The following is a 49,212-nucleotide window of genomic DNA, read 5'->3' as shown; positions in this document are numbered from 1 at the left end:
AGTAAAATAAAATCAGCCTCACGCTCATTCGTTATCTGAAGTTTAGTTTCTATGGCCGTGGATTTAACTATTTTTAACCCTATAACTTCTGTAATTAGGGTATCTACAACATCCTTAAGGATTTCCTTTATAACCTTGTCATAGCGTTTAGGCATTTGGTGTTATTATAACATTTGGGTAAATTAATGCACTAAAATAAATATGTGCCAATTTGTTAATTTATCCACTCGTTCCAGATTGGTTCAAGGATGTACCGCAAACACAATATCCACAAAAGCGTTCGGGGGTGTGAATTTCCTCCATCTCCATCCTCGTTGTTTATCTAAAATGAGGTGCCCATAAAGGTGCCCGCGGCAATCAAATTCCACCCATCTCTATCCAACTACAGCCAATAATGCTAAAAGATGATTATCTTTATATATCATGGATTTATGGGTAAAATCAATGTTTTACAAACCCTTAAAAATATTGGAACAACGCACTCTTAATCCGTTGGTTCCTGGTTCGAATCCTGGGTGGCGCACCAGTCATTACCTTTATTTATTAATCACATGGGGATTTACCGGTTTCATGAAAGCATTGAAAAAGACACTTTTTTGTCATATAAAACAGTGAATTGGGGGATATCTTAAACTTTACGTTACCTGCACTATATATAAATCGGTTATTTCTTTTCCATAGATTTATTATAGATAATACCCATCTTTTTATCTATACAAGTAATGTGCTGAGACAGCCAGTTCCGCATCCAGGGATAAAACTCTTTTGCTATTTTTAATATTTCACGTTTATTTTTTATCTTTATTTTTTCAAACTCTGTAAAATCTCTTATGAATGCATCGTGATCATTTTTATGTTCTATATAATTTGTAATCCCATATTCATAGTTAATATTGTTCTTTATAAAATCCTCTTCGGTTTTAAAGTGAATATTGACATACTGCCTGACAAATAAAAATGTCCTGGCTATCTCTTTTAAATCGTTAGTTTCTATAGACTGAAATAGTAAATTTATACGTCTAAAGAATTCTTTATGTTGTTCGTCAATAATATCAACACCAATTATTAAATCATCTGTCCACTCAATATTCATTTCCCTTCATTCCCCTTTTGACATACAAACGTTTTCCAAAAATATATCTTTGCTTCTCACGCAACTACCAGTTCAGCCAGTTATACTCATCCTTTAAATCTCCACACCAGATAACCATGGTATCGAGTTCATTTTAGTATCTACCTGCTTAATTATATTTTAGCATACCTTGTCACTCATATAATATTCTTAGACGTTTATAATCAGGCATAATTTAACAACTTGACCGCGTTTTCCCCAAAATTGAGAAGATAGCTGTCTTTGTTTTATAATGCAAACAGATGTCGGTAGCAAGAAAAATACATATAACACTGATAAAGCGTCTGATATTGGGCTGGTGTGTCTTATCCATACTGTTAGGAGTGACAGTGTTTTTTATCAAACTTCAGGACATTGACGAAATGGTCAAAGACCTTGCTATAGCCGAATCTAAAATGATATTAAATGACAGACGCTTTTTTGCACAAGGCTTATCCGAACAAGAGAATAACCTAATGGCCGATAAACTCAAACTCGTCATCAAATACGGCAATTTCATTGCCTTAGAACTCTACACCACTGAGTTAAAGAAACTCTATGAAGTTACCTCTAATGACATCGATGCGATGGAGGCACACAACAAGTACATCGAACCTAAAGAGACCGTCGGTAAAGAGAGAGGCACTATGTTTATTAACAATATCACTTCTGAAAGGTTTTACATAAACGGTCGAATCTTCTTACAGTTCGTTGTGCCGCTGTTTGACAAGACTAACAAGAAATACGGTTATCTGGAGGGTATATATCGTACGAATAACCATACAATGAAAGATATTAGACATTCCCTCGTAGTGTCTTTCCTGGTAATAGTTTTGGCTGTTTCAGTAACATCGATCATCTTTTATCCATTAGTTATATCGATGAACAATGATTTAATAAAGCATACCCGCAATCTGACAGAAGCAAACCTTGGGATGCTTGAGACATTGGGCAGCACCATTGCCAAAAGAGATAGCGACACAAACAGCCACAATTACCGGGTTGCAATTTATGCCGTCTCACTTGGCGAGGCATTGCACTTAAAAGATGACGAAATAAGAAGCCTGATAAAGGGATCATTTCTCCATGACATTGGAAAAATCGCAATATCTGACAATATCTTGCTGAAACCCGGCAAGCTTACTGAAGAGGAGTTTGAACATATGAAGGATCACGTCCTTCATGGTATGGATATAGTGGGAAGATACTCATGGCTCAGAGATGCAGTGGACGTGGTGGTATATCATCATGAGAGATATGACGGAAAAGGTTATTCAGGGCAGCTTATGTCAGAAGACATCCCCATTGGTGCAAGGATATTTGCAATAGTTGACGTTTTTGACGCCCTCACCTCAAAGCGTCCTTATAAAGAACCTTACTCTTATGAAGAAACCTTAGAGATAATGAAAGAAAACTCAGGGAAACACTTCGACCCTAAGCTACTGGAGGTGTTCATAGACATGTCATTCGATCTGTACGACAAAATAAGCAAATCTGAAGACGATACCATTGAGAAAATGATGAAAAAGCTGGTACGTAAGTATTTTGTGTATTAAAGTTAGTGGAGAGAATTTTCTGATATTCCAATAATAGAGATTTCCCCCATATAGAAAATAAACAACACCTTTATCTTATGCCTTTTTCTTTTAGAAATGACGAATATTTTTTATCAGTTCCCATGATATGTTTAGTCAGCCATGTCTTTAAGAAGTTCAACAGCGAAAAGTCTATCTTAGCCTTTCCAGCTCTGAATTGTTCTTGAAAATCAACTACTTTCGCAATCAGCTCTTTGTGCTCGTGTTCATGTCCGGAGACCCCCGGAAATGAATACTTGTTCATAAGCTTCTCCTCGGCAGCAAAATGGTATCTCGTATAGTCTATCAACTCCACTATTACCGGTTCGACTATGGTGCTGCCCTTTTTGGCCGATATGGCGTCATATAAGCCGTTGAGGAGATTTATTATTTTCTTGTGATGTTCGTCAAACTCCCAAATATGCACACTAAGGGTGTCATTCCATGATATCAACGGCATATAAATCCCCCTTAATTTGAGTCTAAATTAAGATAAACATTTACTAAATTCTTCAGTTTCCGCAAGGAACACCTCAGGACACTACAGTATCGTACAGCATTATTATCCTTTATTGTCAAGGTAGGGAATCACTATCTAAAACAAAGTTAGACGATTGAATTAGAATTAGGCTTTAGACATCTCATCAACACATATCAGCACCTCGTACCCGGCATCCTGTTCCGTGTCGTAGTTTGAGGGTTGTTGCACGGTAATGTAGTATGAATCGTAGCTGCTTTCATAGCACAACTGCCCTACTGCCACACCTGATACTTCTGAGGTAACCTCCCTCGAACCACTCTTTTTAATTGTGCCAAGGTCTGTCCCCTGCCAGGTGATTGAATTAACTGAGGTAATCGGGCATGATGTTTTTGCCGTATCGCTTTTTTCAAATTTAATTGATTCTGTTATGGTTACAGTCTTTCCTGTGCCATAAGGCGTAATAATACCGTCTGACTTACTGATTGTATAGCCTGATATGCCGGAGGTCTTAAACACCCGGAAATAATACTTGTCGCCAAATGCAAATGATGACTTACTATTGCCGCTACTGTCCACATTTAAGTCACCATCCGCTTTCACTATAATGCTTTCACCGGTACTGGTACAACTGCTTTTAAATGTTACCGTTTTAGTGGCTTTTACATTTGATGAGCTGTTCACTGTTCCTCCTTCTATTTTACCGGGTTTTTATAATTGTCATATCCATACACCACGATGGTTTCCTTAAACTTTGGTGATTTGTCTTTGCTGCTTAATGAAATTTCCACTGATGCCTCTCTTACTATTCCCTTCATGTACGTGCCGCTTTCATCGTCATTTACCGATGCCACGCTGCCATCCTGTGCGCCGCAGTAGGGCACGTCCAGTGTATATTTTCTGCGCCTGTAGGAATTATCATACAGGTAGATTTGCCCAACTGTAACTGCCTGAGTTTCAGTGATGATAAGAGCATTGTTTATATTATCAGCGCCTTTATTGTCTGGCGCCGCTACCCCCCCTACGACTACTGTAACAGCAGATGCCGCACTGCTCCCGGTGTCTTTCACTACAAATAACGCAACAGTCCCACTAACTGTTGACGTCACATCCCATAAATCATATTTTGTCTCATAGCAGATATCTAATAATGAGCACGTGTCATCCAAAGGGGTCAGCGACCCCCGGCAGATAGTAATGGTTTTAGAGCCTGCCGTGTAATCTATCGTTTTCCCTGATCCATCACAAGTGTGGAGTGTGTAAGAGGTAACGCTGTAGATTGCCTTGCTGACAGAGCCTGAGCCGTTAGTTATTGTAACCGTTTCATCCAATGTCTCAGAGTAGGTACCAACTTTAGAGATTTTGGCATCTCCGGCAACTTTTAATTTATAACTTGCACTTTTATTAGGGATATACACTTTTATCTGAAGAGTTTCACCGGGCTTTGCACATGTGCCGTCCACTGCCTCAATGGAGTAATCCTCAGAGCTGCTGCCATTATTAATATTAACCGTGACAGAGCTAAACTCCGGCTGTTCCTCGGTATAGTCCATTGATATTATGTTGGTAAAGTCAAAAGAGTACACAGCCGTTTCGTTTGACAGTTCCTCAGGCTTAACAGGAAACTTGCTTCTGACGGTTAATGAGCCGTCAGAGTTGGTTCTGACTATGGCACCTGCGGCCTCAGCCAGCTTTATAAGAGCGTTTATCGGGTAATCTTCAGTGCTGAATTCACTTATCCAATAGTCATCACAATCCCAGGTTATGGGGATAGATACCCCATACCCCGCTAAGGAACTTCCGGCTATCTCTGCGGCTATTTCTGAAGCATATTTATTGTAGTAAGTGTCTGATAGTTTTGAGGCAAATCCCTTTGCTAATATTGCCGGTTTTTGACGTCCCCAGATATTAATATTGGCGCTGCCGCCACGGGCTGCCGGGTTTGACACAGCTGATTCCTTCTTTTCTCTGGTTTCAAGGTAAAACTCGTAGGGGTCAGCGACCCCAGGCGGATTTGATAATGTTAGTTTTATACATAATTCACCATAGTTTGTTACAGGATTGCAAACATCCCAGAGTTTTAAACCAGCCAGCTCTATCTCAATATGGTCAATTGCCTCTGATTCTTGTTTGGTGAGATTTATTTTCTTTACGTATTTTTTAATTGATGACCCCTCGATTGTTATATCCCATGCAGGAGATACTCTCGTTGTAAGAACCGGCCTTAAAGAATTTCTGAAAAAATATGGGATGTGTATATGCTCTTCAATGGTGCTTGTAAGTACAGCCAGAGAGTTAACCGGATCAGTTATCCCATTTAGCAGGGCCAGGTATTTGCGAAAACCTTCTGAAATTGTTAGCGGGAAATTAACGTCTTTTGAATTACCAAGCCCACTGCTAACTGAAAACATAGTCTCTATGCCGGAATCCACTATCTTGTTTCCAATGTATAGACTATTCCAAAACCCGGTTGCTATATCCAGTGAAAAATGCAGAATTCGCTCTAAAAGAAACGGTTGCTTAATAAACAGTATCTTTAAGTCGCTGCCGTGAGAATTTATGCTGTTAAGATACTCACTGCTTATGACGCTTTCAAAAAACTCGTTGACAGAATCCCCTAAGCCGTTTGCCTCATAAAACTCAGCCATGTCAGACAGAATTGTAGCCATATAATTTGCCGCAATTTCGGTGTTTAATAAGTTTAATAAACTCAGTGTACCCATATCGGCAATTGGGGACGGCAAATTATAATAGCCGTTATCGCCAGAAGGTTGCCTTATATCAATTAAAACCTCATCACCATCAGAAAAAGAACCCGACACCTGATTATTAAACTCTCCAACCCAGTTGCGAGGCATTAAGTCTATGTTTTTATATGGTTTACAAAAGTAACCCATCACGTAGAAGTCCATATAGGTATTCTGTCTTTTGCCCTCAATTGTTTTTGCAGCAAAATCAATACCTATGGCATGAGTACAAAAACTGCTGTTTTTATAAATGTCATCAGTGGAACCTTTTCTTAACGCAACAAAACCGTCATGTCCGCTTGTGTGTGTCCATGACTCTATAAGCACACCGGAGGCGCCCCACGGCGGAGTAAGTGTAATTGTCTGATAATTATCCGTATTGGTGACACTCTTATTGATTCCGTTAACAAAGGATCTGCCTGCAGTGACATACCCGTGCAGATATATCTTAGTTGTGCCGCCATTTTTTATAGCTTCAAATTTTCTGTTACCATCTATTGGCACACAGAACCCGAAATGGCTTGCCCCATACTGAGGAGCCACCCTTGTATCAGTGCTGCCAAATGGCCTGATACCGGTATTATTCCAAACACTATCAGTACAAGTTATTTCTAAAAGAGCGAATTTTGCGCTAATTGGGATATAGCTGCTCAGGTTATAAGTTGTCCATGAGCTTGTTAAATCAGCAGCAATTTGATATGGTTCGGTAAATCCTGCAGCATCTGAGGTAAAATAGCCTGTCAGTTTTATCTTACAATATGTTGTCTGGATTTTCGCCTCAATTTTCAGAGCTGTTGATACCTTTACATAAAAATCGCACTGGCTATAACCATTAATATAGCCGACTGCATAGTTATCGTTGCTTGATCCATAGGTTCTTAACCCATAATTTACATGCTCACCGTAACTGCCCTCATGCACTCTCAACACTGCCACTGTAGCATCCTGTGGCAGATACGGTGATAAATCAATTGTTACCCAGCTCCCGCTTGAAGGGGTTATATCTATCGCATTTGTGAAAAAGTAAGCCACTGTTCTCCTTCCGTAACATCAAATGTATTTACATTAATTTGTATAACTGCATAATTATTTACTTTTTTAAATTATATTTATGAAAAATCTGATAAAAGCGGACAATATCTTTTAAAATTTTTTTTACCCGTACTTGTAGCAATATTTACCGTAAAAATAGTAAAATTAATATGCTTTACTTTAGGAGAGGTGTCCGAGCGGCTGAAGGAGCACGACTGGAAATCGTGTGTGGGGCCTAAGAACTTCACCGAGGGTTCAAATCCCTCCCTCTCCGCCATGTTTATTCTCTTCACCTAAAGGAAGGAGCTAGGTTTTTTATTTTATACGAAATTATGCTGTATGAGTTTATTAAGAGACTACTTGATATCTCACTTAGTCTGCTTTTGCTTATGATTTTTTCTCCGATGATGCTGACTATAGCACTACTGATATGGATTGACTCCCGGGGGGGGATAATCTTTTACCAACGGAGAGTGGGCAAAGGAGGGGTAGAGTTCAACATGTATAAGTTTCGCACAATGGTGACAAATGCCGATGAAATCAAGACCTCATTGTCAAGTGAGGTGGATGGCCCGGTCTTTAAACTTAAAAACGATCCAAGAGTGACAAAAGTAGGCAGAGTACTCAGGACGTGGAGCCTTGATGAGACGCCACAGTTGTTTAATGTGCTATTTGGGAACATGACACTGGTAGGCCCTCGCCCGCTTGAAGACAAAGAGATGACTGAAAACATGGAGTGGAAAGAGATCAGGCTTAAAGTTAAGCCTGGGATGACCGGCCTTTGGCAGATAAAAGGCAGAGGAACAGGACAATTTGCTGACTGGGTAACATATGATTGCCAGTATGTAAATAACAGGTCTATACTTTTAGATTTAAAAATCCTGATTCTTACGGCAGGAGCGGTGTTAAGACGCAAGGGGGCCTGCTAAGTGAAGGACCATGCAGTGACTCTGAACACGGCCTTACGGCAAAATTGCCTGAAAAACCCCGGCAAAGTATTCATCAGGTACCGCCACAGGGAAATCACCTATGAAAAGACAGGATGGCTGGTACTTGGATTTTCCGAGTTTTTGAAAGAGCTGCAAGTTAAGAAAAATGACAGGATTTGCCTTGTGCTTCCCAGAATTCCCGAACTTGTAATAACCATGCTTGCTGCTTCTGATATGGGAGCACTTTGTGTTCCTGTAAACTATACAACAGAAAAGCCGGCAGTCACTGCATTTATAAAACACGTTTGCCCTAAGGTGACTGTCGTGTATGAAAAATTGTTACATCTTGTGGACTTACAAACATTTGCCGGCACCATTGTCGTAGTGGAAACAGACGCTAAGATTAAACACGAACATATCCCGTGGAAAAGCGCTTGTTACAAAAAAAAAGGAATAGTGGAGGCAAGGTCAAATCCACATGATTTAGCATATTTAAACTACACAACCGGTTCAACCTCTGACCCTAAGGGGGCACTTGCAACTCATGCAAACGTTTACTACAATACGTTGTCGGCCATAGAGGCATTTAAAATAACAGCCGATGACACGCATCTGTGTATGTTTGCCTCATTTGCCCACCCTCATGAAATTTTTTGCAGAGCCCTGTTCACTGGCGGCACTTTAGCTCTGCTTGAGGAAATAAACCCTAAGACCATTGCAAACACTATAATGGACGACTCTATAACTATGATGATGGGTATTGCACCCCTGTACGATATGCTTTTTTCACACTGTTCTGGTTATAATATGTCCGCTTTGAGAATTGCAGAATCCGGAGGAATGTTTACAAGAGCAGAGATATCGGAGGGTTTTAAAAATTCCTTCGGAATTCCTGTGCTCTCTGTCTGGGGCAGCACAGAGACAAGCGGCATAGCGCTTGCTAACAGACCGGATGACTACCGGTTGGACGGCTCTATGGGGAAACCCTGTCCGTACTATGACATAAAGGTTATTGAGGAGGATGGCAGGGAGGTACCTACAGGAGACACTGGTGAGATGGTTATTCGGGGTCCGGCTGTCGTTGCAGGGTATATAGACGATAATGCTGAGTTTTTGTCTGATGAGGATGGTTTTTACAAATCAGGCGATCTGGTGAGAAAAGACAGTAATGGGTTTTACCATTTTATAGAAAGAAAAAGCGGTCTTTTAAAAGTGGCAGGGCTTAAGGTGTATCCCCTGCAGTTGGAGATAGCCATAAAGCAGCACCCCTGTATTGACGATGCAGCCGTGATAGGCATTGAAGACAGAAGCCGTGGAGTAGTACCGGCAGCCTTTATCGTGGTTAAAGAAGGCTGTAACCTGACTGCCTCTGATTTATCGCAGTACATGAGGTCAAAAATTGCCAATTACATGATACCCAGAAGGGTGGAATTTGTTTCTGAACTTCCTAAAATAGGAAGCGGTAAGATAGATAAAAAGAGACTAAAGAAACTCTTTGAGGATGGCAACATATGAAAGCGCTTGTTGTAGAGGCTCAGTGGGAACCGCTTGCGGGATACCTTCCTACTGAAAAAGAGATACTGCTAAGACGCGCCTCTGTGGGAAGTCAGGTTTGGAGAAAACCTGTGTTTGAAATCAGAGAGGTTCCGGTTCCTGACACAGGGGACAATGAGGTACTAATCAGAGTTAAGCGATGCGGCATATGCGGCTCAGACACCCACATATATGAACACGACAAAGACGGCTACATCTTGTTTTCCGGGCCGGCCAGGTTTCCCTGCATAATAGGGCACGAGTACTCAGGTGTGGTGGAAAGAGTCGGGAAAAACGTGGACACCCTTCGTCCCGGAGATATTGTTGCGGCAGAGAGTATTCACTGGTGCGGAAAGTGTACACCGTGCCGAAGCGGCGCTTTTAATCAGTGCCAGAAGGTGGAACTTATCGGCATAACTAAAGACGGAGCACTGGCTGAGTTTATATGCGCTAAGGAGCGCCACTGCTGGAAAATTGACTCGCTGAGAGATCGCTACTCAGAGGACGATGTGTTTTCTGTGGGTGCGCTGATTGAGCCTATAGGATGTGCTTATAACGGGATTTTCATAAGTGGCGGCGGCTTTAAACCTGGCATAACCGTGGTAGTTTATGGCGTAGGGCCTATTGGGCTTGCTGCCGCAGCACTTTCAAGGCTATCCGGGGCAAGTCTGATTTTAGCTTTTGACACTATTAATGAAAGACTCTCCATAGCAAAAAGTATGGGAGCAGATAAAGTCTATAATATAAATGAGCTTAAAAAAACCGGCCTAAGGCCAAGAGACATTGTTATGGAGCAGACTAAAGGGGTTGGAGCAGAGGTACAGGTAGAGTCTGCCGGTGCTGCTCCGTTTACTGTGCCTGAGATGGAAAACTCTCTTGCCGTTAACGGCAAGATAATCTACCTTGGCAGAGCTGCAGCCTCAGTACCTCTCATGCTTGACACACTGGTCTCAGGCGCTAACAGCATCATAGGGGCAAGAGGACATGCCGGTTACGGCATTTATAACAACGTCATAAGACTAATTGCCTCAGGCAGGTTGAATATTAAAGAGATGATTACCTCCACATATGATTTTACGGACGCAATTGGAGCAATAAAAAATTCAACGACCCGGACTGACGGAAAAAGCCTGGTGTTTATTTCCTAATCTTACGGATGTGAGGTAAAAAATGGATATAAGATATATTATAGAGTTGCTCTATAGACGCAGGCGGCTTATATTAAAGGTGTTCCTTTCTATTTTTCTGCCAATAACTGTTGGCACTTTTTTCATTGCCACTTCTTATAATTCAACTGCTAAAATAATGTTGAAAAAACCGGCATCACTTAATTTTCTGAATTCGGCTATGGGAGTAACTGCTACTGAGTCCGCATCATTTTCAACAACAGACAGGGCTGACTATCTTGCTTTGCTTACACTCAGGCCTACGGCTGAGCAAGTTGTAGAGAAACTTTCCCTCAGAAAGCTTCGCATAAGGCAAAGAGTGGTAAGATCAATGCCATTTCTCAAACCTGTCCTTCAAGCGCTTGGCGTTGATGTTAACGCTGAGGGGAAACGTCTGACAGCAGAGCAGTTATTAAACTCAGGGATTATGTCTAAAATATTTCCCTATCCAAACGTAAAGATGACCCAGATAGAGGATACTGATTTATTTCAAATAACGGCTAAAGCACAAGACCCCGAAACTGCCGCCAACATCGCTAACACTATGGCTGCTGCCTTAATTGATCAGGAAATCAGAAGAGTCTATGATACATACAAATATGCCGGTAAATTTATAGATGATAAAATTGACAAAGTCAGGGATGCGGCTCTTGGTAATTTAAAAAAGATAAGAGATTTTCAGGAAAAAGACGATGCACTCGCTCTGGACACCCAAATCTCTAACACCATGACCGACCTTAACACTTACAAGAAAACTTTTGAATCAAATATCGTAAACATAGCAAAAGACAAAGTCCTGATAGCAAAGCTTGAAAGTCAGTTAAGAAACGTACCTTCTTTTGCTAAAGATGGCAGCAACATGGGAAATTCCGACATGCTCTCATACTATAAACAAAAACTGGCAACTCTTTATCAGTCACTTGCTGAGTCAAAAACCAAGTACACAGAAAAGCATCCAACTGTTATTGATTATCAAAACCAGATTAACATGGCAAAAGGACTTCTGCAAAAAGAATATGAAAATCTCTTTGACTCTAAATCCTACAACATGGACGACATATATATGACTGCAAGAAAGAGCCTCATCACATACTACCTGGAGCTTGACGGACTATACGCCCAGAACAAGGCATATCCGGAAATTATAAAAAAATATGAACAAAAACTCGCCTCCATTCCGGAAAAACAATATACAAGTTCAAACCTGACGCAGGAATCCACGGCCACTAACACCGTTTACTCAAATCTCCTTACTTATAAGTACAGAGTCGGCCTCATGGAATCCATAGAGATCTCAAATTTCAACATTGTGGAGCCAGCCGTAGTACATGACAAAGCAACCCATAAGTCACCATCAATGTTACTAAATATGCTTATAGCAATATTTTTAGGCACTATACTCAGTATTTTAAGCATCGTTATTATGGAAATCATGGATAACACTGTTAGGGGTATCAGAGATATAAGGGAATTAAAAAATGTTGCACTTCTTGGCGTCATTAAAAAACTGGCAGACGACCGCTTTGGACTGAAAGCTAAAACACAGGCCAGATCATTTAAAACCATATCAAACAGTCTTGCCATGATTCACCGTGAAAAGCCTATAAAAACCATACTGGTAACAAGCGCTCATGATGGCGAGGGAAAGAGTTTTCTGTCATCAAATCTTGCTTTATCTTTGGCCTCTGAGGGTAAAAAGGTACTTATGATAAACACTGACAATAAGGAAAACACTCTCAGCACTATCTTTGGACTACACAACTCACCGGGTTTTGCTGAGTTTTTATCCGGAGAGGAGACTCAGATTACAAGCATCAAGCCAACCTCTGTTTCAGGGCTTTTTCTAATACCTGCGGGAAAAAATGATGCCGGAGGCATGAGGCATTTGACATCTGACAGGTGTATCTCCCTCATAGACAATCTGGAAAAAGATTTCGACTTTATTATAATAGATACCCCGTCTTTGTTATCCTCTGATGAGGCTTTACTTATGGGCAGCCATACGGGTAAAAACCTTGTAGTTGTAATTGAAAACGAACGAATACATATTGACGTTATTAAAGGAATCTTTTCAAACTTTAAGGCCTCAGGAATACTGCACTCCGGAGTTGTACTTAATAAGGTTGAAGCTATAAGGTTTGGCTCTGAGTACTATGACACATTGAGATATTTTCCAAAAGCTGATACCAACGATTTAGAAAAAGAGTTTTAAAATTTACCGTAGTACTTATCTTCAGGAGCGACCAGCCAGCCGCTCCCTGGCTATTGCAATAACTTAACGCAGCATAGTGGAGACCTGCCCAAAAAAGTCCTCAACGACGTTTATCTCAACTTTTTTGACGCCATCAAAATCCTTTAGGGCCTCCCTGATGGATGTTATCTTTTTTTCCTTGTCCTTTTCCATAGCTTTAGTTTGTATTGTAAGATCACCGTAGTCGGCCCGCACCACTATATTACTGTCTATGGTGATTAATTCAGCCCGCACTCTGCTGGATAATGCAAGATTTCTCATACACTGTTCGGAGTACGTCATGGGCTGGAAGCGTCTGTTTTCAGAGGCATCCTGAATTATCTTTGCTGCGTCCTCTACCGTAATCTGCCCAATATTTAATACCATATCATACAGTACCGGGTTTGAATCATCTGTGTTAAACAGTGTCTTTATCCACTTTTTATGCTCTTTATCCAGCTTTTGAATTTCTTTAAGAGCCTTTTTTTCATCAATACCCTCTGTAGCAGCCATTCTTGATGCCCTGTCGTTTATGTTTGCCACTATATAGGCCTTAAGGACATGTGACACGCCTGAGACCATCATGTGGGCAACAGAGCCGTGGTAAATAATTTTGTCCCTTGTCAGAGTACTTAACAAAGTGGCTTGAAAATAAGCCGTATATTTGAGTATTTCCTCCTGAGACATGCCAAATAGAGACGGAGCCCGCTTGAGTGCTGTTTTAAATTTTTCGACATGAACTTTGTACTTCTTTGCCGATGTCTCCATCAGCTCATCATCAATCAACTCGTAACCCATTTGCTTTGATAAAGTCTCTGCAACTATGTTCCCACCGCTAAAGGGGGGACTGCTTATCATAATAATTGGCATTATAACCTCGCTGTTTTAAATTTGTTATCGTTCATTATACTAAATCAATGGGTATTTAAATAACAAACATTAACTAACGGACACTGTTTTTCAGAACTATTTTCATGTGCTATATGATGCACAGCCTGTATCGCTTTGGATTCTGTCGTGAAAATTCTGCGGCTCCCTATTTTATTATACAAACCGGTACGCTTAATTACCTCAAGCACCTGATCCTTTAGCCCTACAAAGGACACCTCGATATTTCTGTCATTTAATCTTGTAATCAGAGTGCCGATAGTCTCCTCACCGGTAGCGTCTATTTCATTTATACCCTCACAACACAATATTAGTTGCTTAAGGTCTGGTTTTTCCGTTACCTGCAAAAGTACCTGCTCCTCAAGGTATGCAGCGTTGGCAAAAAACAGTGACCCTTCAAACGTAATAGCAGAGATATGCTGACAGCGGTTTAGCCCATACAGGTCGCTGTTTCGGAGTGTGCCATCATCGTGTCTGGAAAGTATTGATACCTGCGGTTTCATGTTTCTGTACAGATAGTGGCCCAGGGAGAAAGCAACGCCTATCATTATCCCCTTATCCAGATGAGGGGCAAAGGCAAGTGTAAAGATGAATGTTAAAATGGCAGATATGCCATCATATTTCTGAGCATGCCAGACGTGCATAATTCCCTTGATATTGATAAGACCGAAAACCGCCATCATAATAATTGAAGCCAGCACAGACTGTGGCAAGTGGTACAGCAGTGGGGTGAAAAACATTAATGTCACAACAACAAGGATACTGGTAAAAACACTGGAAAGACCCGAAAATGCACCAGCTTGCAGGTTAACCGCAGAACGGGAAAACGACCCTGAAACGGCATAACTTTGACTAAATGAGCCCAGTATATTGGCAATGCCCTGCCCCAAAAGTTCCTGATTAGGGTCCAGCCTGTGCCCTGTTTTGGTAGCCATAGCTTTGGCTATTGATATGGCCTCCATAAAACCCAATATTGATATAATCATGGCAGTTGGAAATATAGTAAAAAATATGTTCATATTGAATTTCGGGAAAGAAAACGCAGGCAGACCTTTGGGTATTTCCCCCAACACGGCTCCACCGCCTTTTATGGTAACAGAGTCCTCCTTTATCGGTTTATTCTTAACGCTTATATGCCACAGAGCACCCTTAGTGTTACTGTCAGCAAAAGTAAAAAATATGTTACCGCTTTCTGATATTTTAACCAGCTTGAATTGTCTAATCTGTCCCCTTATGAGTTGGCTTCTTTTTTTCGCCTCTTCTATATTCAGATTCAACCTCTCTCCGCTTTGAAATACCTCAAGCGCTGCAACTGATTGCTCCCCCCTTTCGTGCCTAACCTTGCTTAACTCTTCAGACAATTCAGTCCTTTTCTTAGAAAGTTCCTCGACGTCGTTTAGTGCGGTGTTATATGCTTTTATTTTCTCTACAACACGGGCATCTTTAAAAGCGATGATTTTAACTTTTTGGTTATTCTCAAGCCCAACAACCCATGAAAGAAGTGTGGTTACAATGACTGCAATCAAAACACCAGGAAGGCGCGGGTTGATTTTTTTGAGGCCAGCCATTATCCCTATGGATAACACAGCAAACCCCAACGACAGCCAGTGAGTGTAGTCAATGGCAGCTTTGACAACATTAATAATGGTCTCATAGTGGTGTTCAGCGTTATCAACGGAAACGCCAAGGAGGTTTCCCAACTGAGATGTGGCAATGATAATAGCAGCAGCGTTTGTAAATCCTATAACAACCGGGTGGGACAGGAAATTGACAATCAAGCCTAATCTGAAAATAGACAGACTAAGCTGAAAAATACCAACAGCAAGGGCAAGCAGGACAGAGTATGCAATAAAATTTTCGCCCCCTTTTGTTGCAAGCGGCTCAAGTGCGGCAGCGCTCATAAGAGAGACAACTGCAACCGGGCCTGTTGCCAATTGGCGGCTTGAGCCAAACAGGGCTGCTATCAGAGGCGGTAAAAACGAGGCATACAGTCCGTAGTACGGCGGAAGGCCTGCCAACTGGGCATACGCCATAGACTGTGGGATCAAAACCAGCGCCACTGTTATACCGGCTATCAAATCTGCCCTCAGCGTTGCCGAAGAATAGTCTTTAAACCAGGCAAGAAAAGGAAACACCCGCCTCACAATTACGTTCATCGTACTGTTAGATACCATAACACCCTGCCTGTTCATCAGCTTTATCTCCCAATATTGTGCAAAAAAATTACTAATCTGTTTAATTTAAAAATCGTATGTTTTACAATTCGGCTATTGTAACAAATCATTTCTGTAAAAGTAAACGTAATCAAAACGTAACGTAAACGTAATCAAAGTGTAACAATAAAAGCTATAAACTAATTAGCATAAGCCTTAGCTTTACACAAAAAATTATGAGTGCTCAAAAGGAGTGAATGATGAAGAAAAGTAGTATGTTAGTAGTGTTTGTTGTTGCGATAGCTGTAATATCCTTTGCGATATACGGTTTAAACGGTGAGTTAGGGGCAGCAGACCTTGTAAAGCTGCAAGGCGCTGGCGCAACCTTTCCTGCTCCTCTTTATACCAAATGGTTCAAAACCTATACAGCCGCACATAAAGACGTACAGATTGATTACCAGTCAGTGGGCAGCGGAAGCGGAATAAAGAGTGTTATTGACAAGACGGTGGATTTTGGCGCCAGTGACGCCGCTATGACAAAAGAGCAGATGTCAAAGGTCAACGTTGGCGTACAGTTGCTGCCCCTTACCGCAGGCAGTATAGTGTTGTCTTACAATCTTGAAGGAGTAAAAGAACTGAGGTTGCCACGTGAAGTGTATGCAGAGATTTTCCTTGGCAAGATAAAAAAGTGGAATGATCCAAAAATTGCAGCGGCTAATCCCGGTGTGAAACTTCCCGATGCTCCTATAAACGTTGTAGAGCGCTCTGACGGCAGCGGTACAACCTTTGTATTTGCTAAACATTTAAGTGCGATAAGCAAAGAGTTTGAAAAAAGCGTTGGTTTCAACACAACGGTAAACTGGCCTGTCGGAATCCGCTCAAAAGGAAATGAAGGCGTAACCGCCAGCATTAAGACCACACCCGGCTCTATAGGATACGTAGAGTATGGTTACGCAAAAACCCAGAATATGCCTATGGCCATTCTTGAGAATAAGTCCGGTAATTTTGTTGTTGCTTCAACCGCCTCCGGCCAGGCTACTTTGTCCACAATAAAGCTGCCTGAGGACTTAATAGTGTGGGACTCCGATCCCTCCGGAAAAGAAGACTATCCAATAGTTACTTTCACGTGGCTTATATGCTATAAGCAGTATCCGGATAAGAAAAAAGCTGAGATCCTTCATGACCTTATCAAGTACTGCCTGAGCGAGGGACAGAAGTCAGCCGAGGCTCTGGGTTATATTCCTCTGCCTGAAGTAGTTGTGCAGAAGGTTACAGCTTCTATAGATAACATAAAATAAAGGTTCAGGATTAAGCATTCATGACAGATATGGACAATAAAGACCTCCCACCCTTACAGGGTGGGAATTGGCTTGTGATTGCACAGCCGCCTACTCTGTTACAGCGTACTGCCAATATTATATTGAAGCGTGTGTCTAACATTTCTGCCTGGCTGTCGGCATTGCTTGTAGTGTTTATACTTCTGAGGATAACAGCTAAAGCTTTGCCTGCAATGAGCCAATATGGGATCAAGTTCCTGACTGAAACCACGTGGGATCCCCTGACGGAGAACTACGGGATACTTCCTGAAATATGGGGCACGTTATATACCTCTTTTTTAGCTTTGATTGCCGGCAGTTTCTTTGGAGTAGCTGCTGCAATATTTCTCAGTGAAGGTTTCCTTGGGCAAGCTATTTTCGTTGTGCTTAAGATATTTAAAATAGAAACTTGCCCTGTATTTAGTAAATTACCCGAACAATTAGATGGACTTCTGAGGAATCTGATTGAGCTTCTTGCCGCAATTCCCAGTGTTGTGTACGGTTTGTGGGGTATCTTTGTGCTCATTCCTGCAATACGGCCAGTCTGTAATTGGTTCAATTCTAAACTTGGATGGGTGGTTTTTTTTGGAACACCCTTAAGCGGACCGGGAGTGCTGCCTGCCGTCATTGTCCTGTCTATTATGATTTTGCCTACGATTACGGCCATAAGCCGTGATGCACTTGAAGCGGTGCCGCCTAAGCTGCGTATGGCTGCTTACGGCATAGGGGCTACCAGATGGGAAACTATCCTTGCAGTTATCATTCCTGTGGCTACAAGGGGTATTGCCGGAGCGGTAATACTTGCCTTTGGCCGCGCTTTGGGTGAAACTATGGCGCTGGCCATGCTGGTTGGCAATTCAAACAGCTTAAGCCTTTCTTTATTTTCCCCTGCCAACACGTTGGCATCGCTTCTGGCCAATAACTTTCCTGAGGCAGGCCACAGGGAGGTCAGCGTATTGATGTACGCTGCGCTTGTCTTACTGGCAATAACTTTGTTCGTTAACGTAATCGGTGCCCTGATACTTCAAAAAGCATCAAGAGCGGCCGCAGGAGGCAGATAATGGCCACCAGAGATAAGGAAACGCAACTGAAGCCCGCATCACTTTCTCCGGCAGGTAAGAATTTGAACACGTATGGGGATATTGACGTTGCCGAGCTGGAAAGATCCCTTCTTAAGCCCAGGACTTTATTCAATCATCTACTAATTGCTTTCATTACCGTTTTAACTCTTGCAGCGTTGCTTCCGCTGTTTTCCGTCTTATGGATGCTTATATGGAAAGGCAGCCACAATTTGAATTTCGGCATTTTTACTCAATTGCCGCCATCGCCGATGGAAGAGGGTGGCGGTTTTGGAAACGCAATTTTAGGAACTTTCATCATGGTTACATTAGCCTTGATGATTAGTGTCCCCATAGGAGTACTAGGTGCAATCTATCTGTCTCAGTCAGATATGGACAATGGTTTTGCCAATGCTGTCAGGTTTGCAGCCAAAGTGCTGACAGGACTTCCCTCAATTCTTGCAGGGGTGTTTGCATACGGGATGTTGGTATTAACAATGGGGGGTTATTCGGCAATTGCCGGAGGTGTTGCTCTTTCTATTCTTATGCTGCCCACAATTATTCTTACGTCTGAGGAAGCTATCCGGATGGTGCCATTAAAGATGAAAGAAGCAGCCATCGGCATGGGAACCACAGAGGCTCAGACTGTTTGGATGGTGTTACTGCCAACGGCTTTACCCGGTATTCTTACTGGCGTTATTCTTGCTTTGGCGCGTGCAGCTGGTGAGACCGCGCCTCTGCTTTTTACGGCACTGTTTTCAAATTATTGGCCTGGCTTAAACGGGCTGACAGATTTAAAGCAGCCAACCGCGTCGCTTGCCGTGCTTATCTATAACTTTGCCGGTGTTCCTTTTGAAAACCAGGTAAATCTGGCATGGACAGCTGCACTGGTGTTGGTTGGCATGGTGTTGATAACAAATCTTACAGGACAGTTTTTTTCCCGTCGCCGAATTATGAATCAATAAGGAGATATAAATGTAATGGATTTAGAAAAAGATAATAAAATGTCCACTCAAGCCGTCATGTCTCACAATACCGGTGACAACGACGTAGTAATAGACTGCAATATAAAGGACCTTCACTATGGTACTTTCAAAGCGGTACGGGACACACATATTCCAATAAAAAGAAATCGGATAACTGCCTTTATAGGCCCCTCAGGGTGTGGTAAGAGCACGGTTTTGCGCTGCCTTAACAGGATGAACGATATTGTACGCGGCTTCCGCTTCAGAGGACACGTACACTTTGTGGGGCGTGATATATATCACCCCTCAGTTGATGCAGTATCCGTACGCCGTTTTATAGGCATGGTGTTTCAACAGCCAAACCCATTTGCCATGAGCGTTTACAATAATGTAGCCTTCGGGTTGAAACTTAACAGATACAAGGGATCGGTTGCAGAAAAGGTGGAGGAGGCACTGAGACGTGCCGCACTGTGGGACGAGGTCAGTGACAAGCTCCAAAAGAGCGGGCTTTCACTCTCCGGAGGACAGCAACAGCGGCTTTGCATTGCAAGAGCAATAGCTACCGACCCGCAGGTGCTGTTGATGGACGAGCCATGTTCTGCCCTTGACCCAATAGCCACACGTAAAATCGAGGAACTCATGCTGGAGCTGAAAACACGTTATACCATAGCAATCGTTACGCATAACCTTCAGCAGGCACAGAGAGTTGCCGACGATACCGGATTCCTTTACGTGGATACATCGGAGGGTGGACGCACCGGTTATCTTGTAGAATTTGGTGATTCAAGACAGATTTTTGACGATCCTAAAGAAAAATATACAAAAGAATATATAAGTGGCCAGTTCAGTTAGCAACAAGAGGATTTCTCAGCTATACAGAGAGCCCTCAGGCATTTTCTTTATCGTTAAGTCCTCACTAATCGTTGTTCATTTCTCTTAATATCTGAAGCAGACGCAAAATCTCAAGATACAGCCAAACCAGCGTAACTAAGAGTGCGAAAGCGCCGTACCACTCCATAAACTTAGGAGCCCTTGCTGCTGCCGATTGTTCTATTAAATCAAAATCCAGCACCAGATTTAACGCTGCGATGGCTGTTACCACTAGGCTTACGCCTAATCCAATAACTCCACTAAACAGAAACGGTATCTGTATGTGAAATAAGCCTAAAATCATAGAGGCCATATAAATCAAAAACACGCCCCCTGTGGCTGCTATCACACCAGATTTAAACTTTTGGGTAGCTCTGACAAGCCCCGTCTTATATGCAAAAAGCAAGGCAACAAGTGTGCCTATTGTTAAAACCACAGCCTGAAATGCTATTCCCGGATAGGCTGCTTCAGCTAAAGACGACAGACCGCCTATGACTAACCCCTCAAAGAGCGCATAAATCGGCGCTGTTACGGTTGCAAAGTTGTTCTTAAAGATTGTAATCACAGCAGTAATTAAACCGCCTATAACCCCAAGAGTAACAAGTGGCATTATTGCCTGAGGTCCCTCTGTAAAAAACCTGTTCCAGGTCCATACTGCTGCTGCGGTTAAAATCAATATCAGAAACAGTGATTTATTTACTGCCCCCTGTATAGTCATTGCCTCGGAATACCCCGATATGCCGGTATATCTCGTAATAGAATGGCCCCTCAGGGCAGGATTAGATGTTCTCATCATGGTGTACCTCCTTAAACTTTGTTATCTCCACTTCTGAGTATTATAGCAAAAAACTGCCTCAAAAAGGAACTCTTAACTTTGTTGAAAACCGTGCGTGTTGACTTTAAGGATAAAGATGTTTCAATATATAATAAATTGGTTACAAACAGGGGTATGAAACAAAACACTATTTCCATAGAGGAGCCTTGTGAGTGTAGTCAGTTGGCATTAAAAAGTTAGGGGCAAAAACAAGGAACATGACTAAGTACGTTTGTATTGACTGTGGCTACATATATGACCCTGCAAAGGGTGATGAAAGGCGGGGAATAGCCGCAGGTACATCGTTTGCTTCTTTACCAGATGTCTGGCGTTGTCCGGTGTGCGATGTTGCAAAGAGCGACTTTGCCCCATGGTAACAGATGATAAGAATCCCTATAATATGACAACTGACGCTGATAAATCCTGCAACACCAAAGATTCAAACTACAGCCTCGACTTTCTTCAGGCTATAATGGATAATATTCCTGATTCGATTTTTTTCAAAGACAGAGAAAGCCGTTTTGTACGTGTAAACAAGGCTAAAGCGGAAAACTCCAAAACAACGGTTGAGGATATGGCAGGAAAGACGGATTTTGACTTTCTACCACCTGTACAGGCTCAAAAGGCTTTTGATGATGAACTCAGCGTAATTTCCACTGGAATTTCAATAAAAAACAAGGTTGAAAAAATTACTCATCGAAACGGGACCGAGGCGTGGGTATCTACAACAAAGATTCCTTGGTGTGACAGCAGCGGAAAGATAATCGGCACTGTAGGAATTTCAAGAGATATTACCGATTTGATAACTTATGAGGAAAAACTCAGAGAAAACGCCGAAGCACTAAAAATACTTAATGAAAACCTCGAGGAAAATGTCAGACAAGAGGTAAAAAAGCGCAGAGATCAGGAACAGCTGCTTATTCAGCAATCGAGACTTGCAGCAGTGGGCGAGATGATTTCAATGATAGCCCACCAGTGGAGAGCGCCTCTTAACAGTCTTTCATTGATTATAACAGACTATGCGTCCTGTGTTGAATCCGGCACTGCTACCGCCAAAGATGTAACGCAGCTCTTAGAGGAAACCATGGAACAGATAGATTTCATGTCCCATACGATAAAGGATTTTAAAGACTTCTTTGAACCCTCTAAAAAGAAATTTACATTTTCACTGAAAGAAGCAATTAATAGTGTAATGTCCATAATGTCTGCGCTGCTTAAGCATAATTCTGTTGATGTCTCCTTGTCAGTGGAAACCCGGACTGACCCTAAAATATCAGGTTATCCGAATGAGTTTAAACAGGCGCTGCTTAATATTTTAAATAATGCAAAGGACTCAATTGTTGAAAAGAGAGTGGCTTTGAGAAATGACCGTTATAAGGGTAAAATAGAGATAACACTTTTTGATTCCGGTTCAAATTATAATTTAACCATAAAAGACAACGGCACAGGAATTAGCAGCAGCGTTAAGGAAAAAATATTTGACCAGTACTTTACAACAAAGGGCAAACACTCAGGCATGGGAATAGGTCTTTACATGGCAAAGACTATTGTCGTAAATAACATGAATGGCTCAATCTCAGCCGATAACCACCCTGACGGGGCAATATTCAACATAGCAGTCCCATACGAACTCCCAATACAACAAACGGATGGACATGCTTAACGTAAGGAGTTCTTGAAAAAGATTAATCAGCAGATGACACAGATGAACGCAGTTTTAAAATGATAACCATCGTGATTCCTGCATTAAATGAAGCGGCAACCATTGGCAATGTTATAGAGGGCTGCAAGAGGTACGGTGATGAGATTATTGTTATTGACGGCCATTCTACGGATGGGACACCAGAGATTGCCAAAAATCTTTCCGTTAAATGTATAACAGACAGCGGCAAGGGAAAGGGTGCTGCCTTAAGAGACGCCATTAATGAGGCTAAAGGCGATATAATTGTCTTCATAGATGCAGACGGCTCTCACGACCCTGACGATATTCCAAAAATAGTAGAGCCAATTCTTAAAGGAGAGGCTGACCACGTCACTGGCTCCCGCTTGCTTGGCGGCTCAAGCGAACTGCACGGCGGTTTTGACGAATTTTTCAGACTGATGGGCAGCTCCTTTATCACTGCCTGTATAAACTGGCGATTCAAAGTAAGAATCAGTGATTCACAAAACGGTTTCAGAGCAATTAAAAAAGACGTGGCAAAAAAACTAAACCTTAAAGAAGATATTACCACCATAGAGCAGGAAATGATTATGAAAACCCTGAAAAAGCGATTCAGGCTGACAGAGGTCCCCTCACACGAGCATAAACGCAAGGCCGGTTACTCTAAAATACGATTGTCTAAGGTTTGGCTCAGATATGGCTACACGTTGATTAAATATCTGATTATATAAATTGAAAGTTCTGCTTTTAAATCCGCCGGATGCTTACGGTGAGAAGTTCACAAGAGAGGGGCGTTGCACTCAGCAAAGCGGCATTTGGTCAACCCTGTGGCCTCCGCTTTCACTTGTTTATATTGCCACCCTGTTACAGGAAAACGGGCATGAGGTAAGAGTAACAGATGCCCCTGCCGAAAACATTAGTTTACACGGCCTTAAGTCCTTAATTGATTCATTTAACCCTGATGTTGCAATTCTTAGTACCGGCACTCCGACAATTACCAACGACCTTGCTGTTGCAGCATTGATAAAAGAGCAAAAACCGGTAATTACCACCATAGTTATCGGTACCCATGTAACCGTCTTTGACGCACAGTCTCTTATGCAGGCGGCTGGCTTAGACATAGTCATTAGAAATGAGCCTGAAATAACAGCCCTTGAAGCAGTCAATAATTTGCATAATTTACACAATGTGCAGGGAATAACATTCAGAGCCGTTAACGGTGATATTGTAAGAAATGATGACAGAGAGTTTGCCTCCAATCTCGACGCCTTGCCTTTTCCCAACTGGAGTCTGATTAATATCACCTCATACACCCTGCCGCTTAAAGCCACTCCGTTTCTTATGGTGATGCCACAAAGGGGATGCCATTTTCCGTGTACATTTTGCACAAGCCAGACGTATTACGGGAAAAAGATACGGCTTAGGACGGTTGACTCCATAGTTGAAGAGATTAACGCTGATATAGAGAAATACGGTGTGCGGGAGTATTTCTTTTGGGCTGAGACATTTACAGCTAATCCTGCTTTCGTTAAAGAACTCTGTATGGGATTGATAACGAAAAGAGTGAATATTTCATGGGTCTGTAATAGCCGAATTGACACGGTGAACGAGGAGTTATTACAATTAATGAAACGTTCCGGATGCTGGATGATTAGTTTTGGAATAGAGTCGGTTAACTCGGAGGTGCTTAGGGGTGTGAGAAAAAACATAGGGTTTGAGCAGATTAAAAAAACACTTACAGCGGCTAAAAAAGCTGGGATAAAAACGTCCGGGCATATAATATTTGGGCTACCTAACGAGACTGTCTCATCAGCTTTAGAGACTAAACGGAAAGTGCTGGGCTTAGACCTCGACTTTGCACAATTTTACTGTGCCGTTCCTTTTCCCGGCTCAGAACTCTACAACACAGCGCTCAATAACGGCTGGATAAAAGACACAGGTGATTTCAGCTCCTACCGGCAGGAACACGCTGTTATGTCCTTAGAGGGCATATCGCCACAAGAAGTGGAAAAGATAAGAACACAGGCTGTAAGGGAGTTTTACTTAAGATTCACGGTAATTTCAGGGATTATAAAACTGATGAATCCACGCTCACTGTTTAAAACCATAGTGTCAACATTGAAATTTTTAAAGGTGGTGGAATAAGCATGTATATACTTGGGATATGGGATGGCCATGACGCAGGGGCTGCCATCATAGAGGACAACCGGGTCCTTGTTGCTATAAACGAGGAGAGGCTTTCAAGAAGGAAATTAGAGGCTGGATTCCCTGTGCTTTCCATAAAGGCATGTTTGAGCGCTTTAAACTTAGAGCCTCGTGACATTAAATGCGTAAGCAGTTGCACAACTGATTTTTCCAAAACACTGACACGCGCATTTCCTGTCCTTAAAGAGCAGTACTATCTTATCCGAAGACGGAAAACAGAGCAGGGTGCATTTCAAGGCTTAAAAAAGAGAGCTAAGTACATACTGACAGAAATTGGTCCGTCAGCACTAAGCCGGCGTATCAGCCACCATCTGTTAATAAAAGAACTAAAAAGTTTGGGGTTTAAAAATGTCAATTTCCATCAGTACGGCCATCACGACTGTCACGCCGCCGCGGCGGCGTTTTGCTCAGGAAATGATAAATCCCTTGTTGTGACGCTTGATGGAATAGGAGACGGACTCTCCGGCAGTATAAGTGTGTTCGATAATAACAGGCTAAGTTCAATAAAAACGATAAGCGGAAGGAATTCATTTGGAATATTCTTTGAACACGTAACAAATCTGTTAAACATGCGAGAGTTGGAGGATGAGGGAAAGGTCATGGCGCTTGCCGACTATGCCTACCCGATAGATGACACAAAGAATCCGATGCTTGAGTTTTTTCAAATCGAGGGGCTTAACGTCAGTGCAAAATACGGCTCCATACAGATGTACGATAAGTTAAAGAAAATCCTATGGCACTATCCCTCTGAGCAGTTTGCCTATATGGCAGAGAGGGTGCTTGAGGTGCATGTTGTGCAGCTTGTAAGAAACGCTCTCACAATATCCAGCTGTGACAAGATTGCCGTTGCGGGAGGATTGTTTTCCAATATTGTGGTAAATATGCTGATAAGTGAGCTTTCGGGAGTTTCCGATTGCTTTGTATATCCTCACATGGGAGACGGCGGACTTGCCGCGGGTGCGGCTATGTGCGCTAATTATGAGTTAAACAGAGTGTCAAAATATGAGTTTAACGATGTGTTTTGGGGTACAGGGTTTAAGGACTCCGATATTACAGATGTATTAAAAACGAAAAACCTGAAATTTGAAAAGAAAACAGATATAGCCAAAGAGACTGCAAAACTGATTTCAGAGGGTAACATAGTGTTTTGGTTTCAGGGAGCTATGGAGTATGGCCCGAGGGCACTTGGCAGAAGGAGCATCCTTGCGCTTCCTAACTCAGAGGAAATCAAAAACCGTCTTAATCTCAGACTTAAAATGCGTGTGTGGTATCAGCCCTTTTGTCCATCCATATTAAAAGAGGATTTTGACACCATAATAGACCGTAACAGCAACATCAGCTACAATAAGTTTATGGCCATGGGCTACAGAGTGAAACCGGAATTTATACCGGAGATGAGAGGCATCGTAAGCTTAAGAGGAGTGTGCAGGCCGCAGGTTGTTGACGAAAGAGACGGTGTGTTTTATAATCTTCTGTGTGAATTAAAAAAACTAACCGGCAGAGGAGTTGTGCTAAATACGAGTTTTAATATTCATGGACAACCACTGGTTTTTAGCCCTGAAGATGCAGTAAAAACCCTCATCGAGGCTAAAAACAGATACATGGCAATAGGTGACTATTTAGTTGAAAACGAAAAATACGCCTAAAAAGCAGACGAAATCCATAGTTGAGAAAGAGTGGTATTTTATTGCGGCAGGATTTGTCGCGATTTTAGTGTCAGCCCATAATTATGCCCACGGAAATAGTTCCGACACTATAAGGCAGCATCTTATAACAGCGATTCCAGCCGCTCTTGCTGTTAATTTTATTCTGATAGTGCTGGGGCTGTTGTTTAATTATAAAACAATAACCGCAGTGTTTACTAAGTTAACGAAAGTGCAAATGTATTCACTGGGAGCAGTTGTAGCGTTTGCGCTGTGTTTGGTGGTCTTAGTTGCACCGCGTATTCACAGAATCTATTATGACGAGAACATTTATCTAAGCATTGGGCAAAACATCGGGTTTTTAGGTAAGGCTGGCATGTGCAATGACGGCAATAACCACTATGGCGTTTATGGGTGCGACAACATTGAATTTAATAAGCAGCCGTATGCTTATCCGTTTCTGTTAAGTCTGCTTTTTAAAATGTTTGGATCTGCTGAGGCTACAGGGTTTATATATAATAATGCCGTGTTTGTTCTGTCCACCTTGCTTGTGTTTTTAATCAGTAATCTCCTGTTTGAGGAGGTCACGCTTTCCATACTTGCAGCGCTCATATTTACCATGATTCCTGAAAACATAATCTGGAGCAACACGGCTGCTGTTGAACCCTCCTCCATACTTTTTCCTGGTGCAACGATACTGTGTTTTCTGATTTATATGAAAGAACGGGATATTAAATCACTGTTTTTGTTTTCGGTAATGCTCCCCTTTTCACTTCAATTCCGGCTTGAGGCTATTTTAATTTTACCGGTTATGTTTACGTATGTTTTATTGAAAGACAGGGCTTTGTTGAAATCGAGGTGGTTATACATTTTTATGCTCATTTCACTTGTGCTTGCAATGACCCATATTTTGCAGATATATTCGGTAAGGAATGAAAACTGGGGCTCAAGCGGGGACAGGATGTCAATTTCATATTTTTTGAATAACTTAAAGGTTAACGGTCTCTTTTATCTCAACAACGTCAGATTTCCGGCGGTCTTTACTGGCCTTGCCCTGATTGGAATAACAGCGGGGAGGACTTTTCTCAAAGAGAAACTGCTGTTAGGGATGTGGTTTATCCTGCTGTTTGGAATATTTTTGTTTTTTTATGCCGGTAGCTACAGCTACGGACAAGATGTACGGTACTCACTGGTGTCTTACATGCCGCTATCCATACTGGCTGGCGCCGGTTTTTTTCAAATACAGCGATTGTTTAAAGACTCCGGAACGCATATACAATTAATACCATTAATTGTGCTTTTCTATATATTCATATCTTTTATGCCGCACATACGGTCTCTGGGTGAGGAATCATGGGAGTGCCGGGTGGATTATCGGGAGGCTCAGAAGATGCTTACCATGATAGATAAAAGCAATTCCATTGTGTTAACCCACAATCCAAATATGTTTTTGCTGTGGGGCGCTAACGCTGTTCAGAGCTCAACTGCCACAAACAACGTTGACAGAATAAATAATCTGTTTGACCGTTACAGCGGAAACGTATATTTTCATTATAATTACTGGTGTAACACGGCAGACCCTGTGCAGAAGGGTTTTTGCCAAAGAATTCTTGACACTTACGATTGTGAAAAAGTCCACCTCTACACAGAGCGTGGCCGGACATTTGCCCTCTATAAGATGAAAAGAAAATGATTCTTCCCGGCTTCTCTACATCCTAACTGTCTTTCTGAACTCAAAACAGTAAGAACTGTTTGAAAGGCAGCTTTTTTGTCAATTCATTGACGTAAAACATCATCGCTTGACTACGTCTGAACAGAGAAATCGCCTGTTTTACTTAGCTATTGCTCTCTGGCATGAAATTTGATATAATAAGTTAGAAGGTGTAATTTATACACAAGGGGGTGTACACACAGATTATGTCAAAAGAAGAGCAGGATGAAGAACAGTTAGAAGGTCCACAACCAAAAAAGAAACTAAATATCAAGCAACTAATAATCTTTTTAGGCATTGCCCTTGTGTTAGTGGGAGCTGGCTATATAGGTTACAACAAGTTTTTGAAAAAACACGATAATACCGCAGCAGAGCCTGAGAAACCGGTTGAGGAGAAGGTAGAAAAGAAAGAAAAGAAGGCACACAAAGAGCCAAAGAAAGAAGGGCATGATACCGGTGCAATTGTGCCACTTGAGCCATTTGTGGTAAATCTCGTTGACCCCGGCAGATATATGAAAATAACCGTGCAAATAGAAATACCGGATAAGAAGATGGAGGCTGCTATGAAGGAAAAGCTGCCTGTTCTCAGAGATGCTATAATTATACTTCTGAGTTCAAAAAATCTGGAGTCCATATCCGGACCGGATGGTAAACTAATGTTAAAAGACGAGATGCTTGCCCGTGTTAATCAGGCACTGGGAGAGGATTTGATAACAAACATTTATTTTACAGACTTTGTGGTGCAGTAGAGTGAAAAACATATGAATAAAATACTGTCACAGGATGAAATAGATGCCCTGCTTAAAGGAGTTCAGGCAGGAAGCATCGAAACAGAGGCCTCCTCTGAGGGTGAATCCGGTGTTAAGACCTATGACCTGACCAATCAGGAGAGAATCATCCGCGGCAGGATGCCAGGCCTTGAAATAGCTAATGAGCGTTTTGCCAGGTTTTTCAGAAACTCCATATCAGCCATCATAATGAAGTTTGTTGATGTCAATATTCACGGTGTTGAGATGATGAAATTCAGTGAGTTTATGAAAACCCTCCCTCTGCCCTCCAGCATAAACATATTTAAGATGGAGCCACTGAAAGGGTATTCACTGTTTGTAATAGGGGCGCCTGCCGTGTTTGCCTTTGTAGAGTACTTTTTTGGCGCTACAACTGCCCGCAATACAAAGAGTGAGGGCCGGTATTTTACCCCCATAGAACAGCGTATAATCAAAAAAGTCGTAGGGATGGTTCTAAAGGACCTTGCTTTAGCGTGGAGAGGAGTAGCCACGGTTCAGCCCGAACACGTTGGATCTGAAATGAACCCCCAGTTTGTAACCATTGTTACCCCAACAGAGGTAATCATAAAAATTGAGGTGCATATAGAGGTCGAGGATTTTACTGGTAAGATGTATTTCTGCATACCGTACTCTGTGATAGAACCGGTAAAGGAAAAGCTCTACTCCGGTATTCAGGCTGAAAAACTCGAAACTGACCACAGGTGGGTGGCAAGGCTCAAAGACATCCTTATGGTGTCAGAGGTAAATATGAGTGTTGAGCTTGGCAGGACAGAGCTTCTTATCGAGGAGCTTTTAAATCTGCAGGTTGGTAATGTTATTCCTCTCAGTAGCTCAGTGACTGATGAGCTTGTCGTAAAGGTTGAGGGCGTCACTAAACTAAAGTGTTTGCCGGGAGTGCGAAAAGGTAACCAGGCTATAAAGATAACAGGAGTTATTCAATGATTTTGGAGGTATTTAAATGGAAGCGGTAAAGGCTGATTTCCAGGAATTAGATAAAGACGCCCCAAAGGAGGGCATGAGAGATATAAAGTTTCTGCTTGATATTCCTCTTACTATAACAGTGGAGATAGGAAGGACAAAGATGATGATTCAAGACCTGTTGCAGCTTGGCCAGGGCTCAGTTGTTGAGCTTGATAAGCTTGCTGGAGAGCCGATGGAAATACTTGTTAACCAGAAGGTTATAGCACGGGGAGAGGTTGTTGTTGTAAACGAGAAGTTTGGAATCAGGCTTACTGACATTGTAAGCCCCAACGAGAGGTTAAAGCAATTAAGATGACTGCTGCTGTTATACAGATGGTTTTTGCGCTTCTTGCAGTGATTTTAATCATATACGGTATGTCATATTATATGAAGAAACGGGGCAAACAGGGTGGCTTTCTTGCTATGAAAGAGTACCTGCCGCTTGGTCCAAAAAGGGGAATAGCTATGGTTAAGGCAGGGGCCGATCTGTTAATTATATCAGTAACGCAAAACGATATTCGGCTTCTTATGACAATTAAAGAATCATCACCGGATGTACTGGATTTTAAGGGCAGGTTAGATACCGAGGTCAAGAGTCTGCAAGTCCAGGACACTGCATCAGCCGGTACAGGGAGGTAACAAGGGATGAATTTTAATATTGACCACCCGCTTGTTTCTATGTTTTTACTAATGAGTTTTCTGTCGCTCATACCTGCAATGCTGATAATGTTGACATCTTTCACACGCACAGTGATTATTCTGTCTTTTCTGCGGCAGGCTATCGGCGGAGCCCAGATACCGCCTAATGCGGTAGTAGTCGGGCTTTCCATTTTCATTACGTTTTTTGTAATGGCCCCTACTTTTGATAAACTTGCCAAGGATTCTATAACCCCATATATGGACAAGCAAATTACACTGACTGAGGCGGTTAAGCGCGGTGAAGAACCAGTCAAGTCCTTTATGCTGAAACAGACCCGGAAAAAAGACATAGCCCTGTTTATTCAACTCTCTAAGTCCCCCCAGCCTTATGAGCCAAAGGATGTGCCCTTTAAAGTGGTTGCTCCTGCCTTTGTGATAAGTGAGCTTAAGACAGCTTTTGAGATGGGCTTTTTACTCTACCTTCCCTTTATCATTATTGACATGGTAGTGGCAAGCGTTATGCTTTCAATGGGTATGATGATGCTGCCTCCGGTTACGATTTCTCTGCCGTTTAAACTTCTTTTGTTTGTTTTGGTTGACGGGTGGAATCTTATTATAGGCACTGTCGTAAGGAGTTTCCAATGACAATTGAAGCCGTTAAAGATATATCAGGGGAAGTGTTTAAAACTCTGCTGACATTGGCATCGCCGATACTTTTAGTCAGCATGATAGTGGGTTTGCTTGTCAGCTTTTTTCAGGCAATAACACAACTGCAGGAGTTTACACTTACCTTTGTGCCTAAGGTGGTAGCCGTATTCTTATGTATTTTTATTTTACTGCCTTGGTTTGCAAAGATTATGATTACTTTTACGACTCATTTAATTGAAAGAATGCCCATGTATGTCAGGTAAAAGTGCAAGAGATAAACCAGTTTATAAATGCCCAGATGGCAACTCAGCAGATAGGGAATTTTTTGTTTATACTCATCAGGACGTCCATATTTGTTGCCATGATGCCAATATTCGGCAGTACAAACATTCCAACTCAGATTAAAATCGCCTTTGCCGTTGCCATTGCTGTGCTATTAACGCCTATTGTCAATGTTCACTTCAGTGAAAACGAGCGTATTCCGTTGTTTTTGGGAAAAGAGTTGCTTTTTTCCATGTTGTTTGCCAGTTGGGCACGCTTTGTCTTTACCGCCGTTAACATGGCCGGAACTTTTATAAGTAACAGTATGTCTCTTTCCGTTGCGAGCACTTTTGATCCTGACTTTGGCCAATCGGCTGAGGTCAGCAGGCTTCTTGGCGTTATTCTAACCCTGCTGTTTCTCTCTATGGATGCCCACCATGATTTAATCACGATGTTTGTAAAAAGTTATGAGTTCCTGCCTCCGGATAAAATTGTGCTGAACAGATCAATGATTGACGCTTTTATGGGAGGTTCCCAGTTATTTGTTTTGGCAATAAAGATTGCTGCCCCTATTACGGTCGGAATGCTTACGGCAAACCTGCTGCTTGGACTTCTATATAAGGCAGCCCCACAGATAAATATATTCTTTGTCAGTTTTCCAATATTTATTTTCGTAGGATTGACCCTCATGATAGCTTGTTTACCTCTCATGATATATTTATTTGGTATAAACATAGCGAATATGAAGCACGATATGTACCGCGCTATGGAACTGTCAACAAAATAGGAAACATAGGGAAAGATGGCTGAAGGACAGGAAAGAACAGAACGAGCTACACCGCGACGGCGGCAAAAGGCACGTGAAAAGGGACAATTTGCCCGATCTAAGGAGCTTACCTCTGTTGCAGGCATGGCCGGCATGATGCTTGTGCTTTACTTTGGCGGCAAGCACTTTATCGTCAGCGCTAAGGGGATAACCGTAAACTTTCTGACCCTTTCATACGGAACGGACCCTTTTATTGCCATAAAGATTGCCATGGCAAAAACACTGCTGCTGTTGTTCCCGTTCCTGTTGGGTGTTATAGTGCTTGCAGTTACCTCAGAGATTAGCCAGGTTGGTTTTATGCTTAAGGATATGGAGTTGAACTTTGGCAGAATGAATCCAATTGAGGGAATTAAGAGGCTTTTTTCAATAAACGGTATTTTCGATTTTCTTAAAAACCTGCTTAAGTTTATTGGTGGAATACTAATATTTTATCTTGTAATTAAGGCCGATATCGTTAAGTTTTCATACCTGTTGGTGAAAGATTTCAATCAGATGACCTATGCGGCTTATGATTTGCTGAAAGAGGCTATATGGTATGGGTTTTTGTATCTTTTTATTATAGCCCTGGTGAGTTTTGTAATAGAGAAATACCGGTTTGAAGAGTCCATAAAGATGTCAAAACAGGAAATCAAAGAGGAACACAAGGATACTGAGGGAGACCCTAAGGTTAAGTCAAAAATAAGGGGCATCCAGAGGGAAATTTCCAGACGGCGTATGATGGCTCAGGTGCCAAAGGCAACAGTGGTAATAACAAACCCGACTCACCTTGCCATTGCCATACTGTATAAGGAGGGGGATTTGGGAGCGCCTAAGATAGTGGCAAAGGGCTCCGGGTTTGTAGCAGAGAAAATCAGAGAACTTGCCCGAAAACACAAGGTTCCTGTTGTTGAGGATAAGCCACTGGCACGGCTTTTGTTTAAATTAGATATTGACACATATATTCCTCAGGAGCTTTATAAAGCTGTTGCAAGAATCCTTGCATACATCTATAAGCTTCAGGGAAAGATTTAGGAAACACTCATGGATTGGCTTAAAATCATACGCGAAAGAGCGGAGATAATAGTTTCAATAGCAGTGGTAAGCATTCTTGGGGTAATGCTTATACCACTGCCTCCTTTTTTGCTTGACATGCTGCTTTCCATATCAATCGCAATAGCTATAGTGATACTGATAACCAGCATATATATACAAAAGCCGCTTGATTTTTCGGTATTTCCGACCTTGCTGCTTTTGACCACTCTCTTTCGGCTTTCCTTAAACGTGGCAACAACACGGCTTGTGCTTGTTAAGGGCAACGAGGGAATAGAGGCAGCGGGAGCCGTCATAATGTCATTTGGAAACTTTGTGGTAGGCGGCAACTACTCGGTAGGACTTATCATATTTCTGATTCTTGTCATAGTTAATTTTGTGGTTATTACTAAAGGTTCCGGCAGAATTGCAGAGGTTGCGGCACGCTTTACGTTAGACGCTATGCCTGGCAAACAGATGTCCATAGATGCTGATTTAAACGCAGGCCTTATAGACGAAAAAGCTGCTAAGAAGCGGCGTGAACTGATAGCGCAGGAGGCGGACTTTTACGGCGCTATGGACGGTGCCAGCAAGTTTGTACGAGGAGATGCCGTAGCTGGCCTCATCATTACCGGTATAAACATTTTAGGCGGAATTTTTATCGGTGTTATTCAAAAGAGCATGCCTATAGTGGACGCCCTTCAGACTTATACAATACTGACCATCGGAGACGGTATGGTAACTCAGATACCGGCCCTGTTAATATCCACAGCGGCAGGTATAGTGGTCAGCCGTGCCGGTAAAGAATCCGACATGGGCCAGGATATTACAGGCCAGATATTTATAAATCCTAAGACTCTTTTTACAACCTCCGGTGTTTTGTTTGTTTTTGCAATAATCCCAGGCCTGCCCCACGTACCGTTTTTATTGATAGCCGCGGCGGCCTCAGGCCTTGCTTACCTTTTGACATTAAAGACAAAGGAGGAGGAGCTTGCGGAAAAAACAGCAGTGGTGCCTCAGGAGGAGGCCAAGCCTGAGACTTTTATAGAAATAGATCCGCTCACTCTTGAAATCGGCTATGGCCTGATACCTTTAGTTGAGGAGCAGCGCGGTGAACTTCTTGGTAAGATAAAGGCAATGAGACGGCAGCTTGCTAAAGACATAGGATTTGTTATTCCCCCAGTCCACATACGCGACAACCTGCAGTTGCGCCCCCATGAGTACAGCTTTATTATAAGGGGCATAGAGGCAGCAAGAAACGAGGTTATGATGAACTACTGGCTGGCAGTAGCCTCAGACGATGTGGAGCGAATAGACGGCATACCGTCTAAAGAGCCGGCCTTTGGCCTTCCTGCTTACTGGATAGAAGAGGTTAACATAGAAAACGCACAGGTTCTTGGCTATATGGTAGTGGATACACCGACTGTTATTGCCACTCATTTGACAGAATTAATAAGAAAACACTGTTGGGAGCTCCTCTCCAGAACTGAAGTACAGAACATGCTTGACAACGTAACACGTACGTATCCAAAGATAGTGGAGGAGCTGGTTCCAGCCCTTATGACCCTAGGAGGCATTCAGAGAGTGCTGCAGAATCTTCTCAGGGAGCGTGTGCCGATTAATGACATAGTGACCGTGCTTGAGACAATACTGGATTATGCTCCAAACGTAAAAGACCCTGATATGCTGGCCGAGTACGTACGACAGGCCCTTGGCAGACACATTAGCAAGCAGTATGCCATGCAGGACGGCTCTGTGCCGGTCTTTACCTTAGATCCGCGCTTTGAGTCCTCAATCGGCAGGAGTGTGCAAACGGGTGAGTCAATTAACCCTGACATTATAAACAGGCTTGTTAAAGGAGTGGAAAAACTGATGGACAAGGATAATTTAAGGGGAGTTCAGCCGATAATCCTGTGTTCATCTCATATACGAAGGTTTTTAAAACGTCTGCTTGAGAAGTTTGTACCTGCCGTAGTGGTTCTTTCTAATGCTGAGATTTCCTCGGCAAGGCTTTATACATTAGGAGTGATCAGATATGAAGATTAAAAAGTTTCAGGCAAGGACCTTTGCTGAGGCTCTTTCTATGGTCAAGAAGGAATTAAGTGAGGATGCTATAATTCTGTCAACAGAGGAGCTTAAGGGGGCAAACCCCTGCGTGGAGGTAACTGCCGCAGTTGACTATGATTCGCCTAAAGCCGGAACCTATGACACACGGGCAGTAAGACTCAAAAATGACCTTAATATTTTGGAAAAAATACGGAGTTTTAGCAAAGAAAGCACCTCACATTCTGCAAAAGCCTCTAAGGATGACAAAAAAGGCGCAAAGGGTAAGGCTCAGCTGAGGCATGAGGCAGTTCCTGATGTGGCAGAGAGTGCTGTTAATAAGGCAACGCCAGTTGTTGAGAGGGCAGAAAAGACGCTGGTTGCTGATATTAAACCGGCAGTGCATAAACCTGTTGAAACCAATCCTGAGCCAGTAAACCACATAACCGAACCGGCTTTTACACGAAGAGAGTTAGAGCATTTTCTTAATAAAATGACAGTTAAGGTACAAAGCGAGATTGAGTATTTAAGAGACAGCATAGAGGATATGAAAAACCTTGGGTTTGAAATGTCCCTGCCGCCCAAAAAAAGAATGCTCCTCTATTATCTGAAAGACAGGGCAATACGTGAGGAGTATGCTGTGCTTTTATGTGAAAAGGCAAATGACGTCCAGGACCTGCCCTCTTTGCTTATGTCTAACATAAAAATAAAGGACAAGCACACAGACAGAAAGGCAATAATGCTGATAGGGCCAACCGGTGTGGGTAAGACTACAACGATAGCCAAACTTGCGGCAAATTCAATACGTGAGGGTAAAAGAACAGCCATAATTAATCTTGACACATACCGGATAGGCGCAGTGGAGCAGGTGCGGATTTATGCCCGTATAATGGGAATACCCCTTGCTGTGGCCTCAACCCCGGCAGAGTTAAAAAACACGCTCTTGAGATTTGCAGACACAAAGGACATAATATACATAGATACGACAGGAAGGAGCCCGATGGATGAGGCGTACATGGATGACATGGCAGAGATATGTCTTTCGGATTTACCCATAGAGGTGCATCTGCTAATGAGTGCCAACAGTGACGATGAGTTTATGACTGAGGCGTACCGTTACTACAGAAGGCTGCCGATAAATTACCTCGGCTACACGAAGGTGGATGAGGCAGTACGCTATGGCTCAGTGTATAATATGGCGTTAACGTATCAAAAGCCGATAGCCTATATCACGACAGGCCAAAAGGTGCCGGATGATATAGAGTTTGCAGGAATGGAAAGGATAGCTGATTTGGTGTTAAAAAAGGAGTTTTATAAATGTTAAGAGGAGGCGGAGCAGGCGGTAGAGAAAAACACATCCGTACGATAGCCATGGCAAGTGGAAAGGGCGGAGTGGGAAAGACCAATATAGTTGCAAATCTTGCAATAGCTATGAAAAAACTGGGGCATGAGGTGCTGATTCTTGATGCCGATTTGGGACTAAGTAATATAGATGTTCTTTTACACCTTGCTCCAAAGTACAATATGCAAAATGTGCTAAACGGAGAGATGGGACTTGCTGACATAATCGTGGAGGGACCTCACGGAATAAAGATTTTGCCTGCCTCCTCCGGAGTTCAGGAGTTAACCGTATTGGATGAATTTCAGAGGTTAAGACTGCTTGACGAATTTGAGAGTTTTAACAGTAATGTGGACGTCATGCTGATAGATACGGCAGCAGGCATATCGGAAAATGTGGCTTTTTTTTGTATAGCAGCACAGGAAATCATAATTCTGGCAACACCTGAGCCAACTGCTATGACTGATGCGTATGCGCTTATGAAGGTGCTCTACACCCGGTATCAGGAAAAGGAGTTCAGCGTGCTGGTAAATAATGTACAGGGAGAGGAGGAGGGCAGAGAGGTATTTAAACGGCTGGCCACGGCGGCTGATAAGTTTTTAAATGTTTCTCTTGATTACTTAGGCTATATCCCCTACGATGCAGCCGTGCCGGCTGCTGTGCGGCAACAAAGAGCCTTTCTTGAAGTAAACCCTGCCGGAAAGGCTTCTAAAAAGGTAACCGACCTTGCTTATAAGCTGATGAGCAGAACCAAACACAGAGTTAAAGGTTCGCTGCAGTTTTTTATTGGCAATTTACTTTCCGCTACCTCTGAGGAAAATGTATAATATGAGACAGTGAACGTGAAAAAATATAAATCAGAACTTAGCGATGAACAGAAAGAAGAGATTATAAAAGAGTTTCTTCCTTTCATAAAATATACGGCTTACAGATTATCAAGCCGTATGCCGCCACAGTTGACCACTGACGACCTTATAAGCGTGGGCGTCATGGGTTTACTGGACTCTATTGATAATTACGATGCAAACAGAGCCAAGCTAAAAACCTTTGCCGAGTTCAGGATAAAGGGCGCCATGCTGGATGAAATCCGTACCTTTGACACAGCGCCGCGCTCGCTTAAGGAAAAGGTTAACGAATTAAAATCCGTGCATTCAAAGCTTGAAAAATCATTGGGCAGAGCTCCTGAGGATGTGGAAATTGCAAACGAGTTAAATATAAGCGTGGATGACTACTATAAGATATTAAAAGATGCAAACTCAGTGATAACTCTCCGGTTTGAGGACTTTAGCTCTAAGACATCAGACGGCGAGGAGATGAATGTCATGGAAAACATACCGGACATTTCAGGCCGTGATGTGCTCACTAAACTTGTGGATGAATCTCAAAAGAGGATTCTTGCAGGCCACATAGCATCCTTGCCTGATAAGGAGAAACTGGTGCTTTCTTTGTACTATTGGGATGAGTTAACAATGAAAGAAATAGGGAAAGTGTTAAGTCTTTCAGAGGGACGAGTGTGTCAGCTTCACTCTCAGGCAGTCCTCAGACTTAAATCCAAACTAAGCGCAGAACCTTTACGGTAGCCTGATAAAGGGATCACTTGTGATAGATGCTGTTGTAAAACCTGCCCTTAGGTCAATCAGAAAATATATTACAACGCTATTTATATGGGTTTTAAAGATAATATTCAAATTCAGAATATTTGTTAAAGGTGAGTTTATAGACTTAGCCCTCAGAGATGGGTTGTTTAGCCAGGATGAGTTAAAAGAAATAGCAATTTCTTATTTACCAAAGCTATTTAGTACCGAAAAGTTAAAGGAAATAACCCTTTCTTATTTAATGAAGATATTTAGCACAGGTGAGCTAAAGGAACTCATTCGTCTTCATGGTGACGGATTCAGCATGGCCGAGGCAATTCAATTTGAAATTCAAAAAGGTACAATCAGCCTTATTCATCTGATTGAGGAAATTATAAACAGTGGTCTTTTCAATGCCGGAGAGGTTTTAAGTGCAACTATAGACACACAGACTCTTACTTTTATAGAAATGGTTCAAATTTGTTTACAAAAGAATTATTTTGAAATAAGGGAGTTATACTCTGCACTGTACATATTTGGTGATGGGATAGAGATAGGGGCGCTGAATAAACCCCTTAAAGTTCCCGCCTCTGCAAGAGTGTCATATGTGGACAGGATTCCAAATGAAACACTAGAAGAACATTATTCCGACATTGATTCATTCCTAAAGGTTGATATAATTGATAATGGAGAGAAACTTTCTACAATAGCAGACCTTTCACAGGATTTTGTAATAGCAAACCATTTTCTTGAGCACTGCGAAAATGTGATAGAGGCATTAAATAACATGCTGAGAGTTTTAAAGATCAAGGGTATTTTGTATTTTGCCGTACCCGACAAACGTTACACATTTGACAAAGACCGCCAAACCACTGATTTTGAACATCTGCTCAGGGACTTTCACGAGGGAACAGAAACAAGCAGGGAAACACACTTTAGAGACTGGGCTGAACATGTTGATAAATTTAAAAAAGAGGAGGATATAAGCCGCTGGAGCTCAGAACTTATGGCAAAGGGCTATAGTATACATTTCCATGTGTGGAGTCAGGCAGAGATTTTAGAGATGCTTACATCGTATAAGACAATATCAAAATATGATTTTGAAATGATAACAGTAACTGCCCGGAATGGTGAGATTATCATAATTTTAGAGCGAGGAGAGATACGAACATGAAAAAGCAAACTATGGTGACTTTTTTTATAATGATTTTTTCATCAGTATTAATTCCAACTCATAGCAATTGTGGGGCAGAGGAGTTGTATTTGCGGCAAGGGCCGACAACGGCAGCAACCTCCGACAGTAAAATCAGCTCCACTGAAAACATTTTCAGACTGCAAAGATCCTCCCAGTTCAGGACGCCGGCAGAACTTCGCAATCAGGTTGATTTTTGGAAAAAGATATTTACAAGCGTAAGCAATCACCAGGCTGTTATTCACGACAAAAGAGCAATGGGAGTCATATATGAAACTGTTGAGTTAACAGAGAACGAGAGTAAAGACAAAAAAATGAGAGCATTTGCCGTATCTCCTGTTTTAAGAAAATACAAGGCTATACTGGAAAGGCTGGATGCTATGCCACCATATGAATTGGAAAGACTTACCGGTGAGGACAAACGTGTCTATGATTTACTTTACAGTAATGGCATAAGAAGCGGTTACAAAGATGCGGCAGACCGGCTCAGGGTTCAGGTGGGACAGAGTGACAGGTTTAAAAAAGCGCTGAGCCGCAGCACACTGTACCTAAAAAACATGGAGGAGGTATTTGCTGAAAGGGGTTTGCCGACAGAGCTGACACGTCTTCCATTTGTGGAGTCGGCTTTTGACATCAATGCCTACTCGTGGGCAAATGCAGCCGGGCTTTGGCAATTTACCAGATATACGGCCAAAAAGTATGTTAAAATTAATAAGGTTGTTGATGAGAGGCTTGATCCAATTAAGTCAACTACTGCAGCGTCAAAACTCCTCGCTTTCAATTATGAACAACTGCACTCATGGCCACTTGCCATTACGGCATATAATCACGGCTGTTATGGGATGCAACGGGCTGTGGAGAGAACCGCTACCACGGATATCTGCTACATTGTGGATAACTACGACGGCCCGGCGTTTGGTTTTGCCTCCAGGAATTTTTACACCGAACTTCTGGCTGTTTTAGAGATACTTGACGAGTATGACAAGTACTTCAGTGATGTTGTTTTTCAGCATCCTGAAAACTATGACACTTTGACTCTTACAAGAGCCATAAAACTCAACCACTTGATTGCAGGCACTTCTGTCACAGTGGATGACATTCAGAGGCTTAATCCGGAGTTATTAAACCCTGTGCTTGACTCTAAACTCCCACTTCCTAAATACTATACACTGAAAATTCCACAAGGTGCTAAAGAACATCTGATTTCATCCCTTGATTCAGACTTACAATCAGCCGATAGGAATTCTGACGGTGTTGACTTAACAGAAAGGAAAAGCGTTACTGAAAAGCCGGTAAAAATCTCTCAGGATGCTGCCCCTACTTATAAAAGACATGTCATACAAAAGGGGCAGACACTTTATGCAATCTCCCGGCTTTACAATATCACGGTAAATGATATTATGAAAATAAACGATTTGAAAAGCCCTGAAAGCATAAAGGCTGGTCAGGTGATTAAAATCCCTGCTGCGACTTAATCCTAATTCTAATTCAATCGCCTAACTTCGTTGGCATGCGTCAAAAGCTCCTCAACGTACTAAAAGTACGCCTCCGTCGCTTTCTCCTTGCCGCCTTGTTATACTTCTGAATTCAAATTAGAATAGCCGTGAGGGTTCCATACTTTTTAAAATCCCTGCCTGTTGTTATTTTGGTCAATACTAAAGACATTGTTGGCGTTTGTAGTGCCCGATCTGGCGGCTACAGCATTAAAGGTTGTAGCATTATTGCTAAAGGTGATGTTGTAGTTAAAATATAATCCGTTGGCATTGCCTGGCTTAAATCCGGTGAGAAAAGCCTGTATATTTGCAACACCGCTTATTGTGGTTGTAGAAGTGTCACAATTGGTCCCGGTTTTGTGATAACAGCCGTTTTCGTTATAATACTGCTCAAGAAGCTGCCTAAGTGCTAGGAGATTTTCCTGAGCCTCTACATTTTTGGACTTTTCTCTCTGCCCTAAATAGATAGGGACTGCAATCCCGGCAAGTATTCCCAGTATCAACAAAGTAATAATTAACTCTACGAGTGTAAAACCGCCGCTCTTTGGCGCTTGTCTGTTATTCATCTTTTCCATATGTACAGCACCTCCTTCTGTTTTCACACGCTCTACACAATGCTAACATAATTGTGCCATAATTTACAAAAGACCGTGTGGAACTCTTTTCTCTGTAAAAAGCTCCGATAGCACCGATTGTTTAGAAACGCACACTTTAAAATTATCTATAAAGCCGCAAGTGATCTTGTCCTGTGAAATCGCAGTTATATCTTTTGACACGATATAGACACTTTTAGGGTCTGCCATGCCCTCCTTTAGCTGGATTTTAAGGGTTTTTACGTATGACTGAAGAGCTTTCCAGTCAAAACGTGCAACGTATCCTCTGTTGATTTTCATATTGTGCCTGTATGCATACAGAGCAAAAAACTTACCATCATCCCATGGAATTTTTCCTGCTATTACTACGTTTTCACTGCCACGGCCGATAACCTCCCATTTGGATGATTTTATTGGATTTTCCGCCGGGTTAAAGTCCTTTTTATATTTATCAATATCACTATTGTCAAAAACCTGTAATGCTATTAATGCTATCAATATTGGAATGCTTTTTCTATGAAAATATTTAACAACTACATATAACAAAACATAAATAATAAAGTAGTAGGCTGCCCAGAATAATCTGCCGGATGATCTGAATACACCGGCTAAATTACTCAGTCTGTCACTTAGTTGAATTTCAAATAAAATCTGATTATACACAGTAACTGTATTGCCAATAGCAATTAAAGTCAATAAAAATAAGGCAATTAACAGTGGTATGTAGTTTCTTAATTGCTCCCGCATGGTGTTGGATTTGAGGAAAACAACCACTGCAGCAAAAAGCAGTATTATTCCTCCTAAACCGAGATAATTATACCCCTCAGCCCAAAATACACTTCCCTCTTTCATAAAGTATAGCAGTTTTGAACTTCCGTAAGGATTAAATAAGGCCAGAAGATCAAGATTCTTTTCCCCAAACCCCCACGCCGAGTACTCTGTTGATTTCTCAAATATAAAGCAGCCATTAATCCACCAGTTAAACATAAGCATTATCGAAACCGACACAATAGAAAGCGTTAGTTGAAGGTAATTGATATTTTTTTGTATAAACCGGAGTTTAAACAAGTGGGCAATGAAAACAAAGAGAATTATGAACTCAAGGTAGGGATGAATCAGAGAAGTAACGATGTGCAAAGTTAACCAGCTCACAAAAACCTTACGGAATGCTCCCTCATGTTCTTTCAAATAAAACCATAAGGCACACAGAATAACCCACTGAGCACACAAAGACGTGTGATGATAACGATTAACCAACACAGGACTTACAATAAAAAATGAGGCTGCTGTTAACTGAATCAACCGGTTTTTGGTAAATAATCCGGATAAAAGAAAACCCAAAAGCCCCTGTAGCACAAAACATGATAAAAAGAACAAACCAAAATACTGAATTTCAGAAGGAAACAGTTTTCTGAAGAGTTTTAATGGAATTGCCAATAGTGCTATTGAATCCGTATAACAAATACTTGTACCAAATTGAGAGTTGTAACAGGAGATTTTTCCTAAAGGGAATTGCCATGGTTCAGTTTTAAAAAACAACCAGCCAAGATAGTGCTGTGACCAGTCGTATCCATTCATCAGCCATGAACTGTAGTATGGATTTATAATCCTTATGTCCATGGCATAAGCAAAGAAAAGAGCACCGAGCAACATTGAAAACAAATGATAACGATTTTTTAAAACACTATTTACCAATACAAAACCTGCCAAAGATAGAATCTAAAATACTGTCAGTAGTTACCACTCCGGTAATTTCTGAGATAGTGTTCAGGGCAGTACGAAGCTCAAAAGCTACAAGCTCAAGCGGCATACTGTCTGAAAGTAGGGTGGCTGCCCGTGCCAGAGCAAAGAGGCACTCATCAAGGGCTCTTTTGTGCCTTACGTTTGTTATAAGTACCCCATTTTTTACTTCTGGAGAGTTTCCGGCTACAATTGAAAAAATCATATCCTTAAGCGCACCGATTCCCTCGTTGGTCTTAGCCGATATGCGTAAGACGGGAGTGAGTCCGCCACTACCATAAGATTCCGCCAATACAGATGCATGGAAAGCCGCCTTTAGGTCAGATTTATTAATTAAAGCTATAAGTGTTTTCCCTGTTGTTTTTTCTATAATGTAAAAGTCCTCGGGGGTTAACTCCGCACCTCCGTCAAAAACTGCAACTACAACATCAGCGGCCTCGATGGATGATAAAGAGCGTTTAATCCCCTCAAGTTCGGCATACTCGGTGCTTTGTCTTATTCCAGCTGTATCGATAACTCTGGCAGGGATTCCGTCAATGTTTAAATACTCCTCTATTGTGTCTCTTGTTGTGCCCGGAGTTTCTGACACTATCGCTCTGTTTTTTTCCAGCAGCGCATTAAGCAAAGAGGATTTACCGACATTTGTGCGTCCCACGATTGCTATAGACATACCCTCGCGGTAAAGTCGCCCTGTTTCATAGGTTGAAGATAGTTGTTTCAATTTTTTTTCAATTTCTCCGATATTTTTTAATATTTCTTTCACATCAGACAATTGTGCATCTTCATCGGAAAAATCTATATGAGCCTCAATCAGTGCACAAGCTAAGGTCAAAGCAGACACTATCTCCGTTATTTTTTCCGACACCCCTCCAGAGAGCTGTTCAAGGGCAATTCGGGAACTCTCAGCTGTCTTAGATTTTATAACATCAAGAACTCCCTCGGCCTGGGATAGATCAATACGTCCGTTTAAAAATGCCCGCAATGTAAACTCTCCTGGCTCTGCAAGGCGAGCGCCAAGGGACAGGGTTATCTCAAGGGTCTTTTTCACAGTAAAATATCCCCCGTGGCAGTGAAACTCCACCACATCCTCCGCAGTATAGCTGTGAGGCGCTCTCATCACGGTTATCAGTACCTCATCCACAGAGCTACCGTCATGTGGGTTGATTACATGCCCCAGAGACATTGTAAAGGCAGGCATTGTTGAGGGTAATTTGTACTTTTTCGATTTAAACATCCCTTGTGATATTACAATGGCATCTTTTCCGCTTATACGTACAATCCCGATACCACCCTCACCGGGTGGTGTTGATACGGCAGCTATCGTGTCCTGATAAGAATTCATAACTTTTTTGAAGGCATTATAACATTAAAGCAGACGATAATGTTAAAATGCAGCAGAGCTATGTATAAATCACATAGAAAAGAGGCAGCAGTTTTTTTAGATGGAGCCTATGATAAAAAAAATAATCAATATAATTTATTTTATTTAAAAATATTTTAAAATATAGTATAATACGTTGACATTTGATATATTACATCATGATGTGGTTTAATACGACAAACAACAAAAGGAGGGTTTGAAATGAAGTATGTGCTTTACTTTGTGTTAGTGCTGTCTTTAGTGTTGTCAGTAGCAGCTTTAACCGGCTGTAAACAAGCGCCGGCACCGGCACCATCGCCGTCAGCGGCAGCGCCATCGCCATCTGCTGAGGCAGCTCCAGCAGCATCACCAGCAGCAGCACCTGAGGCATCACCAGCAGCAGCTCCAGCAGCATCACCTGCGGCAGCAGCACCTGCAGAATCACCAGCAGCGGCGGCTCCAGCAGCAGCACCGGCAGCAGCTCCAGCAGCAGCTCCAGCAGCAGCACCGGCAGCATCACCTGCAGCAGCAGCTCCGGCAGCATCACCTGCAGCTAAATAACACAAATGTATCATTTGGTTATTTTGTGATAAACAGGGAAAGAGTTAACCCTCTTTCCCTGTTTGTACTTTTGTGGACGTGGAATTATTATCAAACAAATTTTCTAATTGCTAATAAATATGTATTTCGGTTATAATCTTCTAGTGTAGCAGGGTAAAACAGAGTAAGAGTCAGGTAATTTAATGGTGTGGACAGAAAGGAGCTGATACAATGAGAGCCGACATAATAAATCCATTTTTAGTATCAATAGTGAATGTACTTGCAACGATGGCACAGACTGAGGCAAAGGTTGGTAAACCAGTGATTAAGCGAGACAATGTTGGACAGGGGGATGTATCAGGAGTAATCGGTCTTGCCGGTGAACAGACAAAGGGCTCTATTGCCATTACCTTTACCGAGAAAGCCATAATAGACATAGCCTCCAGGATGCTTGGTGAGGAACTGGATAAGGTGGACGAAACAGTGGCCGATATGGTCGGTGAGATAACCAACATGGTAACTGGCGGAGCTAAAAAAATCCTTTCCGAAAAGGGTTACAAGTTTAACCTTGCCACTCCATCAATAATTGTAGGAAAAGGACACATGATTTCCCATAAGTCCAAGGCTCCCGTGATATTGCTTCCTTTTGAGACAAGCGCAGGCAGTTTTTTCGTAGAGATTTGTTTTGACGATTTTGCTGTCAAAAAACAGTGATTCCCTCAAATGGTCTGGCTAATAGATTGATTTCCCGTAAGTATGTGAACCTAACAAATCTGCCGCTCCAGTCATAATGGCTGCACCAAGCTGCTTAGGCTCTGGCGAAGCTATTTTGTATCCTTTAAGTTCAACGATAGAAAACCCTTTTTTAGGATCTCCGGTTTCACACCTGTCAAAGTACAACATTGTGATTTCTCTTTTGGGGTCAATTACTCTGAAAGTAGCAGACATCTGAGACTGTCTCGTTTCACCGCCGCTGGCTATATTATTAATCTCTCCAATTATAATAAGGTTGTAACCATTTTCTCTTGAAAATCTCATAGTCTGTTTTAAGTCAGTAACTATCTGTTCAACTTTTTCAACAAGATGAAAAGTCTTTTTTTCAAGAAGGAGTTTATGTAAATAATCTACCATGAAAGCAGCAATCTCTTTTGAATCTTTTGATGACTTCATAATAAAAATTCCAACATTACTTTCAAATTCAAGTTTTCGTTCAGGCTCTATATATATGGCATTGGTACAAGGCATTGGCTCTTTCTGGGACTTAACAAGCGTTGATGATTTCATTGAAATATCATATCTTTCAGGTTTAAGGGAAATATCCGCACAACCGGCAGTCAGTAATACAATAGCAACAGGTATGCAGGCTTTAATTAGCCGGTGGTCTTTCATAAACCTTGACAGGCTCATCATCCATCTCCTTATCGGGCTGCTGATTGTTGTTAGCTTTAGTCTTTTTCTTTTTGCTTTTTGACTTGCCATTATAGTTTTCATTTTCTGCCTCAGGTGTTGCCGTGTGTTTCTTTTGCCTCAGGAGTGAATCAACCTCTTTAGTACGTACAAGGCGGGTTGTCCAGGCCGAGTAGAGTTTTGAGTCAGCAATTCCTATTATCCTGCCGTTAAACACTACCGCTTTATCTGTAACAGTATAAGTGCCAACGAAAACGCTTTTAGCATTATGATTTTTTGCAAGGTCCCTTAAATCCCGTGTCAGCATAAATTCCCCGTCATTTTTTACAATATCAATGGCATTACCTTTTCTCATTTCGATAATCTCGAAATTTTTTGCATGTAGGCCTGTCATCACCATCTCGGAAAAACTTCGTCCTAGTGTAGTGGTCAGGGAAAGATCGTTTAAATCGGCAAAGGTGGTAACCACTATCGGGGAAAGCTTAACAGTATCAGACCTGTGAAAGTCAATCTTTAGGTTTGTAATAATTCCTTGTGCCATATCTTTGGCGGCACCCTCAAGGTCGTCAAAGACATTATACATTCCCTCATAGTACCCCCGATTCTCACCCTCCGGAGGTTTTTTCTTATCGGGAAATATGACACTGCAGCCTGACATCATAATAAGTATAGCCGTAAGTATTAAGGCCGTAACAACCGTTTTTGTATGTCCAAACCTCGTCACATTATTTCTGCCTGATTTGAATTCCGGCTTTTTCGTCTTTTAACACATCAGGTTGGTCAAGATAGTACCTGAGGTCTTTCGTAAGATGAAGCCTGTAGGAGGCAATGGCTACGACCTCCGACTTCACAGGATCTATTACCCTCGCATTGACAAATATATCACAGCGGCCCACCTCATAGGTGCCGGCAAGAACTATGGTATCAGGATAACTTCTCTTAATGGTGTGAGTGGGCTGATAGACTTCTGTTGACGTAGCTGACTTAGAGCGCTTGGAATGTTTTTTTGACTTTTTGGATTTTTTAGACTTTTTGGATTTTGTTGTGGCAGGCTGAGGGGGTGCAGGCAACACATCTTTAGTAAAAGTATCCTGACGAATAGGTCCGCGAGATAAATAAAACTCACCAAAATTTTCGGACATTTGAACCGTTCCGGTTTCCCGTATGTCAGCCACTTTAAATCCCCTTTTGTGAAGTTCCGAGAGAGTTTCCTCTGCCAGTATTCTGCCAAACTTTGAAGTCTTGTTGAGATTATTTAAATCCACAAAGGTTGTGACTATAATTTTTCTGTCGTCTTTAAAAAGATATCCGTAGTATTCAAGCTGGGCAACAAGATATGCGGCTTTAAAAACACTCTTATCGCCTGAGCCCCTTACACCCTCATCATTACGGCCAAATATATCTTCAAAAAAACCGCAGCCGTTATCCTCCTTTGGGAAATTTGCCTTGTATCTTTTATCTGCGCACGATACCGGCAAAAGCAATAAGGCAACAATGCCGGAAATCGCCATTATCCTTGTAATAAATGCCACACTCTAAGTTAATAGATTTTAGCTGTAATTGTCAAATGTAAGCTAAACGCTTGATACCAGATTGTGGTGAATTTATTAAACATTAATCTTGAATTTTATTCACACATTAAGGTATATTATACATATTCAACTCCGTAAAGCGGAGACTCTGAAAGTTTATTAAAACCTGGGAGATTACAGTTGATTAAAGATATTGATGAACATAGTGACGATAAACCCACTTGTTGGGTAGAGGAGGGACCGACTGTTTCGCTGGATACAGGGATTCAGTCTGAAATTCATACGTCTAAAAGCGCTTCTCTTTTTAAGGATGTACGATATGAGGTACGAAAAAAGCTCGGCAAAGGCGGTCAGGGGACAGCGTAGTTGAAAAACCCTTTGCGATAAAGGTACTCCCACAGGGACATCTTAACGATAAGGTTAACTTTGCAAGGTTTCAGGATGAAATAAAAATTCCTCAGCGCATTAAACACCCTCTCATTGCCTCTATACACGATGCCGTGGAGCTTAAAGACGGCAGTTTTGGAATAAAGATGGAATTTATTTGCGGCACCGATCTGCTTTCATGGATTGAAAATGAAGTAAACCCCGACAGATTTAAAGCCGCTGACGATATTTTAAAAGTACTTATAAATCTCTCCGAGGCACTGGCTGCGGCACATGAAAACGGGGTTATCCACAGAGACCTTAAGCCCTCAAATGTAATTTTAAAAGACGGTAACCCGGCGCAGCCTGTTTTACTTGATTTTGGCCTTGCATTTTTAACTGGTGAAGGCTCAAAGCAAAAAGCTGCCGGAACTTTTGCCTACATGGCGCCGGAACAGGTACATGATAAAGCAGAGTTGGATGGTAAAGCCGATTTGTTTGCTCTTGGCATAATCGCATACAAAATGTTTACAGGATTTTTACCCCCGTGTTCACTCAAAGATTTAGATAAAACAAGAATAGTCCCTTCAATTCCAATAAGGGACATTGAACCCGTGTTTAAATATAATCCCAGAGTGCCTGCATCTTTTGATCATATTTAAACACGGGTTCAATGTCCCTTATTGGAATTGAAGGGACTATTCTTGTTTTTACCAGTATTACTGCAGCGGCAGCCACACCGACTAAAAATGTAAAGTTTGATATGTAAAAGCCCCACGAGACCTGATCTCTCATGTTAGTAACTATCAAACCATTATTA

General features: G+C 41.9%; 47 protein-coding genes, 1 tRNA gene and 1 pseudogene. 33 read left to right on the top strand and 16 right to left on the bottom strand.

Features of this window, described 5'->3' with window-relative positions:
• The coding region (locus tag HQK88_12675) for a hypothetical protein (GenBank protein MBF0617655.1) at positions 1-155 on the bottom strand (155 nt) is incomplete at its 3' end.
• A 509-nt stretch (positions 156-664) separates the two neighbouring features.
• Positions 665-1,093 carry a hemerythrin domain-containing protein gene (locus HQK88_12670; GenBank protein ID MBF0617654.1) on the bottom strand — a complete coding sequence of 143 codons (429 nt, stop codon included), beginning with the start codon at positions 1,091-1,093 and terminating at the stop codon, positions 665-667.
• A gap of 281 nt (positions 1,094-1,374) precedes the next feature.
• Between HQK88_12670 and HQK88_12665 the strand changes: the two genes are divergently transcribed.
• Entirely contained in the window at positions 1,375-2,667 is a 1,293-nt protein-coding gene (locus HQK88_12665; protein ID MBF0617653.1) for an HD-GYP domain-containing protein, read from the top strand.
• Positions 2,668-2,737: 70 nt separating this feature from the next.
• Here the strand turns inward: HQK88_12665 and HQK88_12660 are convergent, their stop codons facing one another.
• From HQK88_12660 to HQK88_12650, 3 genes are all read right to left on the bottom strand, one after another.
• Entirely contained in the window at positions 2,738-3,145 is a 408-nt protein-coding gene (locus HQK88_12660; protein ID MBF0617652.1) for a hemerythrin family protein, read from the bottom strand.
• A gap of 165 nt (positions 3,146-3,310) precedes the next feature.
• Positions 3,311-3,847 carry a hypothetical protein gene (locus HQK88_12655; protein ID MBF0617651.1) on the bottom strand — a complete coding sequence of 179 codons (537 nt, stop codon included), beginning with the start codon at positions 3,845-3,847 and terminating at the stop codon, positions 3,311-3,313.
• Positions 3,848-3,858: 11 nt separating this feature from the next.
• Positions 3,859-6,942 carry a hypothetical protein gene (locus HQK88_12650; GenBank protein ID MBF0617650.1) on the bottom strand — a complete coding sequence of 1,028 codons (3,084 nt, stop codon included), beginning with the start codon at positions 6,940-6,942 and terminating at the stop codon, positions 3,859-3,861.
• A gap of 183 nt (positions 6,943-7,125) precedes the next feature.
• Here HQK88_12650 and HQK88_12645 point away from each other — a divergent pair.
• From HQK88_12645 to HQK88_12625, 5 genes are all read left to right on the top strand, one after another.
• Positions 7,126-7,219 (top strand) — tRNA-Ser (locus HQK88_12645).
• 55 nt (positions 7,220-7,274) lie between these two features.
• Positions 7,275-7,871, top strand: coding sequence for a sugar transferase (locus HQK88_12640; protein ID MBF0617649.1), 597 nt, complete (start codon positions 7,275-7,277; stop codon positions 7,869-7,871).
• A complete protein-coding gene (locus HQK88_12635; protein ID MBF0617648.1) occupies positions 7,872-9,386 on the top strand; it encodes an acyl--CoA ligase in 1,515 nt (504 codons plus the stop codon).
• Positions 9,383-10,552 (top strand): alcohol dehydrogenase catalytic domain-containing protein, encoded by a 1,170-nt coding sequence (locus HQK88_12630; protein ID MBF0617647.1) that lies wholly within the window; start codon positions 9,383-9,385, stop codon positions 10,550-10,552. Before HQK88_12635 ends, HQK88_12630 begins: the two co-directional genes overlap by 4 nt.
• A 22-nt stretch (positions 10,553-10,574) precedes the next feature.
• A complete protein-coding gene (locus tag HQK88_12625; GenBank protein MBF0617646.1) occupies positions 10,575-12,782 on the top strand; it encodes a polysaccharide biosynthesis tyrosine autokinase in 2,208 nt (735 codons plus the stop codon).
• Between the two features lie 63 nt (positions 12,783-12,845).
• Here the strand turns inward: HQK88_12625 and HQK88_12620 are convergent, their stop codons facing one another.
• Together HQK88_12620 and HQK88_12615 are read right to left on the bottom strand one after the other, a co-directional pair.
• A complete protein-coding gene (locus HQK88_12620; protein MBF0617645.1) occupies positions 12,846-13,670 on the bottom strand; it encodes a cytidylate kinase-like family protein in 825 nt (274 codons plus the stop codon).
• 44 nt (positions 13,671-13,714) lie between these two features.
• Entirely contained in the window at positions 13,715-15,835 is a 2,121-nt protein-coding gene (locus HQK88_12615) for a SulP family inorganic anion transporter (GenBank protein ID MBF0617644.1), read from the bottom strand.
• Positions 15,836-16,101: 266 nt separating this feature from the next.
• Between HQK88_12615 and pstS the strand changes: the two genes are divergently transcribed.
• Genes pstS through pstB form a run of 4 tightly spaced genes read left to right on the top strand, consistent with a single transcriptional unit; the run spans position 16,102 to position 20,032 of the window.
• Positions 16,102-17,139: a phosphate ABC transporter substrate-binding protein PstS gene (gene pstS, locus HQK88_12610; protein ID MBF0617643.1), complete on the top strand. Its 1,038-nt coding sequence runs from the start codon at positions 16,102-16,104 to the stop codon at positions 17,137-17,139.
• Between the two features lie 29 nt (positions 17,140-17,168).
• Positions 17,169-18,218, top strand: a complete 1,050-nt coding sequence (gene pstC / locus HQK88_12605) for a phosphate ABC transporter permease subunit PstC (protein MBF0617642.1) — start codon at positions 17,169-17,171, stop codon at positions 18,216-18,218.
• The gene (gene pstA / locus HQK88_12600) at positions 18,218-19,180 is read left to right on the top strand and encodes a phosphate ABC transporter permease PstA (protein MBF0617641.1); all 963 of its coding nucleotides are present in this window, start codon (positions 18,218-18,220) and stop codon (positions 19,178-19,180) included. Before pstC ends, pstA begins: the two co-directional genes overlap by 1 nt.
• Positions 19,181-19,219: 39 nt before the next feature.
• Positions 19,220-20,032, top strand: a complete 813-nt coding sequence (pstB, locus tag HQK88_12595) for a phosphate ABC transporter ATP-binding protein (GenBank protein MBF0617640.1) — start codon at positions 19,220-19,222, stop codon at positions 20,030-20,032.
• Positions 20,033-20,096: 64 nt separating this feature from the next.
• Here the strand turns inward: pstB and HQK88_12590 are convergent, their stop codons facing one another.
• Positions 20,097-20,843, bottom strand: coding sequence for a Bax inhibitor-1/YccA family protein (locus tag HQK88_12590; GenBank protein MBF0617639.1), 747 nt, complete (start codon positions 20,841-20,843; stop codon positions 20,097-20,099).
• A gap of 239 nt (positions 20,844-21,082) precedes the next feature.
• Between HQK88_12590 and HQK88_12585 the strand changes: the two genes are divergently transcribed.
• The 20 genes from HQK88_12585 to HQK88_12490 all read left to right on the top strand — a co-directional run bounded on the left by HQK88_12585 (position 21,083) and on the right by HQK88_12490 (position 40,836).
• Entirely contained in the window at positions 21,083-21,241 is a 159-nt protein-coding gene (locus tag HQK88_12585; GenBank protein MBF0617638.1) for a rubredoxin, read from the top strand.
• A complete protein-coding gene (locus tag HQK88_12580) occupies positions 21,235-22,527 on the top strand; it encodes a PAS domain-containing sensor histidine kinase (protein MBF0617637.1) in 1,293 nt (430 codons plus the stop codon). Before HQK88_12585 ends, HQK88_12580 begins: the two co-directional genes overlap by 7 nt.
• A gap of 59 nt (positions 22,528-22,586) precedes the next feature.
• Positions 22,587-23,255 (top strand): glycosyltransferase family 2 protein, encoded by a 669-nt coding sequence (locus tag HQK88_12575; protein ID MBF0617636.1) that lies wholly within the window; start codon positions 22,587-22,589, stop codon positions 23,253-23,255.
• Position 23,256: 1 nt separating this feature from the next.
• Positions 23,257-24,669: a radical SAM protein gene (locus tag HQK88_12570; protein MBF0617635.1), complete on the top strand. Its 1,413-nt coding sequence runs from the start codon at positions 23,257-23,259 to the stop codon at positions 24,667-24,669.
• Positions 24,670-24,671: 2 nt separating this feature from the next.
• A complete protein-coding gene (locus HQK88_12565) occupies positions 24,672-26,375 on the top strand; it encodes a hypothetical protein (GenBank protein ID MBF0617634.1) in 1,704 nt (567 codons plus the stop codon).
• A complete protein-coding gene (locus HQK88_12560; GenBank protein MBF0617633.1) occupies positions 26,353-28,065 on the top strand; it encodes a glycosyltransferase family 39 protein in 1,713 nt (570 codons plus the stop codon). The genes HQK88_12565 and HQK88_12560 overlap by 23 nt, the downstream gene beginning before the upstream one ends.
• 224 nt (positions 28,066-28,289) lie before the next feature.
• Entirely contained in the window at positions 28,290-28,832 is a 543-nt protein-coding gene (locus tag HQK88_12555; protein MBF0617632.1) for a flagellar basal body-associated FliL family protein, read from the top strand.
• 12 nt (positions 28,833-28,844) lie between these two features.
• A complete protein-coding gene (gene fliM / locus HQK88_12550) occupies positions 28,845-29,813 on the top strand; it encodes a flagellar motor switch protein FliM (protein MBF0617631.1) in 969 nt (322 codons plus the stop codon).
• 16 nt (positions 29,814-29,829) lie between these two features.
• Positions 29,830-30,147 carry a flagellar motor switch protein FliN gene (gene fliN, locus HQK88_12545; GenBank protein MBF0617630.1) on the top strand — a complete coding sequence of 106 codons (318 nt, stop codon included), beginning with the start codon at positions 29,830-29,832 and terminating at the stop codon, positions 30,145-30,147.
• On the top strand, positions 30,144-30,470 hold the full coding sequence (locus tag HQK88_12540; protein ID MBF0617629.1) for a FliO/MopB family protein: 327 nt from the start codon (positions 30,144-30,146) through the stop codon (positions 30,468-30,470). Before fliN ends, HQK88_12540 begins: the two co-directional genes overlap by 4 nt.
• A 6-nt stretch (positions 30,471-30,476) precedes the next feature.
• Positions 30,477-31,115: a flagellar type III secretion system pore protein FliP gene (gene fliP, locus HQK88_12535; GenBank protein ID MBF0617628.1), complete on the top strand. Its 639-nt coding sequence runs from the start codon at positions 30,477-30,479 to the stop codon at positions 31,113-31,115.
• A complete protein-coding gene (fliQ, locus tag HQK88_12530) occupies positions 31,112-31,381 on the top strand; it encodes a flagellar biosynthesis protein FliQ (GenBank protein ID MBF0617627.1) in 270 nt (89 codons plus the stop codon). The genes fliP and fliQ overlap by 4 nt, the downstream gene beginning before the upstream one ends.
• 2 nt (positions 31,382-31,383) lie before the next feature.
• Complete coding sequence (locus HQK88_12525) at positions 31,384-32,166, top strand: flagellar biosynthetic protein FliR (GenBank protein ID MBF0617626.1); 783 nt, start codon at positions 31,384-31,386, stop codon at positions 32,164-32,166.
• 15 nt (positions 32,167-32,181) lie between these two features.
• Positions 32,182-33,216, top strand: coding sequence for a flagellar biosynthesis protein FlhB (gene flhB, locus HQK88_12520; GenBank protein MBF0617625.1), 1,035 nt, complete (start codon positions 32,182-32,184; stop codon positions 33,214-33,216).
• Positions 33,217-33,225: 9 nt separating this feature from the next.
• Positions 33,226-35,259, top strand: a complete 2,034-nt coding sequence (gene flhA / locus HQK88_12515; protein MBF0617624.1) for a flagellar biosynthesis protein FlhA — start codon at positions 33,226-33,228, stop codon at positions 35,257-35,259.
• On the top strand, positions 35,249-36,580 hold the full coding sequence (gene flhF / locus HQK88_12510; protein ID MBF0617623.1) for a flagellar biosynthesis protein FlhF: 1,332 nt from the start codon (positions 35,249-35,251) through the stop codon (positions 36,578-36,580). Before flhA ends, flhF begins: the two co-directional genes overlap by 11 nt.
• Positions 36,574-37,422: a MinD/ParA family protein gene (locus tag HQK88_12505; protein ID MBF0617622.1), complete on the top strand. Its 849-nt coding sequence runs from the start codon at positions 36,574-36,576 to the stop codon at positions 37,420-37,422. Before flhF ends, HQK88_12505 begins: the two co-directional genes overlap by 7 nt.
• A gap of 15 nt (positions 37,423-37,437) precedes the next feature.
• Positions 37,438-38,175, top strand: a complete 738-nt coding sequence (locus HQK88_12500; GenBank protein MBF0617621.1) for a FliA/WhiG family RNA polymerase sigma factor — start codon at positions 37,438-37,440, stop codon at positions 38,173-38,175.
• A gap of 19 nt (positions 38,176-38,194) precedes the next feature.
• On the top strand, positions 38,195-39,343 hold the full coding sequence (locus HQK88_12495) for a methyltransferase domain-containing protein (protein MBF0617620.1): 1,149 nt from the start codon (positions 38,195-38,197) through the stop codon (positions 39,341-39,343).
• Positions 39,340-40,836, top strand: coding sequence for a transglycosylase SLT domain-containing protein (locus HQK88_12490; GenBank protein ID MBF0617619.1), 1,497 nt, complete (start codon positions 39,340-39,342; stop codon positions 40,834-40,836). The genes HQK88_12495 and HQK88_12490 overlap by 4 nt, the downstream gene beginning before the upstream one ends.
• A gap of 146 nt (positions 40,837-40,982) precedes the next feature.
• Here HQK88_12490 and HQK88_12485 read toward each other — a convergent pair whose 3' ends face one another.
• From HQK88_12485 to HQK88_12470, 4 genes are all read right to left on the bottom strand, one after another.
• Positions 40,983-41,420 (bottom strand): prepilin-type N-terminal cleavage/methylation domain-containing protein, encoded by a 438-nt coding sequence (locus HQK88_12485; GenBank protein ID MBF0617618.1) that lies wholly within the window; start codon positions 41,418-41,420, stop codon positions 40,983-40,985.
• Between the two features lie 72 nt (positions 41,421-41,492).
• Positions 41,493-43,142, bottom strand: coding sequence for a hypothetical protein (locus HQK88_12480; protein MBF0617617.1), 1,650 nt, complete (start codon positions 43,140-43,142; stop codon positions 41,493-41,495).
• On the bottom strand, positions 43,132-44,529 hold the full coding sequence (mnmE, locus tag HQK88_12475; protein MBF0617616.1) for a tRNA uridine-5-carboxymethylaminomethyl(34) synthesis GTPase MnmE: 1,398 nt from the start codon (positions 44,527-44,529) through the stop codon (positions 43,132-43,134). Before mnmE ends, HQK88_12480 begins: the two co-directional genes overlap by 11 nt.
• A gap of 190 nt (positions 44,530-44,719) precedes the next feature.
• Positions 44,720-45,091 carry a hypothetical protein gene (locus tag HQK88_12470; protein ID MBF0617615.1) on the bottom strand — a complete coding sequence of 124 codons (372 nt, stop codon included), beginning with the start codon at positions 45,089-45,091 and terminating at the stop codon, positions 44,720-44,722.
• Positions 45,092-45,318: 227 nt separating this feature from the next.
• On the opposite strand from HQK88_12470, the gene HQK88_12465 reads away from it, so the two are divergent.
• Positions 45,319-45,801, top strand: coding sequence for a chemotaxis protein CheX (locus HQK88_12465; GenBank protein MBF0617614.1), 483 nt, complete (start codon positions 45,319-45,321; stop codon positions 45,799-45,801).
• An 18-nt stretch (positions 45,802-45,819) separates the two neighbouring features.
• On the opposite strand, the gene HQK88_12460 is transcribed toward HQK88_12465, so the two are convergent.
• Genes HQK88_12460 through HQK88_12450 form a run of 3 tightly spaced genes read right to left on the bottom strand, consistent with a single transcriptional unit; the run spans position 45,820 to position 48,005 of the window.
• On the bottom strand, positions 45,820-46,497 hold the full coding sequence (locus HQK88_12460) for a hypothetical protein (GenBank protein MBF0617613.1): 678 nt from the start codon (positions 46,495-46,497) through the stop codon (positions 45,820-45,822).
• Complete coding sequence (locus tag HQK88_12455) at positions 46,454-47,218, bottom strand: hypothetical protein (GenBank protein ID MBF0617612.1); 765 nt, start codon at positions 47,216-47,218, stop codon at positions 46,454-46,456. The genes HQK88_12460 and HQK88_12455 overlap by 44 nt, the downstream gene beginning before the upstream one ends.
• A 1-nt stretch (position 47,219) precedes the next feature.
• Positions 47,220-48,005, bottom strand: a complete 786-nt coding sequence (locus HQK88_12450) for a hypothetical protein (protein ID MBF0617611.1) — start codon at positions 48,003-48,005, stop codon at positions 47,220-47,222.
• A 201-nt stretch (positions 48,006-48,206) separates the two neighbouring features.
• Between HQK88_12450 and HQK88_12445 the strand changes: the two genes are divergently transcribed.
• A complete protein-coding gene (locus HQK88_12445; protein MBF0617610.1) occupies positions 48,207-48,392 on the top strand; it encodes a hypothetical protein in 186 nt (61 codons plus the stop codon).
• A 17-nt stretch (positions 48,393-48,409) separates the two neighbouring features.
• Positions 48,410-49,054 (top strand): serine/threonine protein kinase, encoded by a 645-nt coding sequence (locus tag HQK88_12440; protein MBF0617609.1) that lies wholly within the window; start codon positions 48,410-48,412, stop codon positions 49,052-49,054.
• 49 nt (positions 49,055-49,103) lie between these two features.
• Here the strand turns inward: HQK88_12440 and nrfD are convergent.
• Positions 49,104-49,212 (bottom strand): annotated as a pseudogene (nrfD, locus tag HQK88_12435) (polysulfide reductase NrfD).

The sequence above is a fragment of the Nitrospirota bacterium genome, from assembly GCA_015233895.1.
Classification (GTDB): Bacteria; Nitrospirota; Thermodesulfovibrionia; order Thermodesulfovibrionales; family Magnetobacteriaceae; genus Magnetomonas.
Note: the sequence above shows the minus strand (reverse complement) of the source record. Positions and strands in the feature narration are given on the sequence as shown.

Bases quoted from the DNA above. Each gene is read 5' to 3' on its own strand.
- fliQ (MBF0617627.1), top strand. From the start codon at position 31,112: ATGACAATTGAAGCCGTTAAAGATATATCAGGGGAAGTGTTTAAAACT.
- HQK88_12540 (MBF0617629.1), top strand. From the start codon at position 30,144: ATGACTGCTGCTGTTATACAGATGGTTTTTGCGCTTCTTGCAGTGATT.
- mnmE (MBF0617616.1), bottom strand. From the start codon at position 44,529: ATGAATTCTTATCAGGACACGATAGCTGCCGTATCAACACCACCCGGT.
- HQK88_12590 (MBF0617639.1), bottom strand. From the start codon at position 20,843: ATGAGAACATCTAATCCTGCCCTGAGGGGCCATTCTATTACGAGATAT.
- HQK88_12630 (MBF0617647.1), top strand. From the start codon at position 9,383: ATGAAAGCGCTTGTTGTAGAGGCTCAGTGGGAACCGCTTGCGGGATAC.
- HQK88_12670 (MBF0617654.1), bottom strand. From the start codon at position 1,093: ATGAATATTGAGTGGACAGATGATTTAATAATTGGTGTTGATATTATT.
- HQK88_12565 (MBF0617634.1), top strand. From the start codon at position 24,672: ATGTATATACTTGGGATATGGGATGGCCATGACGCAGGGGCTGCCATC.
- HQK88_12580 (MBF0617637.1), top strand. From the start codon at position 21,235: ATGGTAACAGATGATAAGAATCCCTATAATATGACAACTGACGCTGAT.
- HQK88_12640 (MBF0617649.1), top strand. From the start codon at position 7,275: ATGCTGTATGAGTTTATTAAGAGACTACTTGATATCTCACTTAGTCTG.
- flhA (MBF0617624.1), top strand. From the start codon at position 33,226: ATGGATTGGCTTAAAATCATACGCGAAAGAGCGGAGATAATAGTTTCA.
- pstC (MBF0617642.1), top strand. From the start codon at position 17,169: ATGGACAATAAAGACCTCCCACCCTTACAGGGTGGGAATTGGCTTGTG.
- HQK88_12460 (MBF0617613.1), bottom strand. From the start codon at position 46,497: ATGATGAGCCTGTCAAGGTTTATGAAAGACCACCGGCTAATTAAAGCC.
- HQK88_12625 (MBF0617646.1), top strand. From the start codon at position 10,575: ATGGATATAAGATATATTATAGAGTTGCTCTATAGACGCAGGCGGCTT.
- HQK88_12470 (MBF0617615.1), bottom strand. From the start codon at position 45,091: ATGCTGCCGGAGCTGCTGCTGCAGGTGATGCTGCCGGTGCTGCTGCTG.
- HQK88_12620 (MBF0617645.1), bottom strand. From the start codon at position 13,670: ATGCCAATTATTATGATAAGCAGTCCCCCCTTTAGCGGTGGGAACATA.
- fliP (MBF0617628.1), top strand. From the start codon at position 30,477: ATGAATTTTAATATTGACCACCCGCTTGTTTCTATGTTTTTACTAATG.
- HQK88_12450 (MBF0617611.1), bottom strand. From the start codon at position 48,005: ATGGCGATTTCCGGCATTGTTGCCTTATTGCTTTTGCCGGTATCGTGC.
- fliM (MBF0617631.1), top strand. From the start codon at position 28,845: ATGAATAAAATACTGTCACAGGATGAAATAGATGCCCTGCTTAAAGGA.
- HQK88_12575 (MBF0617636.1), top strand. From the start codon at position 22,587: ATGATAACCATCGTGATTCCTGCATTAAATGAAGCGGCAACCATTGGC.
- HQK88_12660 (MBF0617652.1), bottom strand. From the start codon at position 3,145: ATGCCGTTGATATCATGGAATGACACCCTTAGTGTGCATATTTGGGAG.
- flhF (MBF0617623.1), top strand. From the start codon at position 35,249: ATGAAGATTAAAAAGTTTCAGGCAAGGACCTTTGCTGAGGCTCTTTCT.
- HQK88_12465 (MBF0617614.1), top strand. From the start codon at position 45,319: ATGAGAGCCGACATAATAAATCCATTTTTAGTATCAATAGTGAATGTA.
- HQK88_12485 (MBF0617618.1), bottom strand. From the start codon at position 41,420: ATGAATAACAGACAAGCGCCAAAGAGCGGCGGTTTTACACTCGTAGAG.
- HQK88_12585 (MBF0617638.1), top strand. From the start codon at position 21,083: ATGACTAAGTACGTTTGTATTGACTGTGGCTACATATATGACCCTGCA.
- pstS (MBF0617643.1), top strand. From the start codon at position 16,102: ATGAAGAAAAGTAGTATGTTAGTAGTGTTTGTTGTTGCGATAGCTGTA.
- HQK88_12555 (MBF0617632.1), top strand. From the start codon at position 28,290: ATGTCAAAAGAAGAGCAGGATGAAGAACAGTTAGAAGGTCCACAACCA.
- pstA (MBF0617641.1), top strand. From the start codon at position 18,218: ATGGCCACCAGAGATAAGGAAACGCAACTGAAGCCCGCATCACTTTCT.
- HQK88_12490 (MBF0617619.1), top strand. From the start codon at position 39,340: ATGAAAAAGCAAACTATGGTGACTTTTTTTATAATGATTTTTTCATCA.
- fliN (MBF0617630.1), top strand. From the start codon at position 29,830: ATGGAAGCGGTAAAGGCTGATTTCCAGGAATTAGATAAAGACGCCCCA.
- HQK88_12505 (MBF0617622.1), top strand. From the start codon at position 36,574: ATGTTAAGAGGAGGCGGAGCAGGCGGTAGAGAAAAACACATCCGTACG.
- HQK88_12665 (MBF0617653.1), top strand. From the start codon at position 1,375: ATGTCGGTAGCAAGAAAAATACATATAACACTGATAAAGCGTCTGATA.
- flhB (MBF0617625.1), top strand. From the start codon at position 32,182: ATGGCTGAAGGACAGGAAAGAACAGAACGAGCTACACCGCGACGGCGG.
- pstB (MBF0617640.1), top strand. From the start codon at position 19,220: ATGTCCACTCAAGCCGTCATGTCTCACAATACCGGTGACAACGACGTA.